This is a genomic window from Sphingobium baderi, assembly GCF_001456115.1.
Lineage (GTDB): Bacteria > Pseudomonadota > Alphaproteobacteria > Sphingomonadales > Sphingomonadaceae > Sphingobium > Sphingobium baderi_A.
Genome location: NZ_CP013264.1, coordinates 956387 through 1013412 on the forward strand (window position 1 = coordinate 956387; position 57026 = coordinate 1013412).

The following is a 57026-nucleotide window of genomic DNA, read 5'->3' on the forward strand; positions in this document are numbered from 1 at the left end:
CGGCGTTATTGAGCATCCTGTCCAGACGATCCTGGAGCACGGCCCTGTTCGGCAGGCCTGTCAGCGCATCATGCTGCGCCATCCAGATGGCCTCCTCCTCGGATTTCTTCTGATGCGTGATGTCTCGCGCCACCATGATCAGGCGTCCGGAGCCGTCGCAAATCTGGTTGATGATGATGTCGAGCCAATGCTTCCCGCCACTTGCATCGAAGTGGTGGGTGACCAGATTTGCCGATTTACCAGTCTTGGCGCGTTCAAGGGCGCGGACGCCCGATGCCTGATCTTCTTCGGGCAGAAGGCTCAACCATTCCCGGCCGATCAGCGTATCTTGATCGTAATCGACCGAATTGGGCTGGTTGCAGAAGATGATCCTATTCGTCGCGTCAAGGATGAGCGTGTAATCGGGACTGGCTTGCAGGATGGTCTGATTCAAGGACTCGCTGCGCTGAAGATCGTTCAATGCGATCATTCGTGACACCATCATCTGGTGCAACGAGAATGATGCTGAAAAGATCGTCAGGAAGAATATCGGCAGCTGCACGCTAATGATCGGCATGACCGGTTCGGCTGTCAGAAATCCCGCAACGACACAGGGCAGCAACGCCATGAAGACCATCGTTGCCGCCAGCCTTGGCGTGCCGAAATTCCTCAAACATATGCCGCACACCATCGCCGCGGCCGACAGGCATGCTATCGTCGCCAAGACCCAGTCGCCACTTGTGAGGCAAAGATATGTGCCGAATCCTACCGAGCTGGCCCAGGCACAGGACAATAGAGCGGACAGCAGCAACAGTGGTGGTGTCCGTCCGGTCCGGATGACGCGCCGACCGTGAACGAGGACAGCCAGGCGAATCGCGCCAAGCATGATCTCAAACAGCAGCCAGCCGATGAACGCAGGTGAGGGATGACGCCATACCGCGACGGTGGCAACCGCTGCGATGTTCATGATGCCGCCTAGAAAGATGGGAACCGACGCAAACAGGCCGTTCCTCAGCTGAACCGCGACGGATTCGGGAACGACCAACCGTGAACCCAAAAGCCATGCCGTCAACCTGTTAACAGGTAACCGTCGCAAATGCATCCCAATCCAAGCTCATATTACTGCTTTGAAAAGCCTATCGTCCAATAGTTAACAACCTCCGATGAAAACGGGACCAAGCCTCTTGCGATATCGCGAAAATCGAGATCGGCGATCCTATGGATGGGGGATGCCATGCAGGACCGTGAGTAGCCCCTAGTTTTCTAGACGCCTTCTGCTTTCAAAATCTGCTGCCGTTCGAACTGTGCGGGTGACAGCATCCCGTTCCTGACCTGCTTGCGGACCGGATTGTAGAACATCTCGATGTAATCGAATACGTCTTGTCGGGCTTCGTCGCGCGTTTTGTAGGTCCGGCGCCGGATGCGCTCTCGCTTGAGCGACGAGAAGAAGCTCTCGGCTACCGCGTTGTCATGGCAGTTGCCGCGCCGGCTCATCGAATGCTCAAGATTGTGAGCCCGGATGAAGGCCGCCCAGTCCATGCTGGTGAACTGCGAACCCTGATCCGAATGGATCAGCACCCGCTGCTTCGGCTTGCGCCGCCATACCGCCATGTGCAGCGCTTGCAGCACCGCATCGGTGGTCTGCCTGCTCTGCATCGACCAGCCCACCACGCGGCGGGAATAGAGATCGATCACGACAGCCAGATAGGCAAAGCCCTCCAGGGTGCGGATGTAGGTGATGTCGGTCACCCAGGCCCTGTCGGGGGCAGCGACGTCGAACTGCCGGTCCAGAGTATTGTCGACCGCCAGGGATGGCTTGCCGCCATAGCTCCCCGGCCGACGCTTGTAGCCAATCTGCGCCTTGATACCTGCCAGCCTGGTCAACCGGGCAACACGGTTCGGGCAGCAGGTCTCGCCCTGATCCAGTAGGTCGTCGTGCAACTTGCGGTAGCCATAGACTTTGCCGCTGTCGTTCCAGGCTTGCCGGATCAACTTCGTCTGCCGAACATCTTCCCGGGCCCGTTGGCTCAACGGGTTCTTCTGCCAGGCATAGAAGCCGCTGGGCTGGATGCGCAGGCACCGACACATCGATCGAACCCCGAACTGGTCACGATGCTCGGCAACAAATGCGTATCTCACTTTGCATCCCTGGCGAAATACGCGGTGGCTTTTTTTAGTATATCGCGCTCCTCGGTCACCCGGGCCAGCTCGCGCTTCAACTGGCGGATCTCAGCATCCTTGCCGGCATCGCCAGACACCACCTTCGCCAGTTGCCGCTTCCATGCGTACAGCGAATGCTGACTGACGCCGAGCCGCTCGGAAACCTCCGCTACCGGATACCCGCGCTCGGTGATCTGGGCCACCGCATCACGCTTGAACTCATCGCTGAAATTGGGCTTCCCCATCGTCGCCTCCTGTCCTCAAAATTAGGATCGAAGGCGTCCAGAAATCTAGGGGCTACTCAGTGCGCGTGTTTTCACAACACAATGGTCGTATGGTCACAGACCCAGCGACCCCGCCTCAGGAGACCAATCTCGTTTGTGACGACACACCTCACTCAACCAATTCTTATCTCGTATCGATCTGTGCTTATGCGACATTCGGGGCGCGTCATTCATCTCAATGAGGTTTCATTCGCTAGAAAACACGTTACACTCCGATCTCTTACGACGTTGCGAGGGAGAGTGAGGATGTTCTGCCCGGAATGTGGAACAGTGATCGGACCGGGGCCGCTGGACATGCGGCATGCCTGTCACGATAGGAGACACGGCATTGTGCAAGCCGCAAGCCGATGGTTCCGCGCTATTATCCTTCGCGCCCGGCCTCGGAAGAACTAAGCATGGCGCTGCATCATTGCCAATCCGGCGAAGTGACCCATCTCGACACCATCGGCGATGCCGCGACCGTGACGCGCGCGCTGGCGCGGACCTCATCGTTTGAGGCAATCCATCTCGTGGTGCGGGCGGGCCATTCCATACCGGCGCACCATGTCTCTGGCTCGATGACTCTCTATTGCATCTCTGGCCATGCCCGGCTCGAAGGTGACGTTGCGAGCGAATTACGGGCCGGCGACTGGCTGTTCCTGGAACCCGGAACACCGCATGCGGTCGAAGCGATGGCAGACACATCGCTGTTGCTGACAATAATGTTCGACGATGGCGACGAAAGACAAACTTAGCCCATGCGGGGCGACTGACAGGTTTTTTGGAAACGACGGGGACCGTAATGGGGGAATATCGCAAGCTTTGGTGGACGCTGATCGCCGTCCTCGTCGTTACGTTCAGCATATTGGGGTTCTACGGCACCGAGTTCTATAAAAAGCCGCCCCCGATTCCGGCGCAGGTCGTATCGGCCAGCGGCACGGTCCTAATGACCCGCGACGATATTCTTGACGGGCAAACAGCCTGGCAGAGCACTGGCGGAATGCAGGTGGGTTCCATCTGGGGGCATGGCGCTTATCAGGCACCTGACTGGTCGGCGGACTGGCTGCACCGTGAGTTGACCACCTGGCTGGACCTTACCGCGCAGGAAACCGAGGGCAAGCCATTCGACGCGCTCCTGCCGGGAGAGCAGGCCAAGCTCAGATATTGGCTGGAGCAGGAATATCGCAAGAACAGCTATAACCCCGACACCGGCACCCTGACGGTTTCCGACCGGCGGGCGCGCGCCATGGCCATGGTCGCGGACTATTATCAGCGCCTCTATGGCGATGACCCGGCGCTGCGGGAACGACGCGACAATTATGCGATGAAGGAAAACACGCTGCCCAGTCTGGAGCGGCGCGAGGACCTGACCCATTTCTTTTTCTGGACCGCCTGGGCGACCGCCACGGAGCGGCCCGGAACGAATGCCACCTATACCAACAACTGGCCGCCTGAACCGCTGATCAGCAATCATCCCACCCCTGAAAACATCATGTGGTCATTGGCCTGCGTGATGATCCTGATCGCTGGTGTCGGCGGCCTGATCTGGGGCTGGGCGTTCCTGCGCAGCCATGAACCAGAACCACAAGCGCCCGCGAACGATCCGGTGCTGTCCGTCGGGGTGACTGCATCGCAGAAGGCGGTCGGCAAATATCTGTTCGTGGTGATGGCCCTGTTCGTGGCTCAGGTGTTCCTCGGCGGCCTGACCGCCCATTACACGATCGAGGGGCAAGGTTTTTATGGCCTCGACCTCTCATGGCTCCCCTATTCGCTCAGCCGCACCTGGCACGTGCAGAGCGCCATTTTCTGGATCGCCACCGCGTTCCTGGCGGCAGGGTTGTTCCTCGCGCCGCTCATCAACGGAGGCAAGGATCCCAAATATCAGGCGCTGGGCGTCCATATCCTGTTCGCTGCGCTGCTGATCGTGGTGGTCGGCTCCTATGCCGGCACGTTCTTCGCCATCGCGCAGGTGATTCCGCCAAACTTGAACTTCTGGCTCGGCCATCAGGGCTATGAGTATCTCGACCTCGGCCGGCTGTGGCAGATTGCGCTGTTCATCGGCATCCTGTTCTGGCTGCTGCTGATGCTGTGCGCCATGATCCCGGCGATGCGCGGCGGCGGTGACAAGAACCTCATCGCCCTGCTGTGCGTATCGGTGGTCGCCATCGGATTGTTCTACGGCTCCGGCCTGTTTTACGGCGAGCGCACCCACATCACCATCATGGAATATTGGCGCTGGTGGGTGGTGCATCTGTGGGTTGAGGGCATCTTCGAAGTCTTCGCCACCACCGCCCTCGCTTTCATCTTCGCATCCATGGGCCTGGTGTCACGCCGCATGGCCACCGCAGCGGCGCTGGCGTCGGCGTCGCTGTTCATGGTCGGCGGCGTGCCGGGCACGTTCCACCACCTCTATTTTTCGGGCACCACCACGCCGGTCATGGCCGTCGGCGCGGCGTTCAGCGCGCTCGAAGTGGTGCCGCTCATCGTGCTTGGCTACGAAGCGTGGGAACATTGGAGCTACAAGGACCGTGCCCCGTGGATGCAGCGGGTGAAGTGGCCGCTGATGTGTTTCGTGGCGGTCGCCTTCTGGAACATGCTGGGTGCCGGTGTCTTCGGCTTCATGATCAATACGCCGGTGGCGCTGTTCTATCTCCAGGGCCTCAACACCACGGCGGTCCACGCCCATGCCGCCCTGTTCGGTGTCTATGGCTTCCTCTCGCTGGGCTTTGTGCTGTTGATCCTGCGTTATCTGCGCCCCGACATGGCGTTCAACGAAAAGCTGATGAAAACCGGCTTCTGGCTGCTGAACGCCGGTCTGGTGCTGATGATCTTCACCAGCCTGCTGCCGGTCGGGCTATTCCAGTTCCAGGCCAGCACCAGCGTCGGCATGTGGTATGCCCGCAGTGATGAATTTCTCCAGCAGCCGTTCCTCGAAACCTTGCGCTGGATACGGACCTTTGGTGACGTGGTGTTCATTCTGGGTGCGGTGGCCATTGCCTGGCAAGTCGTGATCCTCGGTCTCTGGCGGAAGGGCGCACGGGCGTAGTCATGAGCGCGGACAGTGCCGCCGGCGCGACCGCAGAAACCGGCTCGCCGCTCTGGCTTCGCGGCGGCTATCGCCTGCTCTTTGGCTGCGCCGGATTTTGGGCAGCACTTGTCGTCATTTTATGGGTCGGCGTGCTCGACGGTCGTTGGACACTGCCGACCGCCATGGCGCCGCTCGTCTGGCACCAACATGAGATGCTGTTCGGCTATCTTGGTGCAGTGATCGGCGGATTCGTCAGCGCGGCCATACCCAACTGGACCGGGCGCCCGACGGTGACGGGCTGGCGGGTCGCTGCGGTCGTTGGCGTGTGGTTGGCGGCGCGGCTGGCGATCCTCTTTTCCGCAAGCGTGCCGCCGCTGGTCGGTGCGGGGCTGGACGTGTTCTACCTGCTCATCCTGCTCGCCTATGCAGCACGGGAAATCTTCGCGTCGGGCAATCGTAACAAGCCGATCCTGATTATCCTCTTCCTGTTTGCCGCCGCTTGTGCACTGGATCATGCGGCAGCGATGGGCGCGAACTTCGATGCTGCGCTCGGATGGCGCCTAGGCTTTGCTCTGGTCCTGCTGCTGATCTCGCTGATCGGCGGGCGCATTATCCCTGCCTTTACCCGCAACTGGCTGGTGCAGCAGGGGCAGTCCGAAGCTTTACCGACGATGCCAAACCGCTTTGATATGATCGTCATTGGCACCACAGCTATCGCGCTCGCTGCATGGGTTGCAGATTCCGGCAGTCCTGCCGTCGCTTGGCTGCTGATCGGTGCTGGCGCCCTTCAGGCGGTTCGCCTCGCGCGGTGGGCCGGGCTGAGGGCCTTGCGTGACCCGCTGGTCTTCGTCCTCCACTTTTCCTATGCTTGGTTGCCGGTGGGGCTGATCCTGCTTGGATGCGCGATGCTGGGCCATCTCCTCCCGATGTCGAGTGCCGTGCACGCGCTTGGTGCCGGTGCGATGGGCGCGATGACGCTGGCGGTAATGACACGCGCAACGCGGGGCCATACCGGCAGGCCGCTTGAGGCCAGCCGCGGGACCGTCGTCATCTATCTTTTGGTTCACCTTGGCGCATTGCTGCGCGTGTTGGCCCCGCTCTTACCAATGGATTACATGGTGGTAATCGCGCTGGCAGGCGGATCGTGGGGCGGTGCGTTTCTGCTGTTCCTGTTCCTCTATGTTCCGATGGTGCTTCGACCAGCGACCGAAGCCAATGCCTGATATTTTCGGAACTGCTCATAGAGCCATTCAAGTTCGACGCTGGACTCTACTGATGCAAGAGGAGGCTCCAGTCTCCGGTTTGGCGGGCAGTTCGTCCGCTGCGAACGCCTGCTTCCCCTTTTCGGCCCATAGCGCCAGCGCGCGTTCGCCGTCGTCGCTCTGGAGCTTTTCCGCAGCCCAGATCAACGCGCCGAGGATGGTGGCCCGGTCATCGCCGGTCAGGTCCACGATGCCTGCCTTGACGACGAGGCCGCCGAGTTCGATCAGGTGCCGCGTGCGCTTGCGGCGTTCGACCTGCCATGTCCGCATGTCATGCCGCGCCCGTGCCGCCTGATGCCGGTTGCGCGCCGCCCGATTGCGTTGGAGCGCCGCCGTGGTCGCGGTCAGGCGCTGGTGCAGATCGCCGTGACTTCCCTTGAAAGAACGCCGCGCCGCGCGTGGCCCATGCCTCCCGCTTTCCGGCATCGGTGGTTTCCGCCAGCACGATCAGCGCCCCCGCCAGCTCGTCGGCAGTGAGGTTGTCTGCACCCGTGGCGATCACCAGTTCGCCGAGCCCGAGCACCTTGCGGGTTTTGAGTTCCTTCGCCTTGTCTTCGAGCGCCTTCAGGTCGGCATCATAGTCGCGTGGCTTGCGCATCATCATCTCCATAAGCTGTTGATGCAGCGATGATAGTTGCGCGCGTCCCGGAACGCAGTATTGTTGCCGGAACGGTCTGGGACACGCCGGTCCATCCCGAGATTTTTTCGAGGGAGGGCGCGCTTATACGTCGTTCCGACGTGCGCTTCGCCGTGCCAATGCTTGATCGCGATGGCGATCTATCATCTTCACGTCAAGGTCATTGGCCGCAAGGCCGGAAGCAGCGCGGTGGCCTCCGCCGCCTACCGCTCGGCTTCGCGGATGCGCGACGAACGCATCGACCGCGTGCAGGATTTTTCCAACAAGCGCGGGGTCGTCCATTCCGAGGTGATGTTGCCGGAACACGCGCCCGAGCAATGGAGCGACCGCGAACGGCTCTGGAACGATGTGGAGGCGTTCGAGGTCAGGAAAGATGCGCAGCTTGCCCGCGAGGTGGAGTTCGCCATTCCGCGCGAGATGACGGAGCGCCAAGGCATCGAACTTGCCCGCGATTTCGCGCAAGCCGAATTTGTCGATCAGGGCATGATCGCCGACGTGAACGTGCATTGGGACATGGCCGAAGACGGAAGCCCCAAACCTCATGCCCATGTCATGCTGACCATGCGCAGCGTGGACGAGAACGGCTTCGGCCCGAAGGTGCGCGACTGGAACCGCACGGAGATGGTGGAACGGTGGCGCGAACGCTGGGCAGAGCATGTCAATGAGCGGTTGGCGGACCTAGATATTGACGCGCGCATCGACCATCGCAGCCTTGAAGCGCAGGGTATCGGGCTGGAGCCGCAAAGCCAGATCGGCGCGCCCGCACAGCGGATCGAGACACATAGTGTCGAGGGCGACGGGATCGAGGCTGCCAATGTTGCGGATCGGGCCGAATTGCACCGCGAGATCGCGCGGAACAACGGCGCACGGATCATCGCCGATCCTTCGGTGGCGCTGGACGCGATCACGCAGCAGCAATCAACCTTCACGCGGCGCGACATGGCGATGTTCGCGCACCGGCACAGCGATGGCATCGAGCAGTTCAACGAAGTCATGGGCGCGATGCGCGGTTCGCCCGATCTGGTCGAGCTTGGGCAGGACGGGCGCGGCGAGGATCGCTTCACCACCCGCGACATGATCGAGGCCGAACAGCGCCTGCACCGCGCCGCCGAACTTATGGCCGAAAAGGAATTGCACGAGGTCAGCGACCGCGACAGGGAGGCCGCGCTTGCGCGTGCAGGGGAACGCGGCCTTGTGCTGTCCGGCGAGCAGGCCGACGCGCTGGCGCATGTCACGGACGGACGCGATCTTGGCATCGTCGTCGGCTATGCCGGAACGGGAAAGAGCGCGATGCTGGGCGTCGCCCGCGAGGCGTGGGAAGTGGCGGGCTATGAGGTTCGCGGCGCAGCCCTTTCCGGCATCGCGGCGGAAAATCTCGAAGGCGGATCGGGCATTTCTTCGCGCACCATCGCCAGCATGGAACATGGCTGGAAACAGGGCCGTGACATGCTCACTTCCCGCGATGTGCTTGTCATCGATGAGGCGGGCATGGTCGGCACACGTCAGTTGGAGCGCGTGCTGTCCCATGCGGCGGAAGCAGGCGCAAAGGTGGTTCTGGTTGGCGATCCGCAGCAGCTCCAATCCATCGAGGCAGGCGCGGCCTTCCGCTCGATCCATGAGCGTCATGGCGGCGCGGAAATCGGCGAGGTGCGCCGCCAGCGCGAGGACTGGCAGCGCGCCGCCACGCGCGATCTGGCGACCGGCAGAACCGGCGCGGCGATTCATGCCTATGACGCGCACGACATGGTGCATGAGGCGCAGACCCGCGAGCAGGCGCGCGGCGATCTGATCGACAGATGGGACCGCGACCGGCAGGCGGCACCGGACGTGAGCCGGATCATCCTCACCCACACCAATGCCGAGGTGCGCGAACTCAACGAGGCTGCCCGCGACCGGATGCGGGCGGCTGGCGACCTGGGCGAGGACGTGCGCGTCACGGTCGAGCGCGGCGAGCGCAGCTTCGCCACCGGGGATCGCGTCATGTTTCTGCAAAACGAACGCGGACTTGGCGTGAAGAACGGCACGCTCGGCACTATCGAGCAGGTCAGCACGCAGAGCATGACCGTGCAGGCCGACGATGGCCGGTCCATTGCCTTCGATCTCAAGGATTACGACCGCATCGACCACGGCTATGCCGCGACCATCCACAAGGCGCAGGGCATGACGGTGGACCGCACGCATGTCCTGGCGACGCCGGGCATGGACGCCCACGGCAGCTATGTCGCCCTGTCGCGGCATCGCGACGGTATGGACCTGCATTATGGCGGCGACGACTTCGCCGGTCAGGATAGATTGGTGAACACCCTGTCGCGCGACCGGGCCAAGGATATGGCGACGGATTACGACCAGATCGACCCGGCGCAGGACTATGCCGAGCGGCGCGGCATCACTTTCCGCGCCCGTGTCGCCCAGATCATGCGCAGGCTGATGCCGGAGCGCGTGCGCGATGCCGTCGATGATATGCTCGACAGATTGCACGCGCCCGGTGGCGGCGTGCCTGGCGGAAGTGTTGTGCAGCCGCCGGAAAGGGCGAAGGCCGGAAGGACGGAACCGGAGCGGCAAGCCGATACCGAGCCGGAAGCCGTCTTGCGCCGCGCCCGCACCAGAGCGCTTGTCCGCCATGCGCGTGCTTGCGATGCGATCATGGAGGCCAAACGCGAGGGCCATACGCCGTCCAGTGAGCAGCGGCGCGAGCTTGGCGCGGCGCGCAACGCGTTCGAGGAGGTCCGGCCCCACGGCTGGCAGGACGCGGAAGCCGCCTACAGCAAGGACAACAGCCTTGCCCGCGAAGCAGGAACCGGCAGGATCGACCGGACTGTCCGCGCGCTCTATCAGGAAACCGAACTGCGGCATGATACGCAGCGGGCCGATGATTTTGTGGAGCGCTGGCACAAACTCGACCGGGCCAGCGAGCGCCAATATGCGGCGGGCGATTATTCCGGCTACAAGGCAGCCCGCGCCGAGATGGGCAATATGGCGAAGGCTCTCGAACGCGATCCGCAGATGGAATCCCTGCTCGAAATCCGCAAGAAGCAACTCGGCATCGACATGGATTTCGACTCAGGCATGAGGCTTGGTCGGCAACTTGCCCTCAGTCACGGTCTCGGCAGAGGTCGGGGCATCGGGTTGTAGAGTGAAGAACTTTCCTATTTACCGCCGTTTCTACGCCACGGCCCTACAGCGGCTAAATATTTCTTGCACAATGATAAATCGCTGCTCTGTCTGGTCTCTGCAATCGTCAGAAACGACCAGCAGGAAGCAGCAGAACCATGCGCCAACCAGACCGCATCATCCGCTTTAACACCGTTCGCGCCCGCACCGGCCTGTCACGATCCACCATCTACCGCAAGATCGCCGAGGGCACGTTCCCCGCCCAACTCAGGATCAGCACCAATGGCGCGGGATGGCGGGAATCCGACATCAATCGCTGGATCGCCAACCCTGCAGGATGGCTGCCACGCGGCGAGATCGATTTTGATGACGTCCTCTGATCGTGCCGATGATGACGGCGCAGGCGGCGCGCGCGGTTCCCGGCGAGGCAGGCCCCCCACGGCCTCGCAGCAGCTTGAGGCATTGCTGGGCTGTCCCTGGCCGTTCCCCGGCAGACCGCCCAAGCATGACCTCAGCACATGGACCGTGACCGACGATTGGCCCGATCCCGTGCCGGTCACACAAGCCGAAATCGAGGTGTTCGAGCGATGGTTCGGCGACCTGTTCGATGAATTGTTCGGCTCATCCGACCCTTGATAAATCCGGCAATATGCCGTATGTAACGAGGGAAAGGAGTTCAGCCATGCCCAGACCCGCAAGTGAAATGGAAACCGCCCGCCTTGAGGCGCGCGTCCCTGTCAACGTCTATGAGCAGATGCAGCGCGCCGCACGGCTGCGCGGCATGACGCTGACCGGCTATCTCATCGCCACGGCAGGCGAGGACGCACGCCGCACGGTCGAGGAAGCCGACGTGCTGCGTCTGGCGGCCGAAGATCAGGTGCGCTTCGCCAAGGCGCTGATCGACCCGCCCGCGCCCAACGCCCGTCTGGCCCGCGCCGCGAAGCGTCATGCTGACCTGATCGCGCCCCGGTGAGTGCAAGGTTTGCGATAGAGCCGCTGACCAAAGGTCACCAGCGCAAAACGTTCTTATGTGGCAACGAGCGGATTGATCACTATTTCCGCGAGACGGTTACGCAGGACATCAAGCGCCGATACGCGACCTGTTTTGTCGCCCATGACCTTGAGACCGACCGGATAGCGGGCTTCTACACGCTGTCATCGAACAACGTCCCGCTGACCGCCGTGCCCAAGCCGATGGCAAGCCGGTTGCCCCGCTATCCGACTGTCCCGGCGGTGTTGATCGGCTGGCTTGGACGCGACCAGTCCTATTCCGGGCTTGGACTTGGCGAGGCGCTGCTGTTCGACGCGATCAAGACGGTCGCCGAAGCGCCGATAGGCGCTCACGCCATATTCGCCGACGCCATCGACGGGAAGGCCGCAGCCTTCTACACGGCCTTCGGATTCACGCCGCTGACTGATCGGCCCAATACCCTGTATCTGCCTGTTGCGACCGCACAGCGCCTTTTATCGGGAGAAGCGCTATGACAACTTCGAGCAATGGCGAATCCCAGCATCGGGTGATGCTACGCGCGGCCCTTTACCTGCGCGTTTCGACGGCGCGGCAGGCCGAGCATGATGTCTCCATTCCCGACCAGAAGCGGCAGGGTGAAGCCTATTGCGAATCCCGTGGTCTGCAACTGGTCGAGACTTTTGTAGAACCCGGTGCATCGGCCACCAATGACCGCCGCCCCGAGTTCCAGCGCATGATCGAGGCTGGCACCAGCAAACCCGCGCCCTTCGATGTCGTCGTGGTCCATTCGTTCAGCCGCTTCTTCCGCGATCACTTCGAGCTTGAGTTCTATGTGCGCAAGCTCGCCAAGAACGGCGTGAAGCTGGTTTCGATCACACAGGAAATGGGCGACGATCCCATGCACGTCATGATGCGGCAGATCATGGCGCTGTTCGATGAATACCAGTCAAAGGAAAACGCCAAGCACGTCATCCGGGCCTTGAAGGAGAATGCGCGGCAAGGCTTCTGGAACGGCTCGCTTCCCCCTATCGGCTATCGCACCGTCGCCGCCGAACAGCGCGGCGCGAAGATCAAGAAGAAGCTGGAGATCGACCCGCTGCACGCCGACACGGTGCGGCTGATCTATCGCCTCGCCCTGGAAGGCGATGGCGTCACCGGCCAGATGGGCGTCAAGAACATCGTCTCCTATCTTAACAGCCGCCGCATCTTCACCCGTGACGGTGGACGCTGGGGCATCGGGCAGGTTCACCGCATCCTGACCCGTCGAACCTATATGGGCGAGCACGAGTTCAACAAGCGCAGCAAGACCAAGAAACTGAAGCCGGTCAGCGAGATCGTGATGGTTCCGGTTCCGCCGATTATCGACAAAGAGACGTTCGAGGCGGTGCAGAAGCTGCTCAAGGCCCGCAATCCCAAGGTCATGCCCGCCCGCGTCATTAGCGGCCCGACCATGCTCACCGGGCTGATTCATTGCGCCAAGTGCGGTGGAGCCATGACCATCCGCACCGGCAAGGGCGGACGTTATCGCTATTACGTCTGCTCGATGAAAGCACGGCAGGGACCGACCGCGTGCAGCGGCATGGCGGTGCCGATGGAGAAGCTGGATGATCTTGTCGTCAATCACCTTGAGAAACAGCTACTCCAGCCCGAGCGGCTGGAAACCGTGCTTGCCGCTGCGCTCGACCGCAGGGAAGAACATGCCGGGCGCCGCCGCGAGCATATCGCCGAACTCAACAAGCGCTCCACCGAATCGGAACTGCGCCTCAAACGGCTCTATGACGCCATCGAGGCAGGCGTTACCGATCTGGACGACCCGGCGTTGAAAGACCGCATCGACGGCCTCAAGGCCATTCGTGATCAGGCCAAGGCCGATGCCGACCGGGCGCAGGCCATGCTCCAGAACTCAGGGCAAAAGGCCGTCACGCCGCAGATGCTGCGAAAGTTCGCCACGACAGCGCGTCAACGCATCCGGCTGGAAGGTGGAGGCTATCGTCGCGACCATCTGCGCGCGCTGGCGCAGCGCGTCGAGGTCGATACCGGCGAAGTTCGCATCATGGGATCGAAGTCCCGGCTGCTACAGGCGCTTGTGGCGGGAAGTGGCGTAAACTCAGTGCCCACTCAGGGACTGAAGTGGCGGAGAGGGAGGGATTCGAACCCTCGGTACCGTTGCCGGCACGCCGCATTTCGAGTGCGGTGCATTCGACCACTCTGCCACCTCTCCGCAGATGCCGGGACAAGTCGTTCCACGCGGGAACCGAACCAGCCACGCCTAGTCGAGGGGCGGCCATTAGCGAATGATTGCCGCCTTGCCAAGCAGCCTGGGGGCTATTTTTCTTGTGCGGGCGCAATAGAATCCTAAATTGGAAATATGACAGACGCGATTCAGATTTTTGGCGCAGGCGTTACCGCTCCGTCCATCGCCCATGCACGCTTCAGTATCGGCGATGTGGTGAAGCACTGCATGTTCGGATTTCGCGGCGTGATTTTCGACGTTGATCCAGTCTTCGCCAACAGCGAGGAGTGGTATGAATCGATTCCTGCGGAATTGCGCCCCGACAAGGAGCAGCCCTTTTATCATCTTCTCGCTGAAAATGGCGAAGCCAGCTATGTCGCTTATGTAAGCCAGCAGAATCTGATAACCGACGATAGTGAGGAACCTGTGGACCATCCGGCGATCGCCGGCATGTTTGGAGCCTATGCAAACGGCAAATACAAGCTGCGCCCGCTTCACCGCCACTAGAAATGGTGGGAAGCCATGGGGGCGAAGGCTGCTGGTTGCGGCCCTTGTCGCGCTGGTCTTCCCCGCCTTTGCGCTTTCTCAGGCGGCGGAGCAGGATTCCTCTCAGGTCCGGGTCAACGCCGATCCCACATTCCCTTTTTCTCGCGAGATTGAAGCATTCGCCCAAGCGAACGAGAAGGGCGCGGCCGTTTCGAACGCCACGCTCTTCCTGGGCAGCTCCAGCATCCGTCTCTGGGATATCCAAACCAGCTTTCCAGATGTCGGCACGGTAAATCGCGGGTTCGGCGGCGCCACCACCCGTGACGTGCTGCATTATTATCCGCGGCTGCTCCCGCCTGCCAAACCCCGGTCCGTGATCGTTTATGTCGGGGAAAATGATTTGGCGGCCGGCGCCCATCCACAGGATGTAGCGCGCGACGTGCTGGTATTGCTCAAGCGGCTTCGCGCCGATTATCCCAAGGCCCATATCGCCTATCTTTCCTTGAAGCCCAGCCCGATTCGTTGGACGCTCTGGCCCAAAATGGCCGCCGTCAACATGACGATCGCGGCGCGCGCGCGCGTTCAGGGCTTCGATTATATCGATGTGAGCAAGACGCTGCTTGCGCTTGATGGCCTGCCCGATGCTTCCCTGTTCCGGAAGGATGGATTGCATATGAACGCGCGTGGCTACGACCGCTGGACCCATATGGTTGATGCTTATCTCGACCATGTGGGGATCGACGATAGCCGTGGCACGGCAGCGTCCTGATCCGCCCATTTTATCGCAAAGTTGGCGAGAGGGATCCAGTCTGGGCACTTTCCTATTGATCCAACGAAAAGCAATATTATTACGATATCCACTAAGGATATAACCACTGCGGGGGAACATCAGGTGACAAGCGATCCGGCGAAGGCCGCACCCATGGCGGAACTGACGATCCGCGGAGTCATCCTGGGGGCGCTCATCACGCTGCTTTTTACCGCAGCCAATGTGTATCTGGGCCTAAAGATCGGCCTGACCTTCGCGACTTCGATCCCGGCGGCTGTCATTTCCATGGCGGTGCTGCGGCTGTTCGCTACCGGCACGATTCTGGAGAACAACATCGTCCAGACCATCGCCTCGGCCGCAGGGACGCTCTCGGCGATCATCTTCGTGCTGCCTGGCCTCGTCATCATTGGCTGGTGGCAGGGCTTCCCTTATTGGCTGTCGGCCTGCACCATCGCGTTGGGCGGCATACTGGGCGTCATGTATTCCGTGCCGCTGCGCCGCGCACTCGTCACCGGCTCCGACCTCCCCTATCCCGAGGGCGTCGCTGCCGCCGAGGTGCTGAAGGTCGGCGCGGGTTCCCGCGAAGGGCTGGAGGAAAACAAGCGAGGCCTTGCCGCCATCGTCATGAGCGCGTTTGCCGCCGCCAGTTTCTCCATCATCGCCAAGACCCGCCTGATCGCGGAGGAAGCCGCCACCTTCTTCAAGTTCAGTTCGGGTGCGACATCCATGTCGACCAGCTTTTCCATGGCCCTGATCGGCGTGGGACATCTGGTCGGCCTGTCGGTCGGTCTGGCGATGTTTGTCGGCCTGCTGATAAGCTGGACAGCCATCGTTCCTTATCTGACAGCACCCTTGGCTGCTGGCGCGGACCTAGCGGAGGTAGTCGGCACGACCTTTCGCATGAAGGCGCGCTTCATCGGCGCGGGCACCATCGGCATCGCCGCAATCTGGACTCTGCTCAAGATCCTTGGCCCGATCATCAGCGGCATCCGTTCCGCCCTTGCCGCCAACCGGATGCGGAAGGACGGCAATGCGGGATTGCTGGAGCTGACCGAGCGGGACTTGCCCATCAGCATCGTTGGGGGCACGATCATTGCCTCGCTGATCCCCATCGGTATATTGCTGTGGGTCTTCGCGCAGGGCGGGCCGATCGCTGCCAATCCGCTTCCCGTCATTGCGCTGACGCTGGCCTATGTGTTGTTCGCGGGCATCGTCATCGCGTCGGTCTGCGGCTATATGGCGGGTCTGATCGGCGCGTCCAACAGTCCGATATCGGGCGTCGGCATCTTGGCCGTGCTAGGCGCTTCGTTGATCCTCGCGGGGATCTACGGTTCAGGCAGAGATACGACGCAGACTCAGGCGCTGATCGCCTATGCCCTGTTCGTGACTGCCATCGTTTTCGGCATCGCCACTATTTCCAACGATAATCTTCAGGACCTGAAAACAGGCCAGCTTGTCGGCGCAACGCCATGGAAGCAGCAGATTGCGTTGGTGCTAGGCGTGATCTTCGGAGCCATTGTCATTCCGCCAATCCTCGATCTGCTTAACAGCGCCTTCGGCTTCGCGGGCGCACCGGGCGCGGGGCCGAACGCGTTGCCCGCTCCACAAGCGGCGCTGATTTCCGCGCTGGCGCAGGGCGTTCTGGGCGGCAATCTGGACTGGGGGTTGATTGGTTTCGGTGCGCTGATCGGCGCGATCGTGGTGGCCATCGACGAACTGCTGGGCAAAGCGGGCAAGCTGCGCCTGCCGCCGCTCGCGGTGGGCATGGGCATTTATCTGCCCATGGCGCTGACGCTGCTGATCCCGGTGGGCGCGGTCATCGGCCATTTCTATAACCGCTGGGCCATGCGGCAGTCCAATCCCGATTTTGCCGAGCGCATGGGCGTGCTGATGGCGACGGGCTTCATCGTCGGGGAGAGCCTGTTCGGGGTAGCCTTCGCGGGCATAGTCGCAGCGACCAACAGTGACGCGCCGCTGGCGCTGGTGGCGGAAAATGGCTGGGCCGTGCCGCTTTCGGTTATCGCCTTCTTCGGCGTGATCGCGGCGCTTTATGCGAGGCTGCGGCGTTGGGCGAGTGCGTCGCTGGGATAAGGATTGGCCGCCGTCGTTCCCCACCTAACAAAAGAGGGCCGCGTTTCACGCGACCCCCTTCCTTCTTCCCGAACCCGTCCGCGGATCAGAAGGCGTAGCGCGCCATGATCTGAAACACCGGTCCGGCTTTTTCGCTTTCCAGCTCATATTCGTCGAAGTCGCGGTCGATCTGGTCCGCGATATTGTCGAACTTGTTGAAGGCTTCTCTTTTCCTGCCGTTCAGGAGGTTGGAGCCGACCGCACGGATGGTGAAAGTCTTGCCGAACCGCTTTTCGACGAAGATTTCCAGTTCCGCACCATAGGTGGTGGTCACTTCCTCCGCGATCACCCGGCCAAAGGCGCTGCCCTGCTTGCGGTATGTCGCGCCGAAAGCCGCGCCGAAGTTGGGGAAATCCTGAATGAAGCCGAAATTATAGACATATTTGGACTGATCGTTGAACCTGCGCTTGCCGATAAAATCCCGCACTTCGCTGTCCAGCCAGGACAGGTTGCCGAACACGCCAGTATTGGGCAACCCTACAAAGCCGAGGTCGGTCGACAGGTCGAATTCGACGCCCCATACCTTGCCGTCGCCGACATTGCGCGGCTGATAGACGAAGGTGCCTTCGCCTTCTGAACCTTCGACCCCGGTGTTGGTCAATTCGATCAGGTCCTTGACCTTGCGATAGAAAATATTGGCACCGAAAATGCCGCCCGTGCCCATCCGATGCTCATAACCCAGGTCAAAGCCCCAGGCGCTTTCGGGCCGCAACTGCGGATTGCCTAGCAGGTCGCTGTCGCCCACTTCTTCCTCCAGCAGCGCCGGGGAGATATAGTTGAAATCGGGACGGCGCAGCGTCCGCGCGACCGATCCGATGATGCGGTCGCTCTCGCTCAATGACAGTTTGAACGAGGCGGAGGGCAGCAGCTTTTCATAATCGGCCCTTTGATCGGCGAGCGCGGCCGCTACCGTATAGTCGGTGATGCGTACCTTCGTCGTTTCGTAACGCAGGCCCGCTTCCCACTTCAGCCTGCCGGTGTCGCCTTCGACCAGTGCGAAGACATCACGGCGCTTTTCGCGGATGCGGTTGTCACCGCCGTCAACCGGCTCGAAATCGTCGAACGCCGCCGCCAGATTGTCCGGGTTCTGTTTGAACTGATCCCAGGTTGCGCTGGCGTCGCTCTCCTGCTCGCTTTCGAACATGCCGGTGCGGCGCCTTTTATCCTGATAATAGCCGCCGAAAACGAATTTCGCCTGCTCGCCCAGCGGCACTTCATGCTCCAGTTTCACGGAAAATTCGGTGTCGCGAATATCGGTCCGGGTTCGCTGGCCCGAAAATTCCAGATCCTCGAAATCGATCTCATTTTCGGTTTCGATGCGATCTTCGGTGAAGCGCGCATAGCCAACGCGGACGGAACTCTTACCCGCCGACCATTCATGGCTCAGCTTGCCGTCGATAGTGTAGTTTTCCTGATCGATATCGGCGATATTGCTATTGTCGGTCAGCAGATTGCCCACTGGCACCGGCCCATTCACCGCAGTCGCATCGTCATATTCGAAGCTACGCTCCGTTTCCTTGCGGTCGGTGCGGACATAGAAACCATTCAGCTTGAAATCGGTGGTTTCGCCGTCAATCTCATAGGTGCCGTTGAAGCTGTAATCCTTGCCATCGCGGGTGTCCGTCTGATCCTCGCGATTGTCGAAATCGTCGGTCGCATAGTCAGGATTATTTTCCGGCGAATCACCATAGCGCAGGCTTTTCTTGCGTTTGGGGTTATGGCGGCCCTGCAGGTTCGCACCCAGCAGCAGGCGGCCTGGTCCGGCCTTGCCGCCCCAGACCAGACCCAGGCTCGGCTCCAGCTCGTCGTCGTTGAACAGCAAGCCGCCCGCGCGGACATAGCCACCGTCCAGTTCATAACCGTCGCGCAAATTGATGTTGAGCGACCCCGCCACCGCGTCCCCGGTGCGCCGGGCGGAGGAGGAGCGGATGATTTCCACGCTGTCGATCAGTTCAGCGGGAATACGGTCGAGGAAAAAGCTGCGGTCGGCGGCCGAACCCGGCACACGCTCACCGTTTATCAAGATCTGGGTATAGCCCGGGGGCAAACCGCGCAGACGCGGAGCATCGCTTTCGATCACGTCCGACAGAAAGGTGACGGAAGGCACGCGCTTCAGCGCGTCGCCGGCGGTCAGCGGTTCAAAGCGCTGGAAATAGTCTGTGCCATATTTCAGCACCGGCTCTGGCGTATCGGTACGGTCGCGGTAGCCGATCCCTGCGATGACGACGATCTCATTGGCCGAAGTAATCGGTCCGTCTGCGCGTGTTCCTTCGTCGGCCGGAGCGGGTATGGATTGCGCCATAGCAGAAGCAGAAAGAAGCGCGACAGACGCGCAGCCAAACATGACCCACTTATTCGTGACCATTATCACCCCCTGTTTATCGAGATAAATTGACGCACGGAATTACTGTTGTATCTAGCGCATCTGATTTAGCGGATATGAGGCAACAATGACCGGATCGTGTAGGAATCATTGCAGTTTTATGATATTATGCGTCAGTTTTATTACGATGACAGCGTGCACAACTGGCGAGACGGAAATCCTCATGGCCCGGCGCATCGCCAACGCCGCGCCGGCCGTAAACGTTACGGCGCGTGGTGAAACCGTTCCGGTGGGAACCGCCAATGCGGACGCGGCGGACGATCCGGCAATCTGGCGCAACGCCGCCGATCCGGCGCAAAGCCTGATTGTCGGCACCGACAAGAAGGCCGGTCTTTATGTCTATGGGTTGGACGGCAAGGCTCGTGACTTTCTCGACGCGGGCCGGGTCAATAACGTCGATTTGCGCGACGATGTGCCGATCAACGGCAGTAACGGCATCCTCGTGGTCGCGAGTGACCGCAACGATATCGCCAATGCCAGGCTTGCCCTTTTCCGCCTTGATCCCACGACCGCCAGGCTGACGGCTTTGGGGAAAGTCGAAGCGGGCACGGGTGAGGCCTATGGCATTTGTATGTCCCGCCAGGGGGGAACTACCTACGCCTTCATCGTCCTGAAGGATGGCACGGTGAATCAGGTCGCGCTCGACACCTCTGCGGCGACACCCGCCGGCCGGATCGTCCGCACCATGAAGCTTGGCACTCAGTCGGAAGGCTGCGCCGTAGATGACCGCACGGGCATTCTCTATGTCGCGGAGGAAGATGTCGGCCTTTGGCGTTTCGATGCCCGTCCCGACGGATCAACCGCCCCGACAAAGATCGCCGCCGCCGATGGTCGGAATCTGGTTGCCGATGCCGAGGGCGTCGCCATCGCACCGATGGGGGAAAAGGATGGCTATGTCCTTGTTTCCAGTCAGGGCGACAACGCTTATGTGGCCTACCGGATCAGCGATGACAGCTATGCCGGGCGCTTCCGTATCGCCAATGGCGTCATCGGTGGGGCAGAGGAAACCGATGGCATCGACCTGATGCTGGGCGATTTCGGTCCCGATTATCCTGGCGGACTCTTCATCGCGCAGGATGGCCACAACGCGACCGTCGCGCAAAATTTCAAGCTGGTGGCCTGGGACGATATCGCCCGCGCATTGGGGCTGACGAAATAAGCCCCTATTTTCACACATGAAAACAGGGCGGTGGGCATCCACCGCCCTTTCCTTTTTTATTTCTTCGTTGCGAACCAGCGTTGCAACGCTGGTTTCAGCCGCGCACGGGTTTCAATCCGCGTCTTGATGCCCGCAATGGCGCGATCCACCACCTTGCGCGATTCGGGCGTCAGATATTGGGCCGCATAACCGTCCAGCTTCTGCGCCATGGCCGGGTCCGCAGAACCGCCGCCCAGCCGCGCCAACGCCTGCGAACGGGCCGAAACATCGATCAGCGCCTCATATTGCTGGCGATGGGCCAGCACATAGTCGACAGCGAGCATCGGATGCTCATAACCCACCTGCGCGATGATGGCTGCGCTGGTGGTCTTGCCCGGCTCGTCCGTCAGCGCGAGGTCGAGCGCCTGGCCAGCGAGCATCTCATCCTTCGTACTCCCCAGCAGCGCAAAGAGCTGGCTCTTGTCGAGATCGGTCTTTGCGCCGTTCGCCATGGCGCGCAGCTTGTTCCATGTCGCCTGATCGGCATTTTTGGCGATGATACCCAGCCAGACATTGCGGAGGGGGCCATCCAAAGCCGCCGGGTTGGAACCTAGCGCAGCGAAACGGCGATTGGCCTCAACCGCCACCGTCTTGTCGCCGACCGCGCCCAGCGTCGAAACGAGGCTGGAGCGCAACACAGGGATCTGCGCGCCTTCGCCCTGCTTCGCATCATAACCGATGGCGGCCAGAAGCGGCGTCAGCTTTGCCGAGGCATAGACCGCGATCCTGGCCTGCGCGGCGGCGTCGCCATCCAGCATCTCATGGGCGCTTTCCAGATAATCCGGCACTTGCGCCAGCACGGCGGGACTAGCGCTGCCGGGCACCGCATCGACAAGATCGAGCGCGAGGTCCATCGGCTGATAGCCGCCAAGGCCAAGCTGCCAATTGTCCGCCAGCAGGCCGATCTGGTCGATGGAGGGGAATTTCGTGAAGTTTTTCGCCAGCGCCTGCACATTGGCGGCCGGATAGAGCGAGCGATAATAGCCCGACTGCCCCGCATTGACGACATAGGCACCGCAGCCCGGCAGGGTGATTTGCCCCTTGCCGCTCAGGATCATGCGCTGGGTCGCACCGCCTAGCGTCTGCGCCATGACAGGTACGTTCCAGCGCAGTGGCGTCCCGCCCTTCCGGTCGCGGCTGAATTCGCCCTGCGTCAGGAACAATATGGTGTTGCCGCCCTTGCACTGCGCGCTTTCCACCGTGACCAGCGGGATGCCCGGCTGGCTGGTGAAGTCGTGGGCAATGGACACCAGTCCCTTGGCCCCCGCACCTTCGACCGCCTGCCACAGGTTGTCGGTTACCGTGTTGCCATAGGCATGTTGCTGCATATAGGCGCGGATGCCGCTGCGCCACACATCCTCCCCGGCATAGCCCTCTAGCATGGTGATGACGGCTTCGCCTTTTTCATAGGTGATCGCGTCGAACGCCTGATTGACCTGATCGACCGTCGCAATCTTTTGGACGACGGGGTGGGTGGTCGCCAACGCATCCAGCCCCATGGCGCTTTCGCGGCCACCGACCCGGTTCAGCAGCATTTCCCATTCCGGTTGCAGCTTGTCCGTCACCTTGGTCGCCATCCAGCTCGCAAAGCCTTCGTTCAACCAGAGGTCGTCCCACCAAGCCATCGTCACGAGGTCGCCGAACCATTGATGCGCCATTTCATGCGCGACCGTTTCGTAGATGCGGCGCTTCTGTGCTTCGGTGGTGAAGCGCGGGTCGACCAGCAAGGCGCGCTCGAAAGTGAAGATCGCGCCCCAATTTTCCATGGCGGAAAAGAATTGGCTCTGCCCCGGCCCCGCGACATTGTCCAATTTGGGCAGTGGATAGGGGACGCCGAAATAGTCGTTGAACCAAGGCAAGATGGCGGCGGAGGCATCCAGCGCCAACTGCGCCTTGCCGGTGTTGCCCTTGCCCGTGATGACGCCGACTTCGGTGGCGCCGGCCATCTTGGTGGCGCGGTCCAGTTCGCCAAGGCCGAAGAACAGCAGGTAGGAGGACATTTTGGGCGTGGTGCCGAAGGTCACCTGCGTCCTGCCTCCGCCCAGATCCTTGCTGTCCTTTACCGGCATGTTGCCGACGGCCATCTCGCCCGTGGGGACGATAGCCGACAGATCGAAAGTCGCCTTATAGCTGGGTTCGTCCCAACTCGGTACGAAGCGCCGCGCGTCGGGCGCTTCGAACTGGGTAAAGAGAGCGCGCTTCGCCTGTCCCGCATTGTCCGTATAGTCGAGCGCGAAAAGCCCGTTCGCCTGCGTGGCGATAACGCCATCATAGGCGATGTCGAGCCGATAGCCGCCCGGCGCAAGCGCCTTGCCGAAGTTCAGCGTCACCGTTTGTGCGGCGGCGTCCACTTTGGCGATGCCCTTCACCGGCTTGCCCTTGACGGGGGTCAGTGTCACCGCCCCGAAATTGAGGTCGGCCGCGTTCAGCACCAGAACGGGCATGGCCTGCGTCACGTTGAGGTCGATCGCCACCCTGCCCGTGAACTTGAGGTTCGGGGCATCCGGCGTGACCGTGATCGCATAGTGGCTGGGAGCCGCGCCGCGCGGCAATTGCGTTGTCACCGTCGCGGCCGGACCGGGCTGTCCCTGCGCGAGGGCGGGGACGGCAATGGCGAGGGGGGCAGCGGCGAGCAGCAAGGGCAGCATCTTCGAAAATGTCATCTGGTTCAGACTCCGACACGTCATGAACGGCGCAGCCGGGACGGTCACGCGCCTTGATGCAAAGCGGCATCGGCTGTTTCGGTTCGCCGGTCAAGGCAGGCGGTCGGACGCGGGAAGGAATTGTCGTGCAATTGCAGGCTTGCGCTGCGACTGTTAGGTGTCTTTCCTTGGCAGGATAGCGGACAAACACCGCCCGAGCCCACTGACAAAGGACATGCATGCGAAATCGACTGACGACCTTCATTCTGGTAGGCATGATCCTGGGCATTGTCACGGGATTCACCGCCAATCTGTGGGTCGGCGGCGACAAGGCGCTGGCCAAGGAGGTGGCAGGCTACTTTCATCTTCTGGCCGACATTTTCCTGCATCTCATCAAAATGATTATCGCGCCGCTGGTATTTTCCACGCTGGTCGCGGGCATCGCCCATATGGGCGACAGCGCCGCGCTGGGACGGATCGGCGGACGAGCGCTGGGATGGTTCATCATCGCCAGCCTCATCTCGCTGGCGCTGGGCCTGATCCTCGTCAATTTCTTCGCGCCGGGCGAGGGATTGAACCTGGTGCGGTCGGGCGCGGCTTCCAGCGTCAATGCCGAGGCGCTCAATTTCCGTGATTTCGTGCTGCACGTCTTTCCTACGTCCATGGTGGGGGCGATGGCGGAAAATTCCATCCTCCAGATCGTCGTCTTCTCCCTGTTCGTGGGCGTGGCGCTGACCGCCATCGGCGACAGGGGCAAGCCCATCGTTACCGTGATCGAGGCGATGGTTGAGTTGATGCTGCAGGTGACGGGCTATGTGATGCGCGTGGCGCCCGTCGCCGTGTTCGGCGCGTTGGCGTCGGCCATCACGACCGAGGGATTGGGCGTGCTCAAGACGTTCGGCGAATTGGTCGGCGAATTCTATTTGTCGCTGCTTGCGCTGTGGCTGCTGCTCTGCGGGGCGGGTGCGATCTTCCTGGGCAGACGGATATTTACTTTGCTGCGCTATGTGCGCGAACCGGTCCTGATCGCCTTTTCAACAGCTTCGTCCGAAGCGGCCTATCCCAAGATGCTGGAGCAGCTTGACCGCTTCGGCGTCCCGCGCCGAATATACAGCTTCGTGCTGCCGCTGGGCTACAGCTTCAACCTTGATGGGTCGATGATGTATGCGTCCTTCGCCACCATCTTCATCGCGCAGGCCTATAATATCGACCTGCCGATCGCGACGCAGATTACCATCCTGCTGGTGCTGATGGTGACGAGCAAGGGCATCGCCGCTGTGCCGCGCGCATCGCTGGTCGTCATCGCCGCGACGCTGGGGCAGTTCAACCTGCCAGTCGAGGGCATTGCCTTCATTCTGGCCGTCGATCATTTCATGGACATGGGCCGCACCGCCACCAATGTGCTGGGCAATGCCATCGCCACATCGGTCGTCACCAAATGGGAAGGTATGCTGGAAGTGGAGGAGCCCGAATACGGAATCCCGCCCAAGGCACCTGCTCATACTCCGTCGCATGGCCGCGCAGGGCTGGAACTGGCGGAGGATATGGTGGACGATGATCGACCGGGCTGAAGACGGCAAATGATGAAGGGCGCGCGGCGGATCGGGGCGGCCGTCATCGCATTGACCGCCGGAGCGGGGCTCGCGATCCAGTTCAGCACGACTTTGGAACAGACGGGATCGGTCGGAGCAACGCTCTGGATACTTGTCCGTTTCTTCACCGTCCTCACCAATATGGCTGTGCTGCTCGTTTTCGGAAAGATCGCGTGCGGAGTGCGAGTGACACCTCGCCTGATCGGCGGCGTGACGCTGGCGATCCTGCTGGTGGGGGTGATTTATGGCCTGTTGCTGCGTGGCCTTCTCAGCCTGAGCGGTGAAGCGCTGCTGGCCGACACGCTTCTGCACAAGGCGACGCCGATACTGGCGGCGCTGTGGTGGATCGGATGCGCGCCCAGGGGCCTTTCATGGCATGATCCATGGTTATGGGCGGCCTTCCCCGCTGCTTATCTGCCCTACGCGCTGGTGCGTGGCGCGCTGGAGGAAACTTACGCTTATCCCTTCATCGATGTGGCGAAGCTGGGCCTTGGACAGGTGCTGTTGAATGCGGTCTTGATCGCCATCGGTTTTTTGATGGCCGGGCACCTGCTTATATGGATCGACCGTCGGTTTCGGTGAGCGTCAGCGGGCAGCCTGCGCTGCCCGCGTCCACCAGATCAGCGTATCGGCGAATTTCGGGAAGCCCCGGTCCAGCGCCGCGCCACCATCGCCCTGCGGCCGTCCCGCTTCATCCAGCGCATCGCCAATCTGGCCGACGCTGAGGCGTTCGGGGATCACCGTCATGCCCATGGCGGACAGCGTCACCGTCCAGTCGGCATGGCTGTTGACGCCAGCGAAACGGCCTGCCGAATAGCTGGCGATGGCGGCGGGGCGGCGGTCGAATTCCTTGAGATAATGATCGACCAGATTCTTGAGGCCCGGTTGGACGCCGCGATTATATTCGCCCGCGGCAAAGACGAAGGCGTCCGCAGCGGAGAGGCGCTGGGCAAGGGCGGACATGGCGGCGGGCGCTTGTCCCGGTGGATAGTCGCTATGGCGCAGGTCCAGCATCGGGAGACCGATTTCCTTTGCGTCGATCAGTTCGGCGCGATGGCCCAGTTCCGCAAAACCATGAAGCAAATAGTCAACTAAACGGATTCCCAGACGACCGCGCCTGTAGGAACCGTATAGGATGAGTATGTCGAGCGCCATGCGAGCCTCCCTTGTCTGTAGGAAGTGTCGCATTGGCGCGCGGCGGCGTCCAGACCGGAACGGGCGGCCTGTGCGTTTCTCAACTTTGCGCGAAACGATCGGCAGCGATCAGCGCAGCTTCGCGATGGAAAGCCCGTCCTGCTTGGCGCGGGCCTTCACCGATTCCTCGCTGCGGGTGAGGGCCCTGGCGATCGCCTTGAGCGCCATGCCCTTCTTCGCGAGCGTATGGAGCTTTTGCAGCTCGTCCGCCGTCCAGGGTTGCTTGTGGCGCTCGAAGCGATCTCCGGCCATCTCGGATCAGTCCGCGAAGGGGTCGCGCACGAGGATGGTGTCCTCGCGTTCCGGGGACGTTGAAACCAGCGTGACCGGACAGCCGATCAGTTCCTCGATCCGGCGGATATATTTGATCGCCTGCGCGGGGAGTTCGGCCCAGCTCCGCGCGCCCGCGGTGGTGTCCTGCCAGCCTTCGATGCTTTCGTATATCGGCTGCGCCTTCGCCTGATCCTGCGCGTGGGCGGGAAGATAATCGTAGGTCGTATCGCCGATCTTGTAGCCGACGCAGATTTGCAGTTCGTCGAACCCGTCGAGCACGTCGAGCTTGGTGAGGGCGATGCCGGTGACGCCCGACACGGCGACCGACTGGCGCACCAGAACCGCATCGAACCAGCCGCAGCGGCGCTTGCGGCCCGTCACCGTGCCGAATTCATGGCCGCGCTCGCCCAGGCGCTGGCCGGTTTCGTTTTCCTGCTCGGTCGGGAAGGGGCCGGAACCGACGCGGGTGGTGTAGGCCTTGACGATGCCGAGCACGAAACCCGCGCCCGAAGGACCAAGGCCGGTGCCGCTCGCCGCCGTGCCCGCCACCGTGTTGGAGGAGGTGACGAAGGGATAGGTGCCATGGTCGATGTCGAGCAGCGTGCCCTGCGCGCCTTCGAACAGGATGCGCTTGCCCTGCGCCTTCGCCTGATTGAGCGTCAGCCAGACCGGCTTGACGAAGGGCAGGATGAAGTCCGCAATGTCGCGCAATTCCGCCATCAGGGCGTCGCGGTCGATGGGCGCTTCGTTGAACCCGGCGCGCAGCGCGTCGTGATGCGCGGTGAGGCGGTCAAGCTGCGGGCCGAGATCGTCGAGATGGGCAAGGTCGCACACGCGAATGGCGCGGCGGCCCACCTTGTCCTCATAGGCCGGGCCGATGCCCCGGCGGGTGGTGCCGATCTTGCCCGCGCCCGATGCATCCTCCCGCAGGCCGTCAAGGTCGCGGTGGAAGGGCAGGATCAGCGGGCAGGTTTCCGCGATCTGGAGATTTTCCGGCGTGATGGCGACGCCCTGCCCCCTGAGCTTGGCGACTTCTTCGCGAAAGTGCCACGGGTCCAGAACGACGCCGTTGCCGATGACGCTCAGCGTGCCGCGCACGATGCCCGAGGGCAGCAGCGAGAGCTTGTAGACCTTCTCTCCCACGACCAGCGTGTGGCCCGCATTATGGCCGCCCTGAAAGCGCGCGACGACGTCGGCGCGTTCCGACAGCCAGTCGACGATCTTGCCTTTGCCTTCATCGCCCCACTGGGCGCCGATCACCGTAACATTTGCCATGGATATAGTCCTTCGCCCCGCCGCGCGGACCCGGCTTGCCCTTCGACGGGACTCGGCAAGCGGGCGGAATAGGGTGGGCGCGTGTCGCCCTGTGCGGGGCGGCGGTTAGCCGCGCCAGCCCCGTAAAGTCAAGTCAGTAAGCGCGCGGCTCCATGCCGTCGAGCCAGTGCGAGCAGCGCAGGCGCTCCCCATTCTCATCGCCGGTCAGGGCGGCGATCGTATGCCAGCCTTCGCCGCGCAGCGCCGCGGCGCGGTTCGCATCATGGCCGATGGGGAGGAACAAGCGCCGCACCGGCTGGCTGCCGAAACCGGCGTCGATCAGCGGATCGGGATAGAGCGAAAAGCCCATGGCCGGTTCGTCCGCGCCATCGGCGCGGGTGATGGCGTAGCTGCCGCCCCGCCCGATTTCACCGATGAAACCGTCCGCGAAGGCCGAGAAGCCGAACCAGTTCTGATATTCAAAGCCGTGGCGCTCCGTCGGATCGAGCGTCAGGGTGATGTCCCAGCCAATCGGTTTGGCGATGGCGCGCAGGCCCGCAATGCGGCTGTCGATGGCGCCGCCAAGCTGCGCGTTCAGGGCTTCGAGGCGCTCCATCGCGGCGTGGAAGGGGCCGGTCGCCTCGATCAGCGGGAGATAGGCGGCGGCGGCGGGACTGATCGCGGCGAGCGCGCCCGCATCCTTGGCGTCGAGTTCGTGGCGGACGGCTTCGATCTCTTCCGGGGCAAGCGGCAGGGGGCCTGCAGCCAGCGTGTCGATCAGGTCCGGCAGGGTGAAGTCGATGGTGAGGCCGGTGACGCCCGCCGCCTGCAATGCCTCTATTGCGACATTCACGATCTCGACGGCGGCGGCGACGCTATCGCTGCCGATCAGCTCCGCGCCGACCTGAAGGCGTTCGCGCTCCGGGCGAAGCTGGTTGGCGCGCAGGCGCAGGACCGGGCCGGAATAAGAAAGACGCAAGGGACGCGGAACGCTGGCAAGGCGGGTGGCGGCGATGCGGCCCACCTGCGCGGTCATGTCCGGGCGAAGAGCCAGGCTGCGCTGCGACACCGGGTCGATAGCGCGCACCAGATCCTGCGCGCGCATGGATTTGAGGCGGCCGACCAGCGTGTCCTCAAACTCCGCGAGGGGCGGCATGACGCGTTCATAGCCGTGGGTGGCCACGGTATCGAGCACGCGGCGCGCAAGCCGCGCGGAGGCTTCCGCCTGCGGTGGCAGGCGGTCGGACAATCCTTCAGGCAGGAGGCCGGGGGGAAAGCTCATAGCCCCCTCACCCCTTGGCAGGAGGGTTGGGAAGAGGGGGCATCGCGCAACGCTTGAGCAATCACACTCAACACTCTCTCAATATTCCCCATCACGTCAGGATTCGAAAAACGGATCACACGATACCCCAGCGATTCCAGAAACTCTGTTCGCCGCGTGTCATAGCGATCTTCGGCGGAATGTGTATCCCCGTCGATCTCCAGGATGAGTCTGGCCGCTTTGGAGGCGAGATCCACGGTACAGGGCGCGATGATCGTCTGGCGGGTGAATTGGCGATTTTCGAAGCGGTTGGCCCGCAAGGCGAGCCAGAGTTTTTGTTCGGCGGGTGTGGAGGTGGAGCGCATGGATTTTGCGCGTTCCTTCAAGGTTGCATCCAGACGCATCGGCGCTCCCCCTCTCCCGACCCTCTCCCCGAGGGGAGAGGGCTTTGCCGGGCTTATGCGAAGTGCAGCGGCTTCACCGTCTTGACGCCGGTCAGCTTGCCGATCTCCTCACGCAGGCCGTCCGTCACCGCACCGTCGACCGACAGCAGCAGCACGGCTTCGCCGCCCTGGTTGCGGCGGCCCAGATGGAAGGTGCCGATATTGACGCCCGCTTCGCCCAGCGTCGAACCCAGACGGCCGATGAAGCCGGGCGCGTCCTGATTGACGATATAGAGCATGGTGCCGGTGAGGTCGGCCTCCACCTTGATGCCGAACAGTTCGACAAGGCGCGGCTGGGCATGGCCGAACAGCGTGCCCGCTACCGACTTGTCGCCCGATTCGGTGGTGACGGTGACGCGCACGAGGGTCTGGTAATCGCCTTCGCGGTCGTGGCGGACTTCGCGCACGTCAAGGCCGCGTTCCTTGGCCAGGAAGGGCGCGTTCACCATGTTCACCGTGTCGGAATAGACGCGCATCAGGCCCGCGAGCACCGCCGCGGTGATCGGCTTCTGGTTGAGTTCGGCGGCATGGCCTTCAACCTCTACCGCAACGCCGGTGATGGCGTCGCCTTCAAGCTGGCCGACCAGCGAGCCGAGCTTTTCGGCGATGGCCATATAGGGCTTGAGCTTGGGCGCTTCCTCGGCCGACAGGCTGGGCATGTTGAGCGCGTTGGTGACGCCGCCCGATACGAGGAAATCGGCCATCTGCTCAGCCACCTGAAGCGCGACATTGACCTGCGCTTCGGTGGTCGACGCGCCCAGATGCGGGGTGCAGACGAAACCGGGCGTGCCGAACAGCGGCGAATCCTTGGCCGGTTCGGTTTCGAACACGTCCAGCGCCGCGCCCGCGACCTGGCCGCTGTCGAGCGCATCCTTGAGCGCCGCCTCGTCGATCAGGCCGCCGCGCGCGCAGTTGACGATGCGGACGCCCTTCTTCGTCTTGGCAAGATTTTCGCGGCTCAGGATATTGCGGGTCTGGTCGGTGAGCGGCGTGTGCAGGGTGATGAAATCCGCCTTCGCCAGCAGCGTGTCGAGATCGGCCTTCTCCACGCCCATTTCGACGGCGCGTTCCGGGGTGAGGAAGGGGTCGAAGGCGACGACCTTCATCTTGAGGCCCAAGGCGCGGCTGGCGACGATGGAGCCGATATTGCCCGCGCCGATCAGGCCCAGCGTCTTGCCGGTGACTTCGACGCCCATGAAGCGGTTCTTTTCCCACTTGCCCTGCTGGGTCGAGACGTCGGCTTCGGGAAGCTGGCGGGCGAGCGCGAACATCAGCGCGATGGCATGTTCGGCGGTGGTGATGGAATTGCCGAAGGGCGTGTTCATGACGACGACGCCCTTGGCCGACGCCGCCGGAATGTCGACATTGTCGACGCCGATGCCTGCGCGGCCCACGACCTTGAGGTTGGTGGCGGCGTCGAGGATCTCCTTCGTCACCTTGGTCGAACTGCGGATGGCGAGGCCGTCATACTGGCCGATGATCGCCTTCAGTTCTTCCGGGGTCTTGCCGGTGATTTCGTCGACCTCCACGCCGCGCTCGCGGAAGATCGCGGCGGCATTGGGGTCCATCTTGTCGGAAATGAGTACCTTGGGCATGGGAATGCTCCTTGAATATGGTCCGTTCGGTTGAGCCGGTCGGAAGAGCCGGACAATGAAGGGCTTCGACAGACTCAGCCCGAACGATGACAGGTTGGATCAAGCGGCCTTGGTCTGGGCGTAGGCCCAGTCGAGCCAGGGGCCGAGCGCTTCGATGTCGGCGGTGTCGACAGTCGCGCCGCACCAGATGCGAAGACCGGCCGGGGCGTCGCGATAGCCCGCGACGTCATAGGCCGCGCCTTCCTTTTCGAGGAGGGCCGCAAAGCTCTTGATGAAGGCTTCGTCGGCGCCCGCGACGGTGAGGCACACGCTGGTCTTCGAGCGCGAGGGGGTGTCGGCGGCGAGATGGCCGAGCCAGTCGCGGTCCGCCACGATCTTGTCCAGAGCCGCCGCATTGGCGTCGCTGCGGGCGATCAGGCCCTTTGCGCCGCCGACCGACTTGCCCCATTCCAGCGCGAAGATCGCGTCCTCGACCGCCAGCATGGAGGGGGTGTTGATCGTCTCGCCCTTGAACACGCCCTCGGCCAGCTTGCCCTTACTCATCAGGCGGAACACCTTGGGCAGCGGCCAGGCGGGGGTGTGGGTTTCGAGGCGCTCGACCGCGCGGGGACCGAGGATCAGCACGCCATGCGCGCCTTCGCCGCCCAGCACCTTCTGCCAGGAGAAGGTAGCGACGTCGATCTTCGCCCAGTCGATGTCATAGGCGAACACCGCGCTGGTCGCGTCGGCAAAGGTCAGCCCTTCGCGGTCCGCCGGAATCCAGTCGGCGTTCGGCACGCGCACGCCCGAGGTGGTGCCGTTCCAGGTGAACAGCACGTCGTTGCTGAAATCCACTGCCGACAGATCGGGCAACTGGCCATAGTCGGCGCGGATGACCGCGGGGTTGAGGTTCAATTGCTTGGCGGCGTCCGTCACCCAGCCTTCGCCGAAGCTTTCCCACGCCAGCGTCGTGACGGGCTTCGCGCCCAGCATCGTCCACATCGCCATTTCAAAGGCGCCGGTGTCGGAACCCGGCACGATGCCGATGCGGTGGGTTTCGGGCAGGTTCAGAAGCTCGCGCATCAGGTCGATGCAATAAGCGAGGCGGGTCTTGCCGATCTTCGAGCGGTGCGAGCGGCCCAGCGAATCCGTGGAGAGCGCAGCGGCGCTCCAGCCCGGAGGCTTGGCGCAGGGACCGGAAGAGAAAAAGGGGCGAGCCGGCTTGGTGGCGGGCTTGGCGGCAGGCGCAAGAGTGGCGTCTGCGGCAGTCGGTTCAGTCATGTAATGCTTCTCCTTACAGAGAGCACGCGCGGCGTTGGGACCGCGTGGCCCGCCGGTCGCCCTAAAGAGATCGGCGGGAGAGTCAAGAGCAGAACAAAATGCGACGAATCGAGGCCCGCGTTAACCACCGTCTGAAAAGAACGTGCTAAATGCTTGATTCATGGAAGAGCGGGCGTGGGACAATCTGTTTCGACGCGGCGCGGGCCTTGCCGCGCTGTTGACAATGACTTTGGCGTTGGCGGCATGCGGCGGCGACCTGGTGCCGCGCGGCCGGGTGAGCAGCGCGTCCAAACCGCATAAAGCCAAAACGGCCCGTCCCGCCGCTCCGCCGACGATGGAAGTGCGGCAGTGCATGGCGAAGCTGCAATCGCAATCCGTCGCCTTCACGCCACTGCCCGATCAGAATTTCGGCGGCGGATGCAGCGCCCTGGGCAGCGTCAAGCTGCTCGACATCGGCGTGCCCGCGACCAATCTGGGCGCGATGACGTGCAATCTCGCCGCCAATTTCGCGGCATGGGCGCGTTTTGGCGTGCAGCCCGCCGCCCGGTTGATCCTGGGCGCTGAGATCGTGCGGATCGAAACATTCGGCACCTATAATTGCCGCCCCATCGCGGGCAGCGGCAAGCTTTCCGAACATGCCCACAGCAATGCAATCGACGTATCGGCCTTTGTCCTGTCGGACGGGCGGCGCATTTCGATTGAGAAAGACTGGAGCGGCGACCGGCGCACGCGACAGTTCCTGGAAGTCATCCATGCCAGCGCCTGCAAGCGGTTCCGCACGGTGCTCAGTCCCAATTATAATGCCGCGCATCACGACCATTTCCATTTCGACATGGGCGGCAAGGGCGGCTTCTGCCGCTGACAAGCCCCCTTGGCATGCCCGCCTTTGCTGCCTAGTGGGTCGGCATGACCAAGAAAGAAATCGCCGAACGTAAATTCCGTCCGGCAAAGCAGGAAGCCGATGACGCCCGCAAGGCGATCGAAACGCCGCAGACCACCAGCGCGGCCTATCGTCTGGCCTTTCAGGATAATGAATTCCTGTTGCGGGAAGATTTGCGGCCCGTCCGGTTCCAGCTGGAACTGCTCAAGCCGGAACTGTTGATGGCCGAAGCGCGGATCGAATCGACCTTCGTCTTTTACGGATCGGCCCGCATCCCCGAACCCGAAGAGGCGCAGGCGCGAATTGACGCCGCGACCACGCCGGAACAGCGGCGGATCGCGGAGAATCTGGGCCGGAAGGCGCGCTATTATGACGAAGCGCGCAAACTGGCGCGCATCGCCGCCGCCTATCCGCCCAATCCCGCCGGGTGCCGCCATTTCGTCGTCTGTTCGGGCGGCGGCCCGTCCATCATGGAAGCGGCCAACCGGGGCGCGGCGGACATCGGGGCGCAGACCATCGGCATGAACATCGTCCTGCCGCATGAACAGGCGCCCAATCGGTTCGTGACGCCGGAGCTGTCCTTCCAGTTCCACTATTTCGCGCTCCGCAAGATGCATTTCCTGCTGCGGGCGCGGGCGCTCGCGGTCTTTCCGGGCGGCTTCGGCACGTTCGACGAGTTTTTCGAGCTGCTGACACTGGTGCAGACCGGCAAGATGACGCCTATCCCCATCCTGCTGTTCGGTCGGGATTTCTGGAACCGCGTGGTGAATTTCGAGGCGCTGGCCGACGAAGGGGTGATCGCGCCGTCCGACCTCAACCTCATCACCTGGGTCGAAACGGCGGAGGAAGCATGGGCGGCGGTCGAAGCCTTTTACGAGGATATGGAAGCGCCGGGTTGCGACTGAAAAGCGCAACTCGCCTTGCCCTTGCCCACCGGCGGGGATAGGGCGCGGTCATGCGCGCGGACCTTGCCCATATCGATTGCTGGATCTTCGATCTGGACAATACCCTCTATCCGGCGAAGGCGGACCTGTTCGCCCTGATCGACGTGAAGATGGGCGAGTTCATCCAGGGGCTGCTGGGTTGCGATCCGGTAGAGGCGAAGGCCGTGCAGAAACGCTATTTCATGGAGCACGGCACGACGCTTTCGGGCCTGATGCGGCATCACGGCATCGAGCCGCGCGCTTTCCTCGACTATGTCCACGATATTTCAATGGAGCGGCTGGAGGTGGACGCGGCACTCAACGCCCGCATCGCGGCGCTGCCGGGACGGCGGCTGATCTTCACCAATGGCGACGCGGATTATGCGGGGCGGGTGCTCGACCGGCTGGGGCTGGCCGACGCGTTCGAGCTGATCCACGACATCCATGCCTGCCAATATGTGCCCAAGCCCGATCCGTCCGGCTATGCCGCGCTTTGCTCCGCCCATGGGGTCGATCCGGTGCGCGCGGCCTTTTTCGAGGATATGGCCCGCAACCTGAAGCCCGCCAAGGCGATCGGCATGACGACCGTCTGGGTCAATAACGGATCGGAAGGCGGCAGCCACGATCACCATCCCGATTTCATCGATTTCGAAACCGATCATCTGACGCCATTTCTGGCCGACATCATTGGGGAAACATAATGACCGACCTGATCGCCACCATCGACGCCGCCTGGGAGGACCGGGCCAATGTGACCCTGTCCACGCAAGGCCCGGTGCGGCAGGCGGTGGACAAGGCGCTCAGCCTGCTGGACAGTGGCGAAGCGCGGGTCGCCGAACCGAAGGGCGATGGCTGGCAGGTCAATCAGTGGCTGAAGAAGGCGGTGCTGCTGTCCTTCCGCCTGAACGACAATGCGATGATCGACAATGGTCCGGGCGCGGGCCATTGGTGGGACAAGGTGCCCAGCAAGTTCGCAGGCTGGGACGAAGCCGCTTTCCGCGCCGCCGGGTTCCGCGCCGTTCCGGGCTCCTTCGCGCGGGCGGGTTCGCATATCGCGAAGAATGTCATCCTGATGCCCAGCTTCGTGAACATCGGCGCGTTCGTGGATGAAGGCACGATGGTCGATACCTGGGTGACGGTGGGAAGCTGCGCCCAGATCGGCAAGAATGTCCATCTGTCGGGCGGCGTCGGCATTGGCGGCGTGCTGGAGCCGTTGCAGGCCGACCCGGTCATCATTGAGGACGACTGTTTCATCGGCGCGCGGTCCGAAGTGGTGGAAGGCGTGCGGATCGGCAAGGGATCGGTGCTGTCGATGGGCGTCTTCATCGGCCAGTCGACCAAGATCGTGGACCGCACCACGGGCGAAATCTTCATGGGGCAGGTGCCGCCCTATTCGGTGGTCGTGCCCGGATCGCTGCCCGGCAAGCCGCTGCCCGACGGCACACCGGGGCCGAGCCTGTATTGCGCGGTGATCGTCAAGCGCGTGGACGCGCAGACCCGGTCCAAGACGGGCATCAACGACCTGTTGCGCGATTGAAACGGGAGAAGGGCTCGTCCGTCCGTGGCGGGCGGGGCCTTCAGAAAAGCTGCATGTGGAAAAAGCGGCCCTTCACGCAATGGAGGGCCGCTTTGCATATCCGTCGCCGGGTGGACAGGGGCCGGTGCGGCGATCCCTTCAGACAGGACCGCCCAGCGACTTCACCAATGAAATGGCGGCGCGCATCCTTTGCGTCTGGACCAGAAGCAGGGCGCGTTGCGCGGAAAGAGCGTCCGTCTGTGCCGTCACCACCTCCAGATAATCCGATGCGCCGTCGCGATAGCGGGTGAGCGCCAGTTCGCTGGTCCGTTCGGCGGCATTGGCCGCGCTTTCCTGACTGATCGCCTGATCGGCCAGATAGCGGTTGGCGGCGATCGCATCCTCCACCTGGCGGAATGCCGTCAGCACCGTGTCGCGATAACCGGCGGCCAGTTCTTCATATTCGGCGCGGGAGATGCGAAGCTGCGCCTTGCGGCGTCCGCCGTCGAACAGCGACAGGATCGCCGATGCGGGACCGAGGCCCCAGAAGCTGTTGGGCGTCTTGAACAGATCGCCATGGGTGGTTTCATATCCACCGGCAAGGCCCAGCGTGACCGTGGGGAAAAAGGCTGCCTTGGCGACCCCGATGCGCGCATTGGCCGCAAACATGCGCCGCTCGGCAGCGGCGATGTCGGGGCGCCGCTGAAGCAGTTGCGACGGCGCGCCCGTGGGCATGAGGGGCGCGGCAAGGGATTGCGTTTGCCGCTCAATGCGAAAATCCGATGCGACAGCGCCCACCAGCGCGGCGATTTCATGCTCGGTAGCGGCGCGTTCATTGGCGACGGCGGAAATCTGCGCGCGGGCATTGTCCAGCACGGTCCGGGCGCGATTGACGTCGATGCCCGAAGCGATGCCGCCGTCATGTCGCCGGACCGTCAGCGCATGAGCCTTGTCATAGGCATCGACCGTCGCGCGCAGCAATTCCGCCTCCGCATCCAGACCCCGCAACCGCGCATAGGCATCCGCGACGGCGGCTTGCAGGCTGAGGCGCGCGGAGGCCAGATCCTCTCCGCTCGCCTGCGCGTCGGCGCGCGCCGCCCTCACGCTGTTGCGGATACGACCCCAGAGATCCAGTTCATAGTCCAGCGAACCGCCGACCGTGAAATCATCGTAGGTCGATGCGTTGCCGTTTCCGCCGACACGATTGCCGGACAGACGCTGGCGGCTGGCGTCGGCGCCCGCGGCGATTTCGGGAAACAGGTCCGCTGTCTCCGCCCGCGCGGCGGCCCGTGCCTGATCGTATCGCGCGAGGGCGGCCGCCAGGGTGGGACTGGCCGCGGCGCTGCGCGCTTCCAGATCGTTGAGTATGAGATCGTTGAAGACTTCCCACCAATTGCCGCGCGGCAGGCCGTCCATCGGCTGGGCGGCGGTCCAGCCCTCGGCTTCGCTGAAATTCTGGGGGACACCTATATTCGGGGGTTGGTAGGCCGGCGCCATCGAACAGCCCGTCAGCAGCGCCAGCGCACCCGCCGCGATCCGGCGGCGGGCGATCATGCGCGATCCCCCTTTCCACCGGCGGGCTTCTGCACATGGACGCGATCGCCATTGTGGATCGCATCGGGAGGATTGTCGATGACGCGGTCGGCAGGGCTGATGCCCCCCGAAAGCTGGACGACATTGCCTTCGTCGCGCGCGATGGTCACGGGCTTCACGGTGACGCGCCCGTCCTTGCCCACCACAGCGACGGAAGGTCCGTTACCGCCATAGAGTATGGCGCTCCCCGGCAGGGTCAGGCCGTTGCCGTGACCGGGGACGACCTTGAAACTGACTTGCGTGAAAGCGCCGGGCTTGAGCGCGCCATCGGCATTGTCCGCCTGCAACTCCACCAGCACGGCGCCCGACTGCGTATCGACCGCGTCGGCACTGCGGGTCAGTGCGGCGGTAAAGGTCCGGCCGGGAAATTCGGGCAGCGCGAGAGTTGCGGCCATGCCGGAACGCAGCGACGCCGAATAGGCCTGAGGCACGCGCACATAGACACGCATCCGATGGATGTCGGAGACGGTGAAAAGGGGCTGGGCAGCGGCATTGCCGGACACGACCAACGCGCCGATCTGGGCCGATCGGCTGGTGACGATGCCGTCGAACGGCGCGGACAGACGGGTGAAGCCCTGAAGCGCCTGAAGACGCTTCACATTGGCGAGCGCGGCATTGGCGAGCGCGGTGCGGGCCGCCAGATCGCCGGCCTTTTCATCCGCCTCCTGTCGCGACACGGCGTCCTGCGCCAGCATCGAACTCCATCGCCTGGCCGTGATCGCGGCAAGCCGCTGATTGGCGAGCGCGGTCTGATAATCGGCCTGTGCCTGCGCCAGTTGCTGATCGACTTCCGGCGCATCGAGAATGGCCAGCGATTGCCCCGCGCGCACATGATCGCCGATGTCGGCCAGCCAGCGGCGCACATAGCCATTGGTGCGGGCATAGATGGCGGCGCTGTTATAGGCTTGCAGACTGCCCGGCAGGACCAGCGCGCCGGCATCGCCATTGGCGGTAGGCGCGATGACCGCGACGGTGGGGATGGCGGTATCGGCCGCCACCTGTTTCAGTTCGTTCGTCGCGTTGATCCGTGACGCCACGCCCAGCGCGACGATGATGATCGCCACCACGGCCGCACCGATGCCCACACGCTTCAGCGTGCGGTTGTCAGGCCCCGCGGGGGGAATGTCATTTTCGATTGAAGGGCTATGGGGATCAGACATGGCTTGGCTGCATTTCCGGAAGAGTGGCTTCTTGTCCATGCCTGCGATGGACCAGCGCAAAGACGGTTGGGACGAAGAAAAGGGTGGCGATAGTGGCGCAGAACAGGCCGCCGATGACGGCACGGCCAAGCGGGGCGTTCTGTTCGCCGCCATCGCCCAGCCCCAGCGCCATGGGCGCCATGCCGATAATCATGGCCAGCGCGGTCATCAGCACCGGACGGAAACGAACCGTGCCCGCCTCGATTGCGGCTTTCGTCGCATCGCCCAGTTCGGCGAGCCTTTCCCGCGCGAAACTGACGACCAGGATCGAATTGGCGGTCGCAACGCCCATGCACATGATGGCCCCCGTCAATGCGGGAACCGACAATGTGGTGCCGGTGACGAACAGCATCCACACGATGCCGGCCAATGCCGCAGGCAGCGCGGTGATGATGACGAAGGGATCGACCCAGCTCTGGAAATTCACGACGATGAGCAGATAGATCAGCACGATTGCGCCCAGAAGGCCGAAGCCGAGGCCGGAAAAGGCCGTGTTCATGGTGGCGTATTGCCCGCGGATGGTGACGGTAGCGCCCTTGGGCAATTCCTTTTCCAGCGACCGGATCGCGCGCTGGATGTCGCCCGCGACCGCGCCCAGGTCACGGTTCTGGGTATTGGCGTAAATGTCGAGCACCGGCGCGATATTATAATGGGATACGACCGGCACGGTGTTCGACCGCGTTATGGTGGCGACGCCGCCCAGCGGCTGCGTCACGCCCGCGCCCGCCGCGCTGGATACCGGCACGTTGGACAGGTCGCTCATCGACTGCACCAGATATTCGGGCGCCTGCGCCACGACCGGATACTGCACGCCATTTTCCGGGTTCACGAAAAAGACGGGCGCGGTTTGCGACGTGCCGGCAAGCTGCGCGGCGAGGCTGGTGGTGACATCCCGTTCGTTCAAACCATATTGGCTGGCGCGGGAACGGTCGACGTCGACGTTGATCTGCGGCGCGCGGGCGGGCTGCTGGATGCGCGCGTCGGCCAGGCCGGGAATGGTCGAAATCTTCGCCAGCAGTTTCTGGGCATAGGCGCGGTTCGCTTGCCCGTTCTTGCCCGCGATCTGGATGTCGATCGGCGCGGGCGCGCCGAAGTTCAGGATCTGGCTGGTGATGTCGGCGGGCAGAAAGGCAAAGCTCGTTCCGGGAAAGCGGCGGGGCAGCTCGCGCCGCAGGATGGAGACGATCTGGCTGGTTGGACGATGCCCTTCCTTCAGGGCGATCAGCATGTCGCCGTCCTGCGGGCCGATGGTGCCGCTATTGTTGTAGACGGTGTTGATCGAACTGACGGGCAGGCCGATATTATCGGTGAGGGATGCCAGTTCGGCCGCCGGGATAATCTTACGCACCTCGCGGCTGATATGTTCGAAGCGGACGGCCGTATCCTCGATGCGCGATCCCACCGGCACGCGGACGTGCATGGCGATCTGGCCGGAATCGACGGCCGGGAAGAAATTGCTGCCCAATATCGGCAACAGGCCGAAGGACAGGATCACGACCGCAAGGAAGCCCAGCAGAAACGGCTTGCGCGCAGCCAGCGCCCGATGGAGCAGGCCGGTATAGCCGGTCCTCACCCTCTCGAAACGCGCTTCGAAGCCGCGCTGGAAACGGACCAGCGGATTGCGGGAGTCCGGCCTGCCCGCCAGATGGCCTTCGCCCGCATGATGCGGCTTCAGCAGATACATCGCCATTGTAGGCACCAATGTGCGCGACAGGATGAACGAAGCGACCATCGCAAAGACGACCGACAGGGCCATCGGCACGAACAGGAGACCCGCGACGCCCGGCAGCAGGAACATCGGCACGAACACGATGCAGATGCACAGCAGCGACACGAAGGCGGGCGTCACGATCTGCGCCGCGCCGTCGAGAATGGCGTCCAGCACGCCCTTGCCCTGCTCCAGATGCCAGTTGATATTCTCGATCGTCACGGTCGCGTCATCGACCAGGATGCCGACCGCCAGCGCCAGCCCGCCCAGCGTCATGACGTTCAGCGTCTGTCCGAATGCCGCCAAAGCCGCGACAGCCGCCAGGATCGCCAGGGGAATAGACAGGGCGATGATGACCGTCGAACGCCAGGAGCCAAGGAACAGGAGGATCATCAGCGACGTCAGCGCGGCGGCGATCACGCCTTCATGGATGACGCCTTGCACCGCCGCCTTCACGAACAGCGACTGATCGCCCAAGGGCAGGATCTTGAGCGTGTCAGGCAGGGTGGCGGCGATGTTGGGCAGGGCATCCTTGACGCCGGCGACGATGGACAGGGTGGACGTCGCGCCATTCTTCAATATCGTCAGCAGCACGGACCGGCTGCCTTCGACATGCACGATATTCTGCTGCGGACCACTGCCGTCCCGGACATGGGCCACGTCGCGCATGGTGATGGTCGCGCCGTTCACCACCTTCACGGGCAGGTCGTTGAGCGCTTCGATGGAAGCGGGCGCATTGTTCAGCCGCACGCTATATTGCGTGTCGCCGATCTTGACGAAACCGGCCGGGTTGATCTGGTTCTGCGCCGCGATCGCGTTGCCCACATCCTGCGCCGACAGCCCCTTGGATTGCAGCGCCAGCGGATTGAGGTCGATCTGGACCTGACGCTGCCGCCCGCCGGAAGGATAAGGCATGGCAAGACCGGGAATGGTCACTAACTGCGGGCGAATCTGGTTCTGCCCCATGTCGAAAAGCTGCTGTTCGGACATGCCCTTGCCCGACAGCGCGAGTTGCAGGATCGGGACGGTCGATGCGTTGTAGTTCAGGATGAGGGGCGGGGCGATGCCCGGCGGCATCTGACGCAGGACGGTTTGCGATATGGATGTCACCTGCGCCGTGGCCGTGCGGATGTCCGCGCCCGGCTGGAAATAGATTTTGACGATGCCGACGCCCTGAAAGGACTGGCTTTCGATATGCTCGATATCGTTGACGGTCGTCGTCAGCACCCGTTCATAGGGATCGGTGATGCGGTTCGCCATGTCTTCCGGCGGCAATCCGGCATATTGCCACGCCACTGCGATCACCGGAATACGGATGTTCGGGAAGATGTCGACCGGCGTCCGTATCGCCGTCAGGACGCCGATGACCGCGATCAGGATCGCCATGACGATGAAGGTCAGCGGCCTGTTGAGCGCAATCTTGACGATACCGATCATTCACGACTCCCCGAAGCATCGCGGACGAAGGCCGGGACGCTATCTGTTTCTTTCATGGCGAGAGCTGCTGGAGGCGGAAACATGGTGATGCCTGGCGTCCAAAAGGCGGGGCCAACAGGTTGGATACTTGAATGTGACATCGCTCGGGAAGCCCAGAAGCGCGCGCGGTTTTAGGGGGCAAAGCCCGCGCTCGGCATGCGGTAGGACATTCCCGTCACGACGCCACATTCGCATCGTCCATGGCGGTTTGTATTATCTGCGTCTAATATATAATATGGCTTGATTGATATTCAGGACGACTTGATTATGGAGCTGAGGCATTTGCGCTATTTCCTCTGTGTGGCGGAAGAAATGCATTTTGGCCGCGCGGCGCTCAGGCTCGGCATTTCGCAGCCGCCCCTCAGCCAGCAGATTCGGGCGCTGGAAGACGAACTGGGCGTACGCCTCTTCGACCGGACCAGCCGCCGCGTACGCCTTACCGAAGTGGGCCGGCTGTTCGAGCCGGAAGCGCGCCAGACCCTGATGCAGGCGGAACGGGCAGTGCAGATCGCCCGCATGGCGCATCGCGCGGAGATTGGGCGGCTTGTGCTGGGCTTCACCGTATCGGGGCCTTTCGTGCCGTCGGTGGCGCGGGCGTTGTATCGGTTCCGCCAGTTCTACCCCGATGTCGAATTGATCCTCCAGGAACAGGAACGGGGCGAGCAGATCGAAAATGTCCGCAATCGCCAGCTCGATATCGGCATGGTGCGCGACTATCAAAGGCCGATCCTGCCCGATGGGCTGGTCACGCAATGCCTGCTCCAGGAAGACATGGTGCTGGCGTTGCGGGCGGATCATCGGCTGGCGGTACGTCCCGAACCGCCGCGCATCCAGGACCTGGCCAACGAACCGCTGGTTCTTTTCGGCGCGGCCAACGGCACCGGCTTTACCGAGTATTTCTTCGCGCGGTGCGAACAGGCGGGCTTTGTGCCGCAGATCGCGCATGAGGCCCGCAGCCTCGCGACATTATTGGGTCTGGTAGCCGCGGGTTTCGGCCCGACGATTATGGCTCAGTCCATGGTCAGGCTGCACATGGACAATGTCGTCAATCGCCCTTTCCATCCCCCTGTCCCCAGTTCGCTCTGGTTGATCTATAATGAGGATATTTCGCCTACGGGGCAGGCATTTCTGGACACATTGTTCGAAGAGCGGCCCTGAAAAGCGGCGCGCGCCGATCGGATTGCGGCTGTCCTTTCCGCACGCCGCCCGGCGTTTGCCCATCCCGATCACCGCCAGCCAATCTTCATGCGATCGAACGGGAACTTCCTGCACCGCCGCACGCTGATGCAGCGGAGGTTGCCTATGGCTGCGCGCGCATATTGGCAGGGCCAGATCAGGCTGGCGCTGGTGTCGATACCCGTTGAAATCTATCCGGCCACCCGATCGGGCGCGGCTGTGTCCTTTCGCCAGATTCACGAGCCTTCCGGCAAGCCCATCCGATATGAAAAGGTCGTGGCGGGCATCGGCCCTGTGGACCGCGACGAGATATTGAAAGGCTATGAGGTCTCGAAGGGCAATTATGTCCTGTTGGAAGAGGAAGAGATCGAAGCGGTAAAGATCGAAAGCCGCAAGACGCTCGAACTGGTGCAGTTCGTCGAGGCGGACGCCATCGACGTCCTCTATTATGAAAAACCCTATTTCGTGCTGCCTGCCGACGATCTGGCGGAGGAGGCCTATGCGGTGCTGCGCGATGCCCTGCGGCAGACGAAGAAGGTCGGCCTGGGCCAATTGTCCGTGCGCGGCCGGGAGCAGCTCGTGTCGCTCAAACCCTGCGGACGCGGACTGGTGCTCGAACTGCTGCGCTATGCCGATGAGGTGACGAAGGCGCAAAGCTATTTCCGCGGCCTCCCCGATGCGAAGGCCGATGCGGACATGCTCGACCTTGCCACCACGATCATCGAAAAGAAGACCGCGCCCTTCAAACCCGAAGAATTTCACGACCGCTATGTCGACGCGCTCCGCAGGCTGATCGACAAGAAGAAAAAGGCAAAAGGCAAGCGCATCATCGAGGATGTGGAGGAACCCGCCACCCATCGGGGCGGCAATGTCATCGATCTGATGGCGGCGCTCAAAAAGTCGGTGGACGGCGGCAAGCGCAGTCCACCAGCCAGCAAGCCTGCGACCAAGGCGAAGACTCCGACGAAGCGGGCTGCTCCGCCGAAACGCAAGAAGGCATGAATGGAACTGAACCCCGCGACGCCGCTGCATTTCATTGACTGGCCGATTCTCGGGCGGTTGGGGACGGCGGCGTTTTTGGGATTGCTGCTGGGCCTTGACCGGGAATTGCGGGGCCATGCGGCCGGGATGCGGACGCATGGCATCATCTGCTTCACCTGCGCGCTGATGACCATCAGCGCCATAGCCCTGCATAAACAGCTGCATGGCGAGGGCAATATCGACCCCTTGCGCGTGTTCGAGGCGTCCGCCGCCTTTACCGGCATCATCGCGGCCGGCCTCATCATGTTCAACAAGGGCGAGATCAGGAATCTCACCACCGCTGCCCATATCTGGCTGGCAGGCATGATCGGCATCGCCAGCGGCGCCGGGCAATGGCCGCTGGTCGTGAGCGCGGCGATCGTCGCGGTCGTCATGCTCACTCTGCTGCGCGTGGTGGAGGACCGCTGGATAGATCCTGGGAAGCGAAACGATTGATGGCGGACCGGGACGCCCTGGCCCCCTATAACGCCAAGCGCGATTTTGCCCGCACGCGCGAGCCCAAGGGTGTGCTCGCGAAAAAGGGCGGCAACAGCTTCGTCGTGCAGAAGCATGAAGCGACGCGGCTCCACTGGGATTTCCGGCTGGAAGTGGACGGCGTGCTCAAAAGCTGGGCTGTGACCAAGGGGCCAAGCCTCGATCCCGCCGACCGGCGGCTGGCGGTACGGACGGAGGACCACCCCTTGAGCTATGGCGATTTCGAGGGGATCATTCCCAAGGGCGAATATGGCGGCGGCACGGTGATGCTATGGGACCGAGGCACATGGGAGCCGGTCGAGGGCAAGAGCGCCGCCGACATCGACAAGGGCCACCTCCATTTCATCCTGCATGGCGAGCGGATGAAGGGGGAATGGCTGCTGGTGAAGATGAAGGGGCGATCCGGCGAGAAGCGCGAAAACTGGCTGCTTCGCAAGATCGACGACGATCAGGCGGACACGCAAACGGTTCTGGTCGACCGGGCGTTGACCAGCGTTCTGACCGGCCGGTCGATGGCGCAAATCGCCGCCGACAAGAAGGGCGCGCAGTCGCTTGCGGGCGCAAAGGGCAAGGCCTTCGCGCAGAAGATGCAGGCCGCGCGGGATCATAATGCGAAACTGAAGCCAAAGGCGCGCAAAGGCGCCGCGACCCTGCCTCGTTTCGTCAAGCCGCAACTGGCCACGCTTGTGGACAGCGTGCCGGCCGGCAATGACTGGCTGCATGAAATCAAGTTCGATGGCTATCGCGCCCTGATCGCAGTGGCGGGCGAAAAGGTGACGGTCTTTACCCGCAGCGGACTGGACTGGACCGAAAAGTTCGGGCCGCTGGTGCGGGCGATGGCCGCGCTCGCCCTGCCGCCCGCGCTGATCGACGGGGAGATCGTCGCCTTCGGCCCGGATGGCAATCCCAGCTTCTCCGCATTGCAGGCGGTGCTCAAGCGCGGCCACGGAGCGGAACGGGAGGATGCGCCCTTGAGCTTCTTCGCGTTCGATCTGTTGTCATTGGACGGTGCGGATCTGAAGCCATTGTCCACCATCGAACGCAAGGAACGGCTGGAGGCGCTGCTCCATCAGGCACAGCCACCCATTCATGTCGCCGATCATGTCATCGGCGCGGGTGAGACACTTTACCGGTCGATGTGCGAGGCGGGACAGGAAGGCATCATCTCGAAACGCGTCGACGCGCCCTATCGCGGCGAGCGGACCAGAAGCTGGGTGAAGGTGAAATGCACGCGACGCCAGGAATTCATCATCATCGGCTGGACTAAGAGCAACGCGAAAGGGCGGGGTTTCCGCTCGCTCCTCCTGGCGCAGCAGGAGGGCCGCAAACTGGTCTACAAGGGGAAGGTCGGAACCGGCTTCGACGCTCAAGGCATGGCGCATCTGGCCGAGGCGATGGAATCGCTGGAAGTGGAGGAGCCCCCGGCCGATGTCCCGCGCGAGGACGCAAGGGGCGCACGCTGGATAGCGCCGAAACTCGTCGCGGAAATCGCTTTTTCCGAATTTACGGGCGACGGTCGGGTCCGCCATGGCAGTTTCCTCGGCCTGCGCGCCGACAAGAAGGCGAAGGATGTGAAACCGGAAAAGAGCCAAACCGCTCCCGCCCCCCGAAGCGATGTCAAGATCAGCAACCGGGACCGGGTCATCTTTCCCGAAAGCGGACAGACCAAGGGGGAGCTGGCCGATTATTATTCCCGCATCGCACCCCTGATGCTGCCTTTCGCGGCCAATCGTCCGATCAGCCTCGTCCGCTGTCCGCAGGGGCGCGCCAAGAAATGCTTCTTCCAGAAGCATGACAGCGGCGCTTTTGGCGAGCATGTCCGGCAGGTCGCCATTCAGGAGAAGGACGGCGGGTCAGAAGATTATATCTATGTCGAGGATGCGGACGGCTTGCTTGCCTGCGTGCAGATGGGGACGATCGAGTTTCATGGCTGGGAGAGCCGGGCCGATGCCGTGGAAAAGCCCGACCGGATGATCTTCGATCTCGATCCCGATGAGGGACTGGATTTTGGCGCGGTGAAGCGCGCCGCGCGGGATATTCACGACCGGCTGAGCGACATCGGCCTCGTCTCCTTCGCGATGCTGTCGGGCGGAAAGGGCGTGCATGTGGTAGTGCCGCTGACGCCGGGCCATGACTGGGACAGCCACAAGGATTTTGCCAGCCGCTTCGCCCAGGCCCTGAGCGTGACCGAGCCGGAACGCTTCGTCGCGACCATGAGCAAGGCGAAACGCAAGGGACGGATCTTCATCGACTGGCTCCGCAACCAGCGGGGCAGCACGGCGATCCTGCCCTATTCGGCGCGTGCGCGTGCCGGTGCGCCCGTGGCGGTGCCGATCGGGTGGGACGAGATGGAGGAGATGAAAGACGCCCATCCGTTCGGCATCGGCGATGCGGAAAGACTGATCGACCGCGCGGACAGCCTCAAAGGTTGGGGCTTTGCCACGCAGAGGCTTCCTGAAATATGAATTTCAGCCGATTCGAGGCGGGAGCCCCCCGCATGACTCCCCTTCGCATTCAGGCCGCGATCAGATGCACCGCATTGGGCTTTGCGAGGGGCAGGCCGCCGGCCTTTGCCTGCGCCAGCAGTTCCTCTTTCCGCGCGAGCAACTGGTCCCGTAATGCGACAAGATCGACATCGGTCTTGCGGCACTGGGGTCTGCGGCATTGGGCGAACATGCCTTCGGAGGGCATTTCGCCATCGCCAGCGCGATAGGCTGGCTTACCGCGCCCTCCATCGATAGACTTGCGGGGAATGCCCAGAAGGCTGGCCTTGGCTTCGTCGCTATAAACGATGAAGCCGCGTTCGAAGGCATGGCTGGTCCCTTCTACATCGGTGAGGACGGCGCCGATCAGCCCGCCGGTGCAACTTTCGGCCGTCGCCAGTGTCAGGTGCCGCCTGCACGCCTCTTCGAGCAGGCGACGCGCCAGGACGTCAATATCTTCAGGCAGGTGGTCGACAAGCGGTTCCATGGCCTTTCCTACCGGCGGGCAAGGAGCCGGCCGACGGACGCATGGGGCGGCGGCCGGTCCGCCATTTCCTCTTGATCCTTTTCGAGCTGGGACCGGATCGCTTCGATTTCGGTATCGGTCAGATGCTCGATGCCGATGAACTCCACGCGCGCATCCACCATCGCCCGAAGCAGTTCGTCGAGTTTGGCCTGCATCGCGCAGGCATCCCGGTTCTGCGTGTTCTGGACCAGGAACACCATGAGGAAGGTTATGATGGTCGTGCCTGTGTTGATCACCAGCTGCCATACCTCCGAAAAGGCGAATAGCGGCCCGGTCGCTGCCCACAACAGGACAAGAGCGGCGGCCAGAATGAACGTCGCTGGCTTTCCCGCAAGGAAGGCGATGCGTCCGGCGATCCTGGTGAAGAACTTATTCATGGCCCAGATCCTCATGCCCATAGGGTTGATGCCGACCAGAAACGCCGACCGTGCCGCGAGGTTCATTTCGCGGCGGACGATATCATCAGGCCTGCCGTGCCGTGGGTGAGGTAGGGCGTCGAGACGCCGTTTGAACTCAGGCCAGCGAGATTCGTTTGTTGGAAAGCGAAGGAGAATCCCGATGTCCGAGATGACCGACATGATTCATGAAGACCCGCTTCCCGGCCATGAAAGCAGGCTGGAGCCGCAGCCCGAATGGGAGCCACGCTATCCCGGCTCGGGCCGTCTTGCCGGCAAGGTGGCGATCGTCACCGGCGGCGACAGCGGCATAGGCCGGGCGGTCGCCGCGCTTTATGCGCGCGAAGGCGCAGACGTGGCCATCCTCTATCTGTGCGAGCATGACGACGCGAAAAAGACCGTGGAGATCGTCGAAAGCGAAGGCGCCCGCGCCATCGCGATCGCCGGGGATCTGGGAAGCAAAGCCTTTTGCGGCCGGGCAGTCGATCAGGTCATGAAGGAATTGGGAAGCATAGACATTCTCGTCAACAATGCGGGCGAGCAGCATCCGGACGAAGACATAACCGACATTAGCGAGGAACAGCTGCGCCGCACGTTCCAGACGAATATCTTCAGCATGTTCTTTCTCACCCAGGCGGCGCGCCCGCATCTGAGGCGCGGGGCCGCAGTCATCAATTGCACGTCCGTTACAATGTATCAGGGTTCGGGCGAGCTGCTGGATTATTCAAGCACCAAGGGCGCTATTACCGCTTTCACCCGTTCCCTGTCCGAAAGCCTGATCGGGGATGGCATTCGGGCAAACGCCGTAGCGCCCGGCCCCATCTGGACCCCGCTCAACCCCTGCGGCGGCGCGAGTCCGGAAAAGCTGGAGCATTTTGGCGAATCCACGCCGATGGGCCGTCCGGGCCAGCCCAATGAAGTGGCGCCCAGTTTCCTTTTCCTGGCCTGCGACGATGCCAGCTATATGTCGGGTCAGGTGCTGCATCCCAATGGCGGAACCATCGTGAATGGGTAGGGTGGAATGTGAAAAGGCCACGGGTATGAACGGAGGCAAGGATATGGCCGACCTTGGGAAAATCGCAGGATGTGAATTAAAGTAAAGGTGACGCCTTGCCTCTTGCTCTGGCTCGCGATAGGGAGCCGCCTTCCAGCGCATGCGGAGCGGTGGCCGAGTGGTCGAAGGCGCTCGCCTGGAAAGTGAGTATACGTCAAAAGCGTATCGAGGGTTCGAATCCCTCCCGCTCCGCCACACACCACTAAGTTATTGATATAAAAAGAAAAAACCTCGGAAAGTGGCGCGGTTCCGCGCCGTTTGCGGAGATGGCCCGGTCTGCAGAGAGCGTATCAGGGGCAACAATTGGTCGCTCCGACGGCTTTTTCTCCGTCGCCCATTTCGGCAGTACGGAGTGGCCGAAGCGATGGGTACATCATGTGCGCGATCGCAGGAGGGCCCCGATCCACCAGAGATGGCAATCTTGTAGCGGTTGTTGCAGGCTGCAGGAATTCTCTCGGTACGGACTTATTGCCTGGCAGGAGGTCTGCCACACAGACCGGACTTACCGATGCGGGACTATATTTATCGCGTGATTTCCGATGGTTACACGACTCCAGTCTGGCGTTTCGAATCTCTTTTCCTCCGCCACACATAAGTCGTTGATACAGAGCGATTTTCTTTCCCGCCGAAAGGCGCGCGGTTCCGCGCCATTTGGAGAGGTGGCCCGGTCTGCAGAGAGCAGATGGAGCGCAAGATTCGAGCGGTCAGGCGGCTTTTTCTCTGTCGCCCAATTTGGCAGTACGGAGTGAGGGTGCCGCATGGCGTGCTCGCGTTGGTCCTGCAACGCAAAGCGGCGCCGAAGCGCCGTTGGTATCGTGATGGATGGATACCGTCACATCCCGAACAGGGCGATCTGCTCGTCCCAGTCGATCGGCAGACTGGCGGTGCGTAATGATGTCGCGCTGACCGATGCAGGCTGGGTCCCGGCGAGGATGGCCTTGACGATCGAGGGCGCGAGAAAGTTCAGCCGGACGAGGCGCGATACCCAGGAGTCATTGACCTTTTCCTCGCGGGCGATTGTGGCGATGTCGATCGTGCCGTTCTGAAGCTGTTGCCACCACCCTCGCCCCTTGCGCAGCAACTCGACGAGGCCGGGATCGGGCCTGTCCTGTAAGACCGGTCGGCCATCACGCTGAACCAGCCGGATGGCTCGGCCGGTGTGGGTCAGGCGAACCGGCGAGGTGAGCGGGATCGAGGTCTGTGTATCTGCCGGATGCTCTACAGCCAGAGTTGTGCATAGCGTCGTGACTGACAGCTCAACCGATATCTCGCGTGCTTGGACGGCGACCTTTGCTACAAGATCGCGGATCGTATCGCGCTGCTTGCCGCGGATGGAAGTGGCAAGCTGTTCGGCCTGTTTGAGGATCATACGCAGACGATCGCTTTCGAGCGGTATCCCTGCTTGCGCGAGCAGGGCCAGCGGATCATCGAGCGCCTCGGCCAGAAGCTGGCTGACGGCTGCCTCGATCTCCAGCGCTGGTATTCGTAGGCCGTCGGTCGACCTTGCGTCTGGATCATGCTGGAGCGACCGGCTCACATAGTAACGATAGCGGACCTTCCCCTTGCAGGCATGGACAGCAACCAGCGGTTCGCCGTGCTGATCGAAGACGCGGCCCGCAAGCAGGCTGGGCGACTGTGCCGTGCCGCCTGACCTCTCACCCTGCAGATTGGCGGCAAGCATCCGCTGGACGCTGTCCCAGGTTGCACGATCGATGATCGCCTCATGTTTTCCGGCATGGACCTGCCCCTTGTGATGGATCTCGCCGATGTAGATCGGATTGGAGAGGAGCTTATAGATCTGCCCCCGGGTGAACGGACGGCCACCTATCGCCCTCCCGGTCGTGGCAATGCGCTCAGGAGCAATGATACCTTCGCGGGTCAGTTCGCAGGCAACCAGGCGAACATTCCCCAGATCGAGGTAACGCGCGAAGAGGTGTCGGACGATTTCGGCATGCTCTTCGACGATCGCCAGCGTCCTGCCATCGGGCTTGTAGCCAAGCGGCGGGTTGCCACCCATCCACATGCCACGCGCCTTGGATGCGGCGATCTTGTCGCGGATGCGTTCTGCGGTGACCTCGCGTTCGAACTGGGCGAAGGAGAGCAGCATGTTGAGCGTGAGCCGGCCCATGCTGTTGGTCGTGTTGAACGACTGGGTCACCGAGACGAAGGATACGTTCGCCTTGTCGAAGGCCTCGACCAGCTTCGCGAAGTCCAGCAGCGAGCGGCTCAGCCGGTCGACCTTGTAGACGATCACGATGTCGATCCTGCCGGCCTCGATGTCCTTCATCAGCCGCTGCAGCGCTGGCCGTTCCAGCGTTCCACCCGACAGCCCGCCGTCATCATACTCATCGGGTAGCAGCGTCCAGCCTTCGGACGCCTGGCTGAGGATATAGGCGGCGCAGGCCTCGCGCTGCGCATGGAGTGAGTTGAAGTCCTGCTCAAGACCCTCCTCGCTCGATTTTCGCGTGTAGATCGCGCAGCGGATTTTCTTCATGCCGCTGCCTTTCGCTGTTTGAGGCCAAAGAAGGCAGGACCCGACCAGCGCGTACCGGTGATGGCGCGGGCTACCTCGCTGAGGCTTTTCCAGCGCTGCCCGTTCCACTGGATCGCGCCGGTATCATCGACCGTGACGACATGCACTTTGCCCTGCCATTCGCGGACCAGCCGCAGGCCGGGCGCGAGCGGCATCGCACGCGGGCGAGCATCACCCGATCCTTCCAGCTGCAGTCGGACAGAGCGCGACAGGCCACCCTTTGCCCTGGCCTGTATCTCGTAGCCCAAAGCAAGCCGCAGCATGGCAACGCTGAGTCGAGGCACCGGACGACCGGTGAGTTTTGCCCACCGGGCCTGTAGCTTGCTGCGGGACATGTCCGCGATGTCCCGCAGCGCTTGATCGACACCGGCCACGATCATACCTCCGCCGCGATGCGGTAGCAGGTCGTATCTCCGCGTTTGTCCTTCGCGATGCTATGGCCCTTCTTCCGGAGGCCGGTCAGCGCGGCGCGGGTGGTGTGGGGCAACCAGCCAGTGGCCGCGATCATCTCGTCGAGCGTGGCGCCCTCATCGCGCCGAAGGAGTGACAGCACCGTGCCAATCTTGCTGACCGGGCGGGATGAAGGTTCAGATTCGGGACGCGACTTCTCCCCGGGTTCTTCGGGCGACCGAGCTTCTCCTTCGTCCTGACCTGCGCCAATGGCGGCTCGGCCAGCGGCAGTGATCTGCACATCAATCAGCTGGTTCTTGTCTGCCGGCCACAGATCGCTGATATCCGAAGCATCGGCTTTCGCCGCCAGGCCGCGCCGGAGAAGGGATTTGATAGCCTTGTCAACTGCGGGTGTACGTTCGCCGATGCTGTCCGGTGGCGGCAGCAAACTGCCGTCGTCGCGCTGTGAAGCGGTCGACAGAAGGATGAGTTGAAGGTCGTTGAGGCGTAGGGTTTTGGTCATGGATGGTGCTCCTGCTTCGGAGCGGCAGCGCGCCGCTCCCACCACCCGAAGCCCCGCCGGTCATGCCGGTCGGGGTAGCGGCCGATCTGACCGGCCGCGATTCAGTGATGACAGTAATGCTTCGTTCCTCCGTGAAGTCGAATGGAATATGCGAATACGCTGCAAAAGCTGGATCTGGACTTCGTCGATCCTCTGCGGCTTCGTCGGACCATGTCCGAAGACGCCGAAGCCTGCCGCGCGATTATCCGCCGATTGTTCTATCTTGTCACGATCGCCGCCGAAGACGCGGCGGCAGTGGCGGTCGAGGGACAGTCCAGGAGATTGTCGCCCGATCAAGCGAGGGCTTACGCAGCCAGGTTTCGGGAAATGGGCATAAGGATCGAAATCCTCTCGTCGGCAATTACAGAATTAATTGACGGCGTTGGAAAAGATGATGAGACCACCTGATTACTGCGACTGTCGGGCTATAGGGACTGACCGGCAAGTTCGGTTGCCAGGAAGGCTTAAACCAGCCCTTTGCGTTCAGCCACATTTTGACGAAGACTAGAAGAAGACATGCGTTCAGTCACACTGTTCACTCCCTTCACGCGCAAGTTTCGCGAATTCGGCACCTCGTGATAAATCTTCCGTGAAGTAAGTTGTGGCAATCGGTAAGCTCTACGAATTTTGTGGGAGGATTCACATGACAGGCGAGCTCGGCAAGGCGAGTGACGATTTGGCAGCACCTGCAGCCACCGACCAAGAGTTGTCGGAAATCGGCATCGCCATTCAGACCTTGCAGGACAAGGGGTGGCTCGCGAGCGCCTGATCCGTTGTCCTAAGCTACTCCTTGGCTGACGAAGAGGTTAGTGCGGTGCCAGATCAGGCGCTTCCGATGTTTGTCGGTCAACGGGATCGGATCCTGCCAGCGCAATTCGGCGCGAGCGCTCTCGCTCAAGGAAGGTGAGAATTGCGGCTGGCCTTCGTCATCGAACGTCACCAGCCCTCGATCGAAGGCAGCATCCCATAAGGCCGAGAGCAGAAGGCCGTTGTGAACGTCCAAGCGCCCGGCGTCGCTCGTGCAATCCTTCCACGGCACGATGTGCGACGCGCGCAGCAGCGCCGTATCGGTGATGCCGGTCAGCGGGCATTGGCCCTGCCAATAGTCGATCAGGCCCGAGCGGAAGATGTCCTGACCAATTCGCTGGACGATGACACGTTCGGCCTCGGTCGTCTTCGGCAGGTTCTTGACCTTCGTCTCGAACTCCTGAAGCGGTGCATCAGGAAGGCTCGCCGCAAGCTGGTAGATGCGCGGCAACACCGCATAGACTTGTCCCAGCGTCTCGCAGGCGTAGCGGGCAAGACCTGGTCCCGGCATGTCAACGACGGGTATATCGAGCTCTTCAACGACGCCCGCATGATCGAGGGCGAGAAACCACGGGCCCTGTGCGCCTGCCGCGGCGAGATGGATCGTGCCGGGCACCGTGGTCGAGCTGAAGCCCGCCCAGCCCCCGCATTCGCCCAGCTTGCGGCGGAAGCCATTCTGGAACGCGACCTTGTCGCATTCCTGGCGGATGACGAAGGGCTGCGGCGCTTCGATCATTGCATATTGATCCTCATAGGTCGCAGCCCAACAACCGCTCGCGGCCAGGCGCGCCGCGCAAAACCGCACGCCGCCAAGGCTCTTTGTTGATATCCTGCGGCGGCCTTGTCGTCGTTGTGATCAAATACTGAAAAGTACCACCCGCCAACTCTTCTTCGAGTGCCCGCAAAAGCCGGAAATGCTCATCATAGATCGTTTGCCCCAAATCGGCCTCGCGCGGACTATCGTGGATCAGAAACGCGGGGATGCGCGTTCGGCCTTCAATACTCAGGCAAAGACAAGCCAGATCGAAGGCGAGCACTTTCAAAGACTGAATGGCCGCTGTTCGCCTGTCGCCCCCGGCCTCAACACCAATCTCAAGACCTTTGCCGGTCAGACGCACGATACCCTTAGCGTCCTCACCGAGCAGGCGCTGAATGACCGCTGAAAATTTCTGCGATATAGCACCGATAGCCTTTGCCTGTTTATCCTCGAACCCCCGAAGTTGTTCGCGGACGCGTTGCAAGTTTTCTTCCAGTTTTGTGATCGCGGATTCGGCGCGTGCCAGCTCATCGACAAGTTCTGTGGAACGCTGAACATCTTCAACATTTCGGGTAGCTGTGCGCCAGCTTGTGCTTCGAGCGTCAGTAGCCTTCTCAAGGCGATCCACGCGCTCTTCCGCTTGCTGCGCCTTCTGGCTGGCCAGAGCGATTTTGGGCTTTAGGGCAGAAATTTCAGCCTTAATGCTAGCTATCGTTTGTCGCTGGGCCTCAATTTCCTGACGTTTCGCATCCCATCGCGCGCGACACTGGGCTTGATCAGGCAGTTTGTGGGACAGATTGCAGCCATCCGCCAGCGCTGTGTCGATTGGCACCTCGCAGATGGGACAGACCGGACTAGCCGCAGATTGAGCGGCTGCCGAAAGCCCCGGAATTTCACTGCTCATCTGCGTGAGTAGCTTTTCTTCGAGAGGCAACTTCGCATCGAGTTCAGCGGCCTTCAGCTCAGTGTCGCGCAATGCAATGCGCGCATTTTGAGAGGTACGCCTCGCTCCATCGAGTTCGGCGCTAACTCCTGATGGAAGTTTTGCCGCCGCTGCGAGTTTCTCCTCCGCGACCGACTTCAGGGTCTCCAGAAGAAGAGGCGTGTCCGGCAATGCTGCATCGCCAAGACCGAGATCGCGAACGAGGCGTGCCAGGCGCCGCCCTTGATCCCATTCGAGAAAAGACCTTTGCCGTTTTGCTTGATCGAGTTGGCTTGCAAGGTCCTGTTCCTGGCGCCGTGCGGCTTGCTCTTCTTCCGTAATAGCGTTCAGAAACGCCCGCATCGCAAGCAAACGAGGCCCCTTGGCGTCACCACTTCCGGGTTGTGGCGTATCCGATCCTGATGCCGACGAGCGCCAGTCGAGGACGTCGTCAAAACGGCATTCCTGATCGCGCGCCGCCCACGCGAGAGCAACCGGCCAGGCCCGCTGACCAACCGAAAGTCGCGCCAACTGGGAGGTCCCTTCGCCAAGGATCGTGGCCTCGATGGCGTCGATGAGCGGCTCTATGCCGGTCGCCGTTCCCTCCATCTTCGCAACAATATCGAGGTTGCCGTTCACAATAGCGAAGTGCTTGCGGGCAATGCCGAGCGGCCTCGTTACCGCCCAGCACACTCCGTCAAGCATCACTTCAGCACCGACGACGCCGTTCAGAAATGTCGTGGAGATGGCATCGCGCTGGACCTCATCGGCGAAGCGGGACTCACCGAGGCAATACCGCAGCAAACGGCAGAACAGCGTCTTCCCGCTGCCATGGCCGATTGCACGTCCGCCCCCTTCCGGATCGTCATCTCCGTCAGGCGACCAGATGATGTTTAGCCCGGGCCGCAACTCGATGTCTCGAATGATCTCGCCGCCCGGTTCTTTCCAGATTTTCAGCCGTCGCACCCAAAGCCTCGGCTCCGTGAGGTTTTTCGGAACCTCAACGTTCAGTGGCTGAACCGGAAAGAGATCATCCTGCTGCGACATTTGCGATCCAGTCCCAGATCTCGCCGGGAGCAGCCTTCATGGTTGCGTCGATGTCCAGGTTTCGCAGCGCGTTGATGACAAACCCGGCGCGCCCTTCTGGCCAGCCCGCCGTGTCAAAGGCATCCAGACCTGTGCCTGGCGCCCAGGTTCCCTCTGCAAGGTCCTCGATCAGTCGACCGTTGCCACGATGGTTTGTGATGGCGGCATTCCACCCCGGCGTGGTCCGGGCGGCGAAGCCGACGACATTCCCGGAGCGAGGCTCTGCCTCCTGGCCCACCAGCCGCCGCCATTGGGCTTGATCCTGAGGCGGAAGAAGCGGTGTAAAAAGGTAGGGCTCAAGCATGATCGCCGCGGTCAGACGGACGGTGCGGATTGGTGTTGGACCATCCAACGACTTCAAAATCGCCGCCAGTGCCGCCGACGGATCGTGCTGCGGAGACGGCACCGCGCGAGCCCAGGCAGCGTCGGAAATTTGCTCGAGCGGCGGAAGCTGGATGCGTTGCCGCAATGGAGCGACGTCGAAATCCTCCGCACCATGACAAAGGCTGATGTCAGCGGGCGGCGGGGACAAAGGCGTCTGGTACGCCATACCTGATGCCTTCGCCTTCGCCATCGCGTCGTAGGCGGTCAGAACCAGCCGCTTGGTGCGGAACTCGCCATGGTCGCGCTCTTCATATTTTCGGAGGACGGTGAACGAGTTCAGGACCCAGTCGGATTGCTCCCTATCCAAACCATAGAGGTGCAAGACTGCCGCATCGATTTCTGCCTGGAGGATTTGACGGCGCGATGGATTCCATCTGAATGGAGGTGTTTCCCTTCCAATACTTTTTGCGAGGCTTTGGAGTTCCCAATTCGTGTAGAAGAGCTCGATTGCGCGATTGTTCAACCAAGCACGAACCTCCTCCCCAAGCCATGCAGGTGCCCCCTCAAGCTTGGCGCGCTCAAGCATTGGCAACTGTTCAACAATAAAAAATGTCATTCTGCTGGATTTCTGACGAACCGCGTAGTCGACCACCAAGCTTGAGAGAGTGGCAGAGAGCGCCAGTGCGTCTTTGGCAGAGGTATCGGTTGTCAAATAGGGGGAAGCGTGCCCCATTGCTGTTAGCGGCAGGATCGTACCAATGAATGTCCGTTCTGACGGGCCTACGTCTCTCCACGAGAATAACCAAGGCCTTCCAGCGTCCTCGCCAAGCGTCTCCTTGGCCAGTTGAGCATCTACCCAGTAACGAGGCTGAATTCGATATTTCGCTGAGTTGTGCTTTTCATCTGAGACCCTAGGAAGAACGCCCTTGTTGGCCTGCTTCTCGGTCTGATTTTCATAGGTGCCGTACCGGTGGTCGAAGTGCCAGAACATCTTGCCCTCATAAAGAGGGTAGACCTGTCGACCGTCACGAAGCACCGCGAGCGCGCCCCGACGTTCTTCAATTAGTGGTGCAACCGC

At 62.3% G+C, this 57026-nt stretch carries 49 protein-coding genes, 2 tRNA genes and 1 pseudogene (2 of these 52 running past the window's edge); 27 read left to right on the plus strand and 25 right to left on the minus strand.

The window, feature by feature from the left end; all coding sequences use genetic code 11:
- Together ATN00_RS04865 and ATN00_RS04870 are read right to left on the minus strand one after the other, a co-directional pair.
- Positions 1–946, minus strand: partial view of a putative bifunctional diguanylate cyclase/phosphodiesterase gene (locus ATN00_RS04865; protein WP_197413670.1) — the 5' portion only. Its footprint begins 1229 nt before the window's first position; 946 of the gene's 2175 nt are visible here — the first part of the coding sequence; it begins with the start codon at positions 944–946; its stop codon lies off the left edge, out of view.
- 296 nt (positions 947–1242) lie between these two features.
- A protein-coding gene (locus tag ATN00_RS04870; RefSeq protein ID WP_420496692.1) for an IS3 family transposase occupies positions 1243–2384 on the minus strand; the annotation gives its coding sequence in 2 pieces (ribosomal slippage) (positions 1243–2144 and positions 2144–2384; 1143 coding nt in all).
- A 434-nt stretch (positions 2385–2818) separates the two neighbouring features.
- On the opposite strand from ATN00_RS04870, the gene ATN00_RS04880 reads away from it, so the two are divergent.
- Genes ATN00_RS04880 through ATN00_RS04890 form a run of 3 tightly spaced genes read left to right on the plus strand, consistent with a single transcriptional unit; the run spans position 2819 to position 6653 of the window.
- On the plus strand, positions 2819–3157 hold the full coding sequence (locus ATN00_RS04880; protein ID WP_062068410.1) for a cupin domain-containing protein: 339 nt from the start codon (positions 2819–2821) through the stop codon (positions 3155–3157).
- 47 nt (positions 3158–3204) lie between these two features.
- The gene (locus ATN00_RS04885; RefSeq protein ID WP_062062798.1) at positions 3205–5448 is read left to right on the plus strand and encodes a nitric-oxide reductase large subunit; all 2244 of its coding nucleotides are present in this window, start codon (positions 3205–3207) and stop codon (positions 5446–5448) included.
- A 2-nt stretch (positions 5449–5450) separates the two neighbouring features.
- On the plus strand, positions 5451–6653 hold the full coding sequence (locus ATN00_RS04890) for an NnrS family protein (RefSeq protein WP_062062801.1): 1203 nt from the start codon (positions 5451–5453) through the stop codon (positions 6651–6653).
- Positions 6654–6680: 27 nt separating this feature from the next.
- Here the strand turns inward: ATN00_RS04890 and ATN00_RS04895 are convergent, their stop codons facing one another.
- A complete protein-coding gene (locus ATN00_RS04895) occupies positions 6681–6962 on the minus strand; it encodes a conjugal transfer protein TraD (protein WP_062062803.1) in 282 nt (93 codons plus the stop codon).
- Between the two features lies 1 nt (position 6963).
- Complete coding sequence (locus tag ATN00_RS04900; RefSeq protein ID WP_373886148.1) at positions 6964–7296, minus strand: conjugal transfer protein TraD; 333 nt, start codon at positions 7294–7296, stop codon at positions 6964–6966.
- Positions 7297–7461: 165 nt separating this feature from the next.
- Here ATN00_RS04900 and traA point away from each other — a divergent pair, with 165 nt between their 5' ends.
- The 6 genes and pseudogenes from traA to ATN00_RS04930 form a co-directional block, all read left to right on the plus strand.
- Positions 7462–10461 carry a Ti-type conjugative transfer relaxase TraA gene (gene traA, locus ATN00_RS04905; protein WP_062062808.1) on the plus strand — a complete coding sequence of 1000 codons (3000 nt, stop codon included), beginning with the start codon at positions 7462–7464 and terminating at the stop codon, positions 10459–10461.
- 137 nt (positions 10462–10598) lie between these two features.
- Positions 10599–10820 (plus strand): helix-turn-helix transcriptional regulator, encoded by a 222-nt coding sequence (locus tag ATN00_RS04910; RefSeq protein ID WP_062062810.1) that lies wholly within the window; start codon positions 10599–10601, stop codon positions 10818–10820.
- Complete coding sequence (locus ATN00_RS04915; RefSeq protein ID WP_062062813.1) at positions 10807–11076, plus strand: hypothetical protein; 270 nt, start codon at positions 10807–10809, stop codon at positions 11074–11076. The genes ATN00_RS04910 and ATN00_RS04915 overlap by 14 nt, the downstream gene beginning before the upstream one ends.
- Before the next feature lie 46 nt (positions 11077–11122).
- Positions 11123–11413, plus strand: a complete 291-nt coding sequence (locus tag ATN00_RS04920; protein ID WP_062062815.1) for a type II toxin-antitoxin system TacA family antitoxin — start codon at positions 11123–11125, stop codon at positions 11411–11413.
- Positions 11410–11925 carry a GNAT family N-acetyltransferase gene (locus ATN00_RS04925; protein ID WP_062062818.1) on the plus strand — a complete coding sequence of 172 codons (516 nt, stop codon included), beginning with the start codon at positions 11410–11412 and terminating at the stop codon, positions 11923–11925. Before ATN00_RS04920 ends, ATN00_RS04925 begins: the two co-directional genes overlap by 4 nt.
- A 35-nt stretch (positions 11926–11960) precedes the next feature.
- Positions 11961–12977: pseudogene (locus tag ATN00_RS04930) on the plus strand (recombinase family protein); the annotation flags it as partial.
- A 564-nt stretch (positions 12978–13541) separates the two neighbouring features.
- Here the strand turns inward: ATN00_RS04930 and ATN00_RS04935 are convergent.
- A tRNA-Ser gene (locus ATN00_RS04935) sits at positions 13542–13631 on the minus strand.
- A 147-nt stretch (positions 13632–13778) separates the two neighbouring features.
- Between ATN00_RS04935 and hspQ the strand changes: the two genes are divergently transcribed.
- From hspQ to ATN00_RS04950, 3 genes are all read left to right on the plus strand, one after another.
- Positions 13779–14150, plus strand: coding sequence for a heat shock protein HspQ (gene hspQ / locus ATN00_RS04940; protein ID WP_062062820.1), 372 nt, complete (start codon positions 13779–13781; stop codon positions 14148–14150).
- Positions 14107–14898 (plus strand): GDSL-type esterase/lipase family protein, encoded by a 792-nt coding sequence (locus tag ATN00_RS04945; protein WP_062062822.1) that lies wholly within the window; start codon positions 14107–14109, stop codon positions 14896–14898. The genes hspQ and ATN00_RS04945 overlap by 44 nt, the downstream gene beginning before the upstream one ends.
- A gap of 153 nt (positions 14899–15051) precedes the next feature.
- A complete protein-coding gene (locus tag ATN00_RS04950) occupies positions 15052–16989 on the plus strand; it encodes an OPT family oligopeptide transporter (protein ID WP_197413729.1) in 1938 nt (645 codons plus the stop codon).
- Between the two features lie 85 nt (positions 16990–17074).
- Here the strand turns inward: ATN00_RS04950 and ATN00_RS04955 are convergent, their stop codons facing one another.
- On the minus strand, positions 17075–19330 hold the full coding sequence (locus ATN00_RS04955; RefSeq protein ID WP_231746383.1) for a TonB-dependent receptor plug domain-containing protein: 2256 nt from the start codon (positions 19328–19330) through the stop codon (positions 17075–17077).
- A 208-nt stretch (positions 19331–19538) separates the two neighbouring features.
- Here ATN00_RS04955 and ATN00_RS04960 point away from each other — a divergent pair, with 208 nt between their 5' ends.
- On the plus strand, positions 19539–20570 hold the full coding sequence (locus tag ATN00_RS04960; protein WP_420496693.1) for a phytase: 1032 nt from the start codon (positions 19539–19541) through the stop codon (positions 20568–20570).
- A 56-nt stretch (positions 20571–20626) separates the two neighbouring features.
- Here ATN00_RS04960 and ATN00_RS04965 read toward each other — a convergent pair whose 3' ends face one another.
- Positions 20627–23272, minus strand: coding sequence for a M1 family metallopeptidase (locus tag ATN00_RS04965; protein ID WP_062062831.1), 2646 nt, complete (start codon positions 23270–23272; stop codon positions 20627–20629).
- Positions 23273–23490: 218 nt separating this feature from the next.
- Here ATN00_RS04965 and ATN00_RS04970 point away from each other — a divergent pair, with 218 nt between their 5' ends.
- Positions 23491–24822, plus strand: coding sequence for a dicarboxylate/amino acid:cation symporter (locus tag ATN00_RS04970; RefSeq protein WP_062062834.1), 1332 nt, complete (start codon positions 23491–23493; stop codon positions 24820–24822).
- A gap of 9 nt (positions 24823–24831) precedes the next feature.
- Positions 24832–25425: a Pr6Pr family membrane protein gene (locus ATN00_RS04975; RefSeq protein ID WP_062062837.1), complete on the plus strand. Its 594-nt coding sequence runs from the start codon at positions 24832–24834 to the stop codon at positions 25423–25425.
- 3 nt (positions 25426–25428) lie between these two features.
- Here the strand turns inward: ATN00_RS04975 and ATN00_RS04980 are convergent, their stop codons facing one another.
- The 7 genes from ATN00_RS04980 to ATN00_RS05010 all read right to left on the minus strand — a co-directional run bounded on the left by ATN00_RS04980 (position 25429) and on the right by ATN00_RS05010 (position 32123).
- The gene (locus ATN00_RS04980; protein ID WP_062062839.1) at positions 25429–25998 is read right to left on the minus strand and encodes an NADPH-dependent FMN reductase; all 570 of its coding nucleotides are present in this window, start codon (positions 25996–25998) and stop codon (positions 25429–25431) included.
- 108 nt (positions 25999–26106) lie between these two features.
- Positions 26107–26289: a hypothetical protein gene (locus ATN00_RS04985; protein WP_062062842.1), complete on the minus strand. Its 183-nt coding sequence runs from the start codon at positions 26287–26289 to the stop codon at positions 26107–26109.
- A gap of 6 nt (positions 26290–26295) precedes the next feature.
- On the minus strand, positions 26296–27585 hold the full coding sequence (locus ATN00_RS04990; RefSeq protein WP_062062844.1) for an adenylosuccinate synthase: 1290 nt from the start codon (positions 27583–27585) through the stop codon (positions 26296–26298).
- Positions 27586–27718: 133 nt separating this feature from the next.
- The gene (locus tag ATN00_RS04995) at positions 27719–28846 is read right to left on the minus strand and encodes an ATP phosphoribosyltransferase regulatory subunit (RefSeq protein ID WP_062062846.1); all 1128 of its coding nucleotides are present in this window, start codon (positions 28844–28846) and stop codon (positions 27719–27721) included.
- A complete protein-coding gene (locus ATN00_RS05000; protein WP_082635097.1) occupies positions 28843–29229 on the minus strand; it encodes an endonuclease domain-containing protein in 387 nt (128 codons plus the stop codon). Before ATN00_RS05000 ends, ATN00_RS04995 begins: the two co-directional genes overlap by 4 nt.
- Before the next feature lie 53 nt (positions 29230–29282).
- Positions 29283–30863 carry a phosphoglycerate dehydrogenase gene (gene serA, locus ATN00_RS05005; protein WP_062062851.1) on the minus strand — a complete coding sequence of 527 codons (1581 nt, stop codon included), beginning with the start codon at positions 30861–30863 and terminating at the stop codon, positions 29283–29285.
- 99 nt (positions 30864–30962) lie between these two features.
- A complete protein-coding gene (locus tag ATN00_RS05010) occupies positions 30963–32123 on the minus strand; it encodes a phosphoserine transaminase (RefSeq protein WP_062062854.1) in 1161 nt (386 codons plus the stop codon).
- A 160-nt stretch (positions 32124–32283) separates the two neighbouring features.
- Between ATN00_RS05010 and ATN00_RS05015 the strand changes: the two genes are divergently transcribed.
- Genes ATN00_RS05015 through dapD form a run of 4 tightly spaced genes read left to right on the plus strand, consistent with a single transcriptional unit; the run spans position 32284 to position 35463 of the window.
- Complete coding sequence (locus ATN00_RS05015) at positions 32284–32985, plus strand: extensin family protein (protein ID WP_062062856.1); 702 nt, start codon at positions 32284–32286, stop codon at positions 32983–32985.
- A gap of 44 nt (positions 32986–33029) precedes the next feature.
- Positions 33030–33908, plus strand: a complete 879-nt coding sequence (locus ATN00_RS05020) for an LOG family protein (protein ID WP_062062859.1) — start codon at positions 33030–33032, stop codon at positions 33906–33908.
- A 50-nt stretch (positions 33909–33958) separates the two neighbouring features.
- Positions 33959–34627 carry a pyrimidine 5'-nucleotidase gene (locus ATN00_RS05025; RefSeq protein ID WP_062062862.1) on the plus strand — a complete coding sequence of 223 codons (669 nt, stop codon included), beginning with the start codon at positions 33959–33961 and terminating at the stop codon, positions 34625–34627.
- Positions 34627–35463: a 2,3,4,5-tetrahydropyridine-2,6-dicarboxylate N-succinyltransferase gene (gene dapD / locus ATN00_RS05030; RefSeq protein WP_062062865.1), complete on the plus strand. Its 837-nt coding sequence runs from the start codon at positions 34627–34629 to the stop codon at positions 35461–35463. The genes ATN00_RS05025 and dapD overlap by 1 nt, the downstream gene beginning before the upstream one ends.
- Positions 35464–35601: 138 nt before the next feature.
- Here dapD and ATN00_RS05035 read toward each other — a convergent pair whose 3' ends face one another.
- The 3 genes from ATN00_RS05035 to ATN00_RS05045 are packed head-to-tail and all read right to left on the minus strand — an operon-like array spanning position 35602 to position 41379.
- Positions 35602–36996 (minus strand): efflux transporter outer membrane subunit, encoded by a 1395-nt coding sequence (locus ATN00_RS05035; RefSeq protein ID WP_062062867.1) that lies wholly within the window; start codon positions 36994–36996, stop codon positions 35602–35604.
- Positions 36993–38195: an efflux RND transporter periplasmic adaptor subunit gene (locus ATN00_RS05040; protein WP_062062870.1), complete on the minus strand. Its 1203-nt coding sequence runs from the start codon at positions 38193–38195 to the stop codon at positions 36993–36995. Before ATN00_RS05040 ends, ATN00_RS05035 begins: the two co-directional genes overlap by 4 nt.
- Positions 38188–41379: an efflux RND transporter permease subunit gene (locus tag ATN00_RS05045; protein WP_062062873.1), complete on the minus strand. Its 3192-nt coding sequence runs from the start codon at positions 41377–41379 to the stop codon at positions 38188–38190. The genes ATN00_RS05040 and ATN00_RS05045 overlap by 8 nt, the downstream gene beginning before the upstream one ends.
- A 306-nt stretch (positions 41380–41685) precedes the next feature.
- Between ATN00_RS05045 and ATN00_RS05050 the strand changes: the two genes are divergently transcribed.
- From ATN00_RS05050 to ligD, 4 genes are all read left to right on the plus strand, one after another.
- Positions 41686–42576, plus strand: coding sequence for a LysR substrate-binding domain-containing protein (locus ATN00_RS05050; protein WP_062062875.1), 891 nt, complete (start codon positions 41686–41688; stop codon positions 42574–42576).
- Between the two features lie 144 nt (positions 42577–42720).
- Entirely contained in the window at positions 42721–43596 is an 876-nt protein-coding gene (gene ku / locus ATN00_RS05055) for a non-homologous end joining protein Ku (RefSeq protein WP_062062878.1), read from the plus strand.
- Positions 43597–44070: an MgtC/SapB family protein gene (locus tag ATN00_RS05060; RefSeq protein WP_062062880.1), complete on the plus strand. Its 474-nt coding sequence runs from the start codon at positions 43597–43599 to the stop codon at positions 44068–44070. It begins immediately after the preceding gene.
- On the plus strand, positions 44070–46574 hold the full coding sequence (ligD, locus tag ATN00_RS05065) for a DNA ligase D (protein ID WP_062062882.1): 2505 nt from the start codon (positions 44070–44072) through the stop codon (positions 46572–46574). Before ATN00_RS05060 ends, ligD begins: the two co-directional genes overlap by 1 nt.
- Positions 46575–46623: 49 nt before the next feature.
- Here the strand turns inward: ligD and ATN00_RS05070 are convergent, their stop codons facing one another.
- Both ATN00_RS05070 and ATN00_RS05075 read right to left on the minus strand, forming a co-directional pair.
- The gene (locus ATN00_RS05070; RefSeq protein WP_062062885.1) at positions 46624–47079 is read right to left on the minus strand and encodes a CinA family protein; all 456 of its coding nucleotides are present in this window, start codon (positions 47077–47079) and stop codon (positions 46624–46626) included.
- Positions 47080–47087: 8 nt separating this feature from the next.
- Complete coding sequence (locus ATN00_RS05075; RefSeq protein WP_062068411.1) at positions 47088–47495, minus strand: low affinity iron permease family protein; 408 nt, start codon at positions 47493–47495, stop codon at positions 47088–47090.
- Positions 47496–47676: 181 nt separating this feature from the next.
- On the opposite strand from ATN00_RS05075, the gene ATN00_RS05080 reads away from it, so the two are divergent.
- Positions 47677–48528, plus strand: coding sequence for an SDR family oxidoreductase (locus ATN00_RS05080; RefSeq protein WP_062062887.1), 852 nt, complete (start codon positions 47677–47679; stop codon positions 48526–48528).
- Between the two features lie 143 nt (positions 48529–48671).
- A tRNA-Ser gene (locus tag ATN00_RS05085) sits at positions 48672–48762 on the plus strand.
- A 637-nt stretch (positions 48763–49399) separates the two neighbouring features.
- On the opposite strand, the gene ATN00_RS05090 is transcribed toward ATN00_RS05085, so the two are convergent.
- Genes ATN00_RS05090 through ATN00_RS05100 form a run of 3 tightly spaced genes read right to left on the minus strand, consistent with a single transcriptional unit; the run spans position 49400 to position 52013 of the window.
- A complete protein-coding gene (locus ATN00_RS05090) occupies positions 49400–51061 on the minus strand; it encodes a recombinase family protein (protein WP_062062889.1) in 1662 nt (553 codons plus the stop codon).
- Positions 51058–51480: a DUF2924 domain-containing protein gene (locus ATN00_RS05095; RefSeq protein WP_082635098.1), complete on the minus strand. Its 423-nt coding sequence runs from the start codon at positions 51478–51480 to the stop codon at positions 51058–51060. The genes ATN00_RS05090 and ATN00_RS05095 overlap by 4 nt, the downstream gene beginning before the upstream one ends.
- The gene (locus ATN00_RS05100; protein ID WP_062062891.1) at positions 51477–52013 is read right to left on the minus strand and encodes a DUF3489 domain-containing protein; all 537 of its coding nucleotides are present in this window, start codon (positions 52011–52013) and stop codon (positions 51477–51479) included. Before ATN00_RS05100 ends, ATN00_RS05095 begins: the two co-directional genes overlap by 4 nt.
- A gap of 141 nt (positions 52014–52154) precedes the next feature.
- Between ATN00_RS05100 and ATN00_RS05105 the strand changes: the two genes are divergently transcribed.
- The gene (locus ATN00_RS05105; protein WP_062062894.1) at positions 52155–52460 is read left to right on the plus strand and encodes a hypothetical protein; all 306 of its coding nucleotides are present in this window, start codon (positions 52155–52157) and stop codon (positions 52458–52460) included.
- A 235-nt stretch (positions 52461–52695) separates the two neighbouring features.
- Positions 52696–52821 (plus strand): hypothetical protein, encoded by a 126-nt coding sequence (locus tag ATN00_RS24185; protein ID WP_257720656.1) that lies wholly within the window; start codon positions 52696–52698, stop codon positions 52819–52821.
- A 9-nt stretch (positions 52822–52830) separates the two neighbouring features.
- Here ATN00_RS24185 and ATN00_RS05110 read toward each other — a convergent pair whose 3' ends face one another.
- The 3 genes in view from ATN00_RS05110 to ATN00_RS05120 are tightly spaced (at most 13 nt apart) and all read right to left on the minus strand, a layout consistent with a single transcriptional unit that may run on beyond the window.
- Positions 52831–53595 carry an HNH endonuclease gene (locus tag ATN00_RS05110; protein ID WP_062068415.1) on the minus strand — a complete coding sequence of 255 codons (765 nt, stop codon included), beginning with the start codon at positions 53593–53595 and terminating at the stop codon, positions 52831–52833.
- A gap of 13 nt (positions 53596–53608) precedes the next feature.
- Positions 53609–55585, minus strand: coding sequence for a hypothetical protein (locus ATN00_RS05115; RefSeq protein ID WP_062062896.1), 1977 nt, complete (start codon positions 55583–55585; stop codon positions 53609–53611).
- On the minus strand, positions 55569–57026 hold the 3' portion of the coding sequence (locus ATN00_RS05120) for an Eco57I restriction-modification methylase domain-containing protein (protein ID WP_062062899.1). It continues 3018 nt past the right edge of the window; only the last 1458 of its 4476 coding nucleotides appear in the window; its start codon lies off the right edge, out of view; the stop codon is at positions 55569–55571. The genes ATN00_RS05115 and ATN00_RS05120 overlap by 17 nt, the downstream gene beginning before the upstream one ends.

Excerpts from the sequence above, each read along its gene's own strand:
- ATN00_RS04880 (WP_062068410.1), top strand. The coding sequence starts at position 2,819 with ATGGCGCTGCATCATTGCCAATCCGGCGAAGTGACCCATCTCGACACC.
- ATN00_RS04885 (WP_062062798.1), top strand. The coding sequence starts at position 3,205 with ATGGGGGAATATCGCAAGCTTTGGTGGACGCTGATCGCCGTCCTCGTC.
- ATN00_RS04890 (WP_062062801.1), top strand. The coding sequence starts at position 5,451 with ATGAGCGCGGACAGTGCCGCCGGCGCGACCGCAGAAACCGGCTCGCCG.
- ATN00_RS04895 (WP_062062803.1), bottom strand. The coding sequence starts at position 6,962 with ATGCGGACATGGCAGGTCGAACGCCGCAAGCGCACGCGGCACCTGATC.
- ATN00_RS04900 (WP_373886148.1), bottom strand. The coding sequence starts at position 7,296 with ATGATGATGCGCAAGCCACGCGACTATGATGCCGACCTGAAGGCGCTC.
- traA (WP_062062808.1), top strand. The coding sequence starts at position 7,462 with ATGGCGATCTATCATCTTCACGTCAAGGTCATTGGCCGCAAGGCCGGA.
- ATN00_RS04910 (WP_062062810.1), top strand. The coding sequence starts at position 10,599 with ATGCGCCAACCAGACCGCATCATCCGCTTTAACACCGTTCGCGCCCGC.
- ATN00_RS04915 (WP_062062813.1), top strand. The coding sequence starts at position 10,807 with ATGACGTCCTCTGATCGTGCCGATGATGACGGCGCAGGCGGCGCGCGC.
- ATN00_RS04920 (WP_062062815.1), top strand. The coding sequence starts at position 11,123 with ATGCCCAGACCCGCAAGTGAAATGGAAACCGCCCGCCTTGAGGCGCGC.
- hspQ (WP_062062820.1), top strand. The coding sequence starts at position 13,779 with ATGACAGACGCGATTCAGATTTTTGGCGCAGGCGTTACCGCTCCGTCC.
- ATN00_RS04945 (WP_062062822.1), top strand. The coding sequence starts at position 14,107 with ATGCAAACGGCAAATACAAGCTGCGCCCGCTTCACCGCCACTAGAAAT.
- ATN00_RS04950 (WP_197413729.1), top strand. The coding sequence starts at position 15,052 with ATGGCGGAACTGACGATCCGCGGAGTCATCCTGGGGGCGCTCATCACG.
- ATN00_RS04955 (WP_231746383.1), bottom strand. The coding sequence starts at position 19,330 with ATGGCGCAATCCATACCCGCTCCGGCCGACGAAGGAACACGCGCAGAC.
- ATN00_RS04960 (WP_420496693.1), top strand. The coding sequence starts at position 19,539 with ATGACAGCGTGCACAACTGGCGAGACGGAAATCCTCATGGCCCGGCGC.
- ATN00_RS04965 (WP_062062831.1), bottom strand. The coding sequence starts at position 23,272 with ATGACATTTTCGAAGATGCTGCCCTTGCTGCTCGCCGCTGCCCCCCTC.
- ATN00_RS04970 (WP_062062834.1), top strand. The coding sequence starts at position 23,491 with ATGCGAAATCGACTGACGACCTTCATTCTGGTAGGCATGATCCTGGGC.
- ATN00_RS04975 (WP_062062837.1), top strand. The coding sequence starts at position 24,832 with ATGATGAAGGGCGCGCGGCGGATCGGGGCGGCCGTCATCGCATTGACC.
- ATN00_RS04980 (WP_062062839.1), bottom strand. The coding sequence starts at position 25,998 with ATGGCGCTCGACATACTCATCCTATACGGTTCCTACAGGCGCGGTCGT.
- ATN00_RS04985 (WP_062062842.1), bottom strand. The coding sequence starts at position 26,289 with ATGGCCGGAGATCGCTTCGAGCGCCACAAGCAACCCTGGACGGCGGAC.
- ATN00_RS04990 (WP_062062844.1), bottom strand. The coding sequence starts at position 27,585 with ATGGCAAATGTTACGGTGATCGGCGCCCAGTGGGGCGATGAAGGCAAA.
- ATN00_RS04995 (WP_062062846.1), bottom strand. The coding sequence starts at position 28,846 with ATGAGCTTTCCCCCCGGCCTCCTGCCTGAAGGATTGTCCGACCGCCTG.
- ATN00_RS05000 (WP_082635097.1), bottom strand. The coding sequence starts at position 29,229 with ATGCGTCTGGATGCAACCTTGAAGGAACGCGCAAAATCCATGCGCTCC.
- serA (WP_062062851.1), bottom strand. The coding sequence starts at position 30,863 with ATGCCCAAGGTACTCATTTCCGACAAGATGGACCCCAATGCCGCCGCG.
- ATN00_RS05010 (WP_062062854.1), bottom strand. The coding sequence starts at position 32,123 with ATGACTGAACCGACTGCCGCAGACGCCACTCTTGCGCCTGCCGCCAAG.
- ATN00_RS05015 (WP_062062856.1), top strand. The coding sequence starts at position 32,284 with ATGGAAGAGCGGGCGTGGGACAATCTGTTTCGACGCGGCGCGGGCCTT.
- ATN00_RS05020 (WP_062062859.1), top strand. The coding sequence starts at position 33,030 with ATGACCAAGAAAGAAATCGCCGAACGTAAATTCCGTCCGGCAAAGCAG.
- ATN00_RS05025 (WP_062062862.1), top strand. The coding sequence starts at position 33,959 with ATGCGCGCGGACCTTGCCCATATCGATTGCTGGATCTTCGATCTGGAC.
- dapD (WP_062062865.1), top strand. The coding sequence starts at position 34,627 with ATGACCGACCTGATCGCCACCATCGACGCCGCCTGGGAGGACCGGGCC.
- ATN00_RS05035 (WP_062062867.1), bottom strand. The coding sequence starts at position 36,996 with ATGATCGCCCGCCGCCGGATCGCGGCGGGTGCGCTGGCGCTGCTGACG.
- ATN00_RS05040 (WP_062062870.1), bottom strand. The coding sequence starts at position 38,195 with ATGTCTGATCCCCATAGCCCTTCAATCGAAAATGACATTCCCCCCGCG.
- ATN00_RS05045 (WP_062062873.1), bottom strand. The coding sequence starts at position 41,379 with ATGATCGGTATCGTCAAGATTGCGCTCAACAGGCCGCTGACCTTCATC.
- ATN00_RS05050 (WP_062062875.1), top strand. The coding sequence starts at position 41,686 with ATGGAGCTGAGGCATTTGCGCTATTTCCTCTGTGTGGCGGAAGAAATG.
- ku (WP_062062878.1), top strand. The coding sequence starts at position 42,721 with ATGGCTGCGCGCGCATATTGGCAGGGCCAGATCAGGCTGGCGCTGGTG.
- ATN00_RS05060 (WP_062062880.1), top strand. The coding sequence starts at position 43,597 with ATGGAACTGAACCCCGCGACGCCGCTGCATTTCATTGACTGGCCGATT.
- ligD (WP_062062882.1), top strand. The coding sequence starts at position 44,070 with ATGGCGGACCGGGACGCCCTGGCCCCCTATAACGCCAAGCGCGATTTT.
- ATN00_RS05070 (WP_062062885.1), bottom strand. The coding sequence starts at position 47,079 with ATGGAACCGCTTGTCGACCACCTGCCTGAAGATATTGACGTCCTGGCG.
- ATN00_RS05075 (WP_062068411.1), bottom strand. The coding sequence starts at position 47,495 with ATGAATAAGTTCTTCACCAGGATCGCCGGACGCATCGCCTTCCTTGCG.
- ATN00_RS05080 (WP_062062887.1), top strand. The coding sequence starts at position 47,677 with ATGTCCGAGATGACCGACATGATTCATGAAGACCCGCTTCCCGGCCAT.
- ATN00_RS05090 (WP_062062889.1), bottom strand. The coding sequence starts at position 51,061 with ATGAAGAAAATCCGCTGCGCGATCTACACGCGAAAATCGAGCGAGGAG.
- ATN00_RS05095 (WP_082635098.1), bottom strand. The coding sequence starts at position 51,480 with ATGATCGTGGCCGGTGTCGATCAAGCGCTGCGGGACATCGCGGACATG.
- ATN00_RS05100 (WP_062062891.1), bottom strand. The coding sequence starts at position 52,013 with ATGACCAAAACCCTACGCCTCAACGACCTTCAACTCATCCTTCTGTCG.
- ATN00_RS05105 (WP_062062894.1), top strand. The coding sequence starts at position 52,155 with ATGGAATATGCGAATACGCTGCAAAAGCTGGATCTGGACTTCGTCGAT.
- ATN00_RS24185 (WP_257720656.1), top strand. The coding sequence starts at position 52,696 with ATGACAGGCGAGCTCGGCAAGGCGAGTGACGATTTGGCAGCACCTGCA.
- ATN00_RS05110 (WP_062068415.1), bottom strand. The coding sequence starts at position 53,595 with ATGATCGAAGCGCCGCAGCCCTTCGTCATCCGCCAGGAATGCGACAAG.
- ATN00_RS05115 (WP_062062896.1), bottom strand. The coding sequence starts at position 55,585 with ATGTCGCAGCAGGATGATCTCTTTCCGGTTCAGCCACTGAACGTTGAG.